The 57,032-nt window shown below is 73.3% G+C and carries 51 protein-coding genes (2 of these 51 cut by a window edge); 17 read left to right on the top strand and 34 right to left on the bottom strand.

The window, feature by feature from the left end:
* Window positions 1-578, top strand: partial view of an NAD(P)H-dependent flavin oxidoreductase gene (locus tag ACFYYF_RS24570; RefSeq protein WP_388779120.1) — the 3' portion only. 517 nt of this gene lie to the left of the window's left edge; 578 of the gene's 1,095 nt are visible here — the last part of the coding sequence; its start codon lies beyond the left edge, outside the window; its stop codon occupies window positions 576-578.
* 46 nt (window positions 579-624) lie between these two features.
* Here the strand turns inward: ACFYYF_RS24570 and ACFYYF_RS24565 are convergent, their stop codons facing one another.
* The 3 genes from ACFYYF_RS24565 to ACFYYF_RS24555 are packed head-to-tail and all read right to left on the bottom strand — an operon-like array spanning window position 625 to window position 3,237.
* Entirely contained in the window at window positions 625-1,782 is a 1,158-nt protein-coding gene (locus ACFYYF_RS24565) for an acetyl-CoA C-acetyltransferase (RefSeq protein WP_388779118.1), read from the bottom strand.
* 30 nt (window positions 1,783-1,812) lie between these two features.
* The gene (locus ACFYYF_RS24560; RefSeq protein WP_355759943.1) at window positions 1,813-2,430 is read right to left on the bottom strand and encodes a TetR/AcrR family transcriptional regulator; all 618 of its coding nucleotides are present in this window, start codon (window positions 2,428-2,430) and stop codon (window positions 1,813-1,815) included.
* 15 nt (window positions 2,431-2,445) lie between these two features.
* Entirely contained in the window at window positions 2,446-3,237 is a 792-nt protein-coding gene (locus tag ACFYYF_RS24555) for an SDR family oxidoreductase (protein ID WP_388779115.1), read from the bottom strand.
* Window positions 3,238-3,295: 58 nt separating this feature from the next.
* Between ACFYYF_RS24555 and ACFYYF_RS24550 the strand changes: the two genes are divergently transcribed.
* Window positions 3,296-4,441: an acyl-CoA dehydrogenase family protein gene (locus tag ACFYYF_RS24550; RefSeq protein WP_388779113.1), complete on the top strand. Its 1,146-nt coding sequence runs from the start codon at window positions 3,296-3,298 to the stop codon at window positions 4,439-4,441.
* The gene (locus tag ACFYYF_RS24545; RefSeq protein ID WP_388779110.1) at window positions 4,441-5,592 is read left to right on the top strand and encodes an acyl-CoA dehydrogenase family protein; all 1,152 of its coding nucleotides are present in this window, start codon (window positions 4,441-4,443) and stop codon (window positions 5,590-5,592) included. Before ACFYYF_RS24550 ends, ACFYYF_RS24545 begins: the two co-directional genes overlap by 1 nt.
* Here the strand turns inward: ACFYYF_RS24545 and ACFYYF_RS24540 are convergent.
* Together ACFYYF_RS24540 and ACFYYF_RS24535 are read right to left on the bottom strand one after the other, a co-directional pair.
* The gene (locus ACFYYF_RS24540) at window positions 5,564-7,285 is read right to left on the bottom strand and encodes a cytochrome bc complex cytochrome b subunit (RefSeq protein WP_388779108.1); all 1,722 of its coding nucleotides are present in this window, start codon (window positions 7,283-7,285) and stop codon (window positions 5,564-5,566) included. The genes ACFYYF_RS24545 and ACFYYF_RS24540 overlap by 29 nt on opposite strands.
* Before the next feature lie 217 nt (window positions 7,286-7,502).
* Complete coding sequence (locus tag ACFYYF_RS24535; RefSeq protein WP_365490947.1) at window positions 7,503-8,222, bottom strand: VWA domain-containing protein; 720 nt, start codon at window positions 8,220-8,222, stop codon at window positions 7,503-7,505.
* A gap of 221 nt (window positions 8,223-8,443) precedes the next feature.
* Here ACFYYF_RS24535 and ACFYYF_RS24530 point away from each other — a divergent pair, with 221 nt between their 5' ends.
* Together ACFYYF_RS24530 and ACFYYF_RS24525 are read left to right on the top strand one after the other, a co-directional pair.
* On the top strand, window positions 8,444-9,364 hold the full coding sequence (locus tag ACFYYF_RS24530) for a rhomboid family intramembrane serine protease (RefSeq protein ID WP_388779106.1): 921 nt from the start codon (window positions 8,444-8,446) through the stop codon (window positions 9,362-9,364).
* A 418-nt stretch (window positions 9,365-9,782) separates the two neighbouring features.
* Entirely contained in the window at window positions 9,783-10,718 is a 936-nt protein-coding gene (locus ACFYYF_RS24525; RefSeq protein WP_388779104.1) for a chitosanase, read from the top strand.
* Between the two features lie 139 nt (window positions 10,719-10,857).
* Here ACFYYF_RS24525 and ACFYYF_RS24520 read toward each other — a convergent pair whose 3' ends face one another.
* The 3 genes from ACFYYF_RS24520 to ACFYYF_RS24510 all read right to left on the bottom strand — a co-directional run bounded on the left by ACFYYF_RS24520 (window position 10,858) and on the right by ACFYYF_RS24510 (window position 18,032).
* Window positions 10,858-12,318 (bottom strand): glutamate synthase subunit beta, encoded by a 1,461-nt coding sequence (locus tag ACFYYF_RS24520; RefSeq protein ID WP_388779102.1) that lies wholly within the window; start codon window positions 12,316-12,318, stop codon window positions 10,858-10,860.
* The gene (gltB, locus tag ACFYYF_RS24515; protein WP_388779099.1) at window positions 12,311-16,903 is read right to left on the bottom strand and encodes a glutamate synthase large subunit; all 4,593 of its coding nucleotides are present in this window, start codon (window positions 16,901-16,903) and stop codon (window positions 12,311-12,313) included. The genes ACFYYF_RS24520 and gltB overlap by 8 nt, the downstream gene beginning before the upstream one ends.
* 397 nt (window positions 16,904-17,300) lie before the next feature.
* Window positions 17,301-18,032, bottom strand: a complete 732-nt coding sequence (locus ACFYYF_RS24510; protein ID WP_365490961.1) for a VIT1/CCC1 transporter family protein — start codon at window positions 18,030-18,032, stop codon at window positions 17,301-17,303.
* A 273-nt stretch (window positions 18,033-18,305) separates the two neighbouring features.
* On the opposite strand from ACFYYF_RS24510, the gene ACFYYF_RS24505 reads away from it, so the two are divergent.
* The 7 genes from ACFYYF_RS24505 to ACFYYF_RS24475 all read left to right on the top strand — a co-directional run bounded on the left by ACFYYF_RS24505 (window position 18,306) and on the right by ACFYYF_RS24475 (window position 26,722).
* A complete protein-coding gene (locus ACFYYF_RS24505; protein WP_388779097.1) occupies window positions 18,306-19,421 on the top strand; it encodes an ADP-ribosylglycohydrolase family protein in 1,116 nt (371 codons plus the stop codon).
* A 641-nt stretch (window positions 19,422-20,062) separates the two neighbouring features.
* Window positions 20,063-21,268 carry an ADP-ribosylglycohydrolase family protein gene (locus ACFYYF_RS24500; protein ID WP_388779094.1) on the top strand — a complete coding sequence of 402 codons (1,206 nt, stop codon included), beginning with the start codon at window positions 20,063-20,065 and terminating at the stop codon, window positions 21,266-21,268.
* Between the two features lie 7 nt (window positions 21,269-21,275).
* Window positions 21,276-22,445, top strand: coding sequence for an ADP-ribosylglycohydrolase family protein (locus tag ACFYYF_RS24495; protein ID WP_388779091.1), 1,170 nt, complete (start codon window positions 21,276-21,278; stop codon window positions 22,443-22,445).
* Entirely contained in the window at window positions 22,433-23,797 is a 1,365-nt protein-coding gene (locus tag ACFYYF_RS24490; protein WP_388779088.1) for an ADP-ribosylglycohydrolase family protein, read from the top strand. Before ACFYYF_RS24495 ends, ACFYYF_RS24490 begins: the two co-directional genes overlap by 13 nt.
* Window positions 23,794-24,687, top strand: coding sequence for a ribokinase (gene rbsK, locus ACFYYF_RS24485; RefSeq protein WP_361692154.1), 894 nt, complete (start codon window positions 23,794-23,796; stop codon window positions 24,685-24,687). The genes ACFYYF_RS24490 and rbsK overlap by 4 nt, the downstream gene beginning before the upstream one ends.
* On the top strand, window positions 24,684-25,886 hold the full coding sequence (locus ACFYYF_RS24480; RefSeq protein WP_388779085.1) for a CaiB/BaiF CoA transferase family protein: 1,203 nt from the start codon (window positions 24,684-24,686) through the stop codon (window positions 25,884-25,886). The genes rbsK and ACFYYF_RS24480 overlap by 4 nt, the downstream gene beginning before the upstream one ends.
* Window positions 25,883-26,722 (top strand): CoA ester lyase, encoded by an 840-nt coding sequence (locus tag ACFYYF_RS24475; protein WP_365490979.1) that lies wholly within the window; start codon window positions 25,883-25,885, stop codon window positions 26,720-26,722. The genes ACFYYF_RS24480 and ACFYYF_RS24475 overlap by 4 nt, the downstream gene beginning before the upstream one ends.
* A 141-nt stretch (window positions 26,723-26,863) precedes the next feature.
* On the opposite strand, the gene lgt is transcribed toward ACFYYF_RS24475, so the two are convergent.
* The 11 genes from lgt to hisI form a co-directional block, all read right to left on the bottom strand.
* Window positions 26,864-27,970, bottom strand: a complete 1,107-nt coding sequence (lgt, locus tag ACFYYF_RS24470; protein WP_388779082.1) for a prolipoprotein diacylglyceryl transferase — start codon at window positions 27,968-27,970, stop codon at window positions 26,864-26,866.
* A gap of 119 nt (window positions 27,971-28,089) precedes the next feature.
* Entirely contained in the window at window positions 28,090-28,866 is a 777-nt protein-coding gene (locus ACFYYF_RS24465) for a DsbA family protein (protein WP_388779079.1), read from the bottom strand.
* Between the two features lie 103 nt (window positions 28,867-28,969).
* Complete coding sequence (gene trpA / locus ACFYYF_RS24460; RefSeq protein ID WP_388779076.1) at window positions 28,970-29,785, bottom strand: tryptophan synthase subunit alpha; 816 nt, start codon at window positions 29,783-29,785, stop codon at window positions 28,970-28,972.
* Window positions 29,782-31,074: a tryptophan synthase subunit beta gene (gene trpB, locus ACFYYF_RS24455; RefSeq protein ID WP_388779073.1), complete on the bottom strand. Its 1,293-nt coding sequence runs from the start codon at window positions 31,072-31,074 to the stop codon at window positions 29,782-29,784. The genes trpA and trpB overlap by 4 nt, the downstream gene beginning before the upstream one ends.
* A gap of 315 nt (window positions 31,075-31,389) precedes the next feature.
* Window positions 31,390-31,809: a tryptophan biosynthesis modulator TrpM gene (gene trpM / locus ACFYYF_RS24450; protein ID WP_388779070.1), complete on the bottom strand. Its 420-nt coding sequence runs from the start codon at window positions 31,807-31,809 to the stop codon at window positions 31,390-31,392.
* A 7-nt stretch (window positions 31,810-31,816) separates the two neighbouring features.
* Entirely contained in the window at window positions 31,817-32,626 is an 810-nt protein-coding gene (gene trpC / locus ACFYYF_RS24445) for an indole-3-glycerol phosphate synthase TrpC (protein WP_361694106.1), read from the bottom strand.
* 166 nt (window positions 32,627-32,792) lie between these two features.
* Window positions 32,793-33,242 carry a DUF2752 domain-containing protein gene (locus tag ACFYYF_RS24440; protein WP_388779068.1) on the bottom strand — a complete coding sequence of 150 codons (450 nt, stop codon included), beginning with the start codon at window positions 33,240-33,242 and terminating at the stop codon, window positions 32,793-32,795.
* A 92-nt stretch (window positions 33,243-33,334) separates the two neighbouring features.
* A complete protein-coding gene (locus ACFYYF_RS24435) occupies window positions 33,335-33,580 on the bottom strand; it encodes an HGxxPAAW family protein (RefSeq protein WP_361694102.1) in 246 nt (81 codons plus the stop codon).
* 159 nt (window positions 33,581-33,739) lie between these two features.
* The gene (locus ACFYYF_RS24430; RefSeq protein WP_388779065.1) at window positions 33,740-34,393 is read right to left on the bottom strand and encodes a TIGR02234 family membrane protein; all 654 of its coding nucleotides are present in this window, start codon (window positions 34,391-34,393) and stop codon (window positions 33,740-33,742) included.
* A gap of 480 nt (window positions 34,394-34,873) precedes the next feature.
* Window positions 34,874-36,361 (bottom strand): anthranilate synthase component I, encoded by a 1,488-nt coding sequence (locus ACFYYF_RS24425; protein WP_361694098.1) that lies wholly within the window; start codon window positions 36,359-36,361, stop codon window positions 34,874-34,876.
* An 11-nt stretch (window positions 36,362-36,372) separates the two neighbouring features.
* Window positions 36,373-36,786 carry a phosphoribosyl-AMP cyclohydrolase gene (gene hisI, locus ACFYYF_RS24420; protein ID WP_361694096.1) on the bottom strand — a complete coding sequence of 138 codons (414 nt, stop codon included), beginning with the start codon at window positions 36,784-36,786 and terminating at the stop codon, window positions 36,373-36,375.
* A gap of 142 nt (window positions 36,787-36,928) precedes the next feature.
* Between hisI and ACFYYF_RS24415 the strand changes: the two genes are divergently transcribed.
* A complete protein-coding gene (locus ACFYYF_RS24415; protein WP_361694094.1) occupies window positions 36,929-37,564 on the top strand; it encodes a TIGR03085 family metal-binding protein in 636 nt (211 codons plus the stop codon).
* Window positions 37,565-37,885: 321 nt separating this feature from the next.
* Here the strand turns inward: ACFYYF_RS24415 and ACFYYF_RS24410 are convergent, their stop codons facing one another.
* The 13 genes from ACFYYF_RS24410 to hisD form a co-directional block, all read right to left on the bottom strand.
* Window positions 37,886-39,136 (bottom strand): MFS transporter, encoded by a 1,251-nt coding sequence (locus ACFYYF_RS24410; protein WP_388779217.1) that lies wholly within the window; start codon window positions 39,134-39,136, stop codon window positions 37,886-37,888.
* Between the two features lie 52 nt (window positions 39,137-39,188).
* Window positions 39,189-39,776: a helix-turn-helix domain-containing protein gene (locus tag ACFYYF_RS24405; RefSeq protein WP_388779063.1), complete on the bottom strand. Its 588-nt coding sequence runs from the start codon at window positions 39,774-39,776 to the stop codon at window positions 39,189-39,191.
* A gap of 82 nt (window positions 39,777-39,858) precedes the next feature.
* Window positions 39,859-41,322: a PucR family transcriptional regulator gene (locus ACFYYF_RS24400; protein WP_388779060.1), complete on the bottom strand. Its 1,464-nt coding sequence runs from the start codon at window positions 41,320-41,322 to the stop codon at window positions 39,859-39,861.
* Between the two features lie 113 nt (window positions 41,323-41,435).
* Window positions 41,436-43,457: a LuxR C-terminal-related transcriptional regulator gene (locus ACFYYF_RS24395; protein ID WP_388779058.1), complete on the bottom strand. Its 2,022-nt coding sequence runs from the start codon at window positions 43,455-43,457 to the stop codon at window positions 41,436-41,438.
* 244 nt (window positions 43,458-43,701) lie between these two features.
* Complete coding sequence (locus ACFYYF_RS24390; RefSeq protein WP_388779055.1) at window positions 43,702-44,706, bottom strand: alpha/beta hydrolase family protein; 1,005 nt, start codon at window positions 44,704-44,706, stop codon at window positions 43,702-43,704.
* Window positions 44,707-45,327: 621 nt separating this feature from the next.
* Complete coding sequence (gene hisF, locus ACFYYF_RS24385) at window positions 45,328-46,083, bottom strand: imidazole glycerol phosphate synthase subunit HisF (protein WP_388779053.1); 756 nt, start codon at window positions 46,081-46,083, stop codon at window positions 45,328-45,330.
* Window positions 46,080-46,496 (bottom strand): RidA family protein, encoded by a 417-nt coding sequence (locus tag ACFYYF_RS24380; protein WP_388779051.1) that lies wholly within the window; start codon window positions 46,494-46,496, stop codon window positions 46,080-46,082. The genes hisF and ACFYYF_RS24380 overlap by 4 nt, the downstream gene beginning before the upstream one ends.
* On the bottom strand, window positions 46,493-47,218 hold the full coding sequence (gene priA / locus ACFYYF_RS24375) for a bifunctional 1-(5-phosphoribosyl)-5-((5-phosphoribosylamino)methylideneamino)imidazole-4-carboxamide isomerase/phosphoribosylanthranilate isomerase PriA (protein ID WP_388779048.1): 726 nt from the start codon (window positions 47,216-47,218) through the stop codon (window positions 46,493-46,495). The genes ACFYYF_RS24380 and priA overlap by 4 nt, the downstream gene beginning before the upstream one ends.
* On the bottom strand, window positions 47,215-47,862 hold the full coding sequence (gene hisH / locus ACFYYF_RS24370) for an imidazole glycerol phosphate synthase subunit HisH (protein ID WP_388779046.1): 648 nt from the start codon (window positions 47,860-47,862) through the stop codon (window positions 47,215-47,217). Before hisH ends, priA begins: the two co-directional genes overlap by 4 nt.
* Window positions 47,853-48,017, bottom strand: coding sequence for a hypothetical protein (locus tag ACFYYF_RS24365; RefSeq protein ID WP_037623340.1), 165 nt, complete (start codon window positions 48,015-48,017; stop codon window positions 47,853-47,855). The genes hisH and ACFYYF_RS24365 overlap by 10 nt, the downstream gene beginning before the upstream one ends.
* Window positions 48,014-48,607: an imidazoleglycerol-phosphate dehydratase HisB gene (hisB, locus tag ACFYYF_RS24360; RefSeq protein ID WP_037623339.1), complete on the bottom strand. Its 594-nt coding sequence runs from the start codon at window positions 48,605-48,607 to the stop codon at window positions 48,014-48,016. Before hisB ends, ACFYYF_RS24365 begins: the two co-directional genes overlap by 4 nt.
* On the bottom strand, window positions 48,604-49,740 hold the full coding sequence (locus ACFYYF_RS24355; protein ID WP_388779043.1) for a histidinol-phosphate transaminase: 1,137 nt from the start codon (window positions 49,738-49,740) through the stop codon (window positions 48,604-48,606). Before ACFYYF_RS24355 ends, hisB begins: the two co-directional genes overlap by 4 nt.
* Window positions 49,737-51,062: a histidinol dehydrogenase gene (gene hisD / locus ACFYYF_RS24350; RefSeq protein WP_388779040.1), complete on the bottom strand. Its 1,326-nt coding sequence runs from the start codon at window positions 51,060-51,062 to the stop codon at window positions 49,737-49,739. Before hisD ends, ACFYYF_RS24355 begins: the two co-directional genes overlap by 4 nt.
* Before the next feature lie 174 nt (window positions 51,063-51,236).
* Here hisD and ACFYYF_RS24345 point away from each other — a divergent pair, with 174 nt between their 5' ends.
* The 4 genes from ACFYYF_RS24345 (at window position 51,237) to ybaK (ending at window position 55,342) form a co-directional block, all read left to right on the top strand.
* Window positions 51,237-52,817 (top strand): oxidoreductase, encoded by a 1,581-nt coding sequence (locus tag ACFYYF_RS24345; protein ID WP_388779038.1) that lies wholly within the window; start codon window positions 51,237-51,239, stop codon window positions 52,815-52,817.
* 205 nt (window positions 52,818-53,022) lie between these two features.
* Complete coding sequence (locus tag ACFYYF_RS24340; RefSeq protein WP_388779035.1) at window positions 53,023-54,075, top strand: hypothetical protein; 1,053 nt, start codon at window positions 53,023-53,025, stop codon at window positions 54,073-54,075.
* 11 nt (window positions 54,076-54,086) lie between these two features.
* The gene (locus ACFYYF_RS24335) at window positions 54,087-54,827 is read left to right on the top strand and encodes an LON peptidase substrate-binding domain-containing protein (RefSeq protein WP_361694070.1); all 741 of its coding nucleotides are present in this window, start codon (window positions 54,087-54,089) and stop codon (window positions 54,825-54,827) included.
* A 17-nt stretch (window positions 54,828-54,844) separates the two neighbouring features.
* Complete coding sequence (gene ybaK / locus ACFYYF_RS24330; RefSeq protein ID WP_361694068.1) at window positions 54,845-55,342, top strand: Cys-tRNA(Pro) deacylase; 498 nt, start codon at window positions 54,845-54,847, stop codon at window positions 55,340-55,342.
* Between the two features lie 248 nt (window positions 55,343-55,590).
* Here ybaK and ACFYYF_RS24325 read toward each other — a convergent pair whose 3' ends face one another.
* Together ACFYYF_RS24325 and ACFYYF_RS24320 are read right to left on the bottom strand one after the other, a co-directional pair.
* A complete protein-coding gene (locus tag ACFYYF_RS24325; RefSeq protein WP_388779031.1) occupies window positions 55,591-56,298 on the bottom strand; it encodes an AAA family ATPase in 708 nt (235 codons plus the stop codon).
* A gap of 48 nt (window positions 56,299-56,346) precedes the next feature.
* Window positions 56,347-57,032, bottom strand: partial view of an ABC transporter permease gene (locus ACFYYF_RS24320; RefSeq protein WP_388779215.1) — the 3' portion only. Its footprint extends 136 nt past the window's final position; 686 of the gene's 822 nt are visible here — the last part of the coding sequence; the start codon falls outside the window, past its right edge; the stop codon is at window positions 56,347-56,349.

Raw genomic sequence — 57,032 nt, 5'->3', positions numbered from 1 at the left:
ACGGGCGGGGTCTGGTGGCGGCGCTGGCCTACGGGGCGGCGGGCGTCGCGATGGGCACGCGGTTCCTGCTGACCTCCGACTCGACCGTCCCCGACGCGGTGAAGGCGAGGTATCTGGCGGCGACGGTGAAGGACGTGACCGTGACGACGGCCGTGGACGGGCTGCCGCACCGCATGCTGCGCAGTGAGCTCGTCGAGGCGATGGAGGGGGCGGGGCGCACCGGGGCGCTGGTCCGGGCGGTGCGGCGGGCCGCCGGGTTCCGGCGGATCTCGGGGCTGTCCTGGTCCCGGATGATCCGCGACGGTCTCGCCATGCGGCACGGCAGGGATCTGACCTGGAGCCAGGTTCTGCTCGCCGCCAACACCCCGATGCTCCTGAAGGCGTCGATGGTGGACGGCCGGACGGATCTGGGGGTGATGGCGGCGGGGCAGGTGGCGGGGGTGATCGAGGATCTTCCGTCGTGCGCCGAACTGGTCGGGCGGGTGATGGCGCAGGCCCGGGCGACGCTGGAGGCGCTTCCCTCGGCGGACGGGACGGATCCGCCGTGGGCGGAGGCCTGCGGCGGGCCGCCCGAATAGCTGCCCGCCCGGTCGGGAGCCGCCCCGGCGCACGGGCCCGGTCCGGTCAGATCCGTTCGATGATCGTCACGTTGGCCTGGCCGCCGCCCTCGCACATGGTCTGGAGTCCGAACCGGCCGCCGGTGCGTTCCAGTTCGTGCAGCAGGGTGGTCATCAGCCGGACGCCGGTGGCGCCGAGCGGGTGGCCCAGGGCGATCGCGCCGCCGTTGACGTTGACCTTGCCGGGGTCGGCGCCGGTCTCCTTGAGCCAGGCGAGGACGACGGGGGCGAAGGCCTCGTTGATCTCGACGAGGTCGATGTCGGCCAGGGTCATGCCGGTCTTCTTCAGGGCGTGGGCGGTGGCGGGGATGGGGGCCGAGAGCATCCGGATGGGATCCTCGCCGCGTACGGAGAGGTGGTGGACGCGGGCCCGGGGGGTGAGGCCGTGTTCGCGCACCGCCCGTCCGGAGGCGAGCAGCATCGCGGCGGCGCCGTCGGAGACCTGGGAGGAGCAGGCGGCGGTGATGGTGCCGCCCTCGACGACGGGCGCGAGGGCCGCCATCTTCTCCAGGGTGGTGTCGCGGCGCGGTCCCTCGTCGGCGGTGACGTCGCCGAGGGCGACGGTCTCGCGGACGAAGCGGCCCTCGTCGGCGGCGCGGATCGCCCGCTGGTGGGAGCGGAGGGCGAACTCCTCCTGGTCGCGGCGGCTGATGCCCCATTTGGCGGCGATGAGTTCGGCGCCGTGGAACTGGTTGACGGGGCGGTCGCCGTAGCGTGCCCGCCAGCCCTCGCTGCCCGCGAAGGGGCCTTCGGTGAGGCCGAGGGGTTCGGCGGCCCGGCGGGAGGCGAAGGCGATGGGTATCCGGCTCATGTTCTGCACTCCGCCGGCGACGACGAGGTCCTGGGTGCCGGACAGGACGCCCTGGGCGGCGAAGTGCACGGCCTGCTGGGAGGAGCCGCACTGCCGGTCGACGGTGACTCCGGGGACCTCCTCGGGCAGTCCGGCCGCCAACCAGCTCGTGCGGGCGATGTCGCCCGCCTGCGGTCCGACGGTGTCCAGGCAGCCGAGGACGACGTCGTCGACGGCGGCCGGGTCCACGCCGGAGCGTTCGACGAGGGCCTTGAGCACGTGCGCGGCGAGGTCGGCCGGGTGGACGTCGGCGAGCCCTCCCCCGCGCCGGCCGACGGGTGTGCGGACCGCTTCGACGATGTAGGCCTCGGCCATGACGACTCCCTGGGGGTGTGGGTGGTTCGCTTACGTCTCCTCGCGGACGGAGATGCCGTCGAGCACCATCGACAGGTACTGGCGGGCGATCTCCTCGGGACTGTGCTGTCCGCCGGGCCGGTACCAGGAGGCGGCGACCCACACGGTGTCGCGCACGAAGCGGTAGGTGAGGCGGATGTCGAGGTCGGCGCGGAAGACCTCGGCGCCGACGCCGCGTTCCAGGGTGCTCAGCCATGCCTTCTCGAAGTTGCGCTGGGACTCGGCGAGGAAGGCGAAGCGCTCCTGTGCGGCGAGGTGACGGGCCTCCTTCTGGTAGATCGCGACGGCCGCGCGGTGCCGGTCGATCTCCCGGAAGGATTCGGTGACGAGGGCTTCGAGGGTTTCGCGGGGGCCGAGTCCGGCGTCGAGGACGGTGTCGTAGCCGTCCCAGAGTTCGTCGAGGAAGGTCCGCAGGATCTCCTCCAGCATCGATTCCTTGGAGTCGAAGTGGTAGTAGAGGCTGCCCGCGAGCATCCCGGCCTCGTCCGCGATCTTGCGGACGGTGGTGGCGTTGTAGCCCTGTTCGGCGAACACCTCGGCGGCGGTGCCGAGGAGTTCGCGGCGGCGCTCGGGGGTGGCGGTCACCTGGGGCTTCTTCTTGGTAGGCACCGGGTCATTGTCGTCCTATGGGTGCTGGCTGCTCACGGACACGACCTCGCCGGTGAGGTACGAGGAGTAGCCGGAGGCGAGGAACACGATCACGTTGGCCACCTCCCAGGGTTCGGCGTGGCGGCCGAAGGCCTCGCGGGCGGTGAGTTCTTCGAGCAGTTCGGGGGTGGTGACCTTCACCAGGTGGGGGTGCATGGCGAGGCTGGGTGAGACGGCGTTGACGCGGACTCCGTAGGCGGCGGCCTCGATCGCGGCGCAGCGGGTGAGGGCCATGACGCCCGCTTTCGCCGCGGCGTAGTGGGCCTGTCCGGCCTGGGCGCGCCAGCCGACGACGGAGGCGTTGTTGACGACGACTCCTCCGCCGCCCTGTTCCCTGAGCCGCCTCAGGGCGGCCCGGGTGCAGCGGAAGGTGCCGTTCAGGGTGACGTCGAGGACCTTGGACCACTGCTCGTCGGTCATGTCGGCGAGGGGTGAGGTGCCGCCGAGGCCCGCGTTGTTGACGACGACGTCCAGGCGGCCGTGGAGGTTCTCGGCGGTGTCGAAGAGGGCCTGGACCTGGTCCTCGGCGGTGACGTCGCAGGGCTGTGCGGCGATCCGGTCGGGGCCGAATGCGGCGGCCAGGGTCTCGGCGGTCTCCTTGAGGCGGCGGGTGTGGGTGTCGCTGATCAGGACGCGGGCGCCCTCCTCCAGGAACCGGCGTGCGGTGGCTCCGCCTATGCCGGCGCCCGCGGCGGCGGTGATGACGGCGGTGCGGCCCTTCAGCAGTCCGTGGCCGGGTACGTACGCCGGGCTCTCGACGTCGCTCATGGCTCCAAGCTAACCTACCAAACACTTGTTAGGGAAGCTCCGCCGGAAGGTGCCCCCGATGGATCTCACCCGCTCCCCCGCCGACGAGGCGTTCCGCGCCGAGGCCCGCGCCTGGCTGGACGCCCACGTCCCGGCGGTCGCGCTGCCCTCGCTGGAGACCGAGGAGGGCTTCGCGGCGCATCGCGCGTGGGAGGCCGAACTGGCGGCGGACCGCTGGTCGGTGGTGTCGTGGCCGGCGCGGTACGGCGGCCGGGACGCGGACCTGATGCGCTGGCTGGCGTTCGAGGAGGAGTATCACGCGGCGGGCGCGCCGGGCCGGGTCGGGCAGAACGGCGTCAGCCTGCTGGCGCCGACCCTGTTCGAGCACGGCACCGCCGGGCAGCGGGCGCGTGTGCTGCCCCCGATGGCCACGGGCGAGGTGGTCTGGGCGCAGGCCTGGTCCGAGCCCGAGGCGGGTTCGGACCTGGCCTCGCTGAGGTCGCGCGCGGTGCGCGTGGAGGGGGGCTGGCTCCTGCGGGGGCACAAGACGTGGTCGTCGCGGGCCGCGTTCGCCGACCGCGCGTTCGGCCTGTTCCGCAGCGAGCCGGGCCTGGCGAGACCCCATCAGGGCCTGACGTATCTGATGTTCGACCTGCGCGCGCCGGGGGTGACGGTCCGCCCGATCGGGCGCCTGGACGGCCGGCCGGCCTTCGCGGAGCTGTTCCTGGACGACGTGTTCGTGCCCGACGAGGACGTGATCGGCGAGTCCGGACAGGGCTGGCGGGTGGCGATGTCGACGGCGGGCAACGAGCGCGGTCTGACACTGCGTTCACCGGGCCGTTTCCTGGCGGCCGCGGACCGGCTGGCGGCGCTGTGGCGGGCCCACGGCGACCCGTCGGACTCCGCGCTGCGGGACCGGGTGGCCGACGCGGTGATCGGTGCGCGCGCCTACCAGCTCTTCACGTACGCCCATGCCTCCCGGCTGCTGGACGGGGAGGGGATCGGGGCGGAGTCCAGCCTGAACAAGGTGTTCTGGTCGGAGCTCGACATCGCGCTGCACGAGACGGCCCTGGATCTGCTGGGCGGCGAGGGCGAGGCGGCGGACACCGGGTGGTGCGAGGGGTACGTCTTCGCGCTGGCGGGTCCCGTCTACGCGGGCACGAACGAGATCCAGCGCGACATCATCGCCGAGCGGCTGCTCGGCCTTCCGAAGGGCCGCCGCTGATGCGTTTTCTCCTGGATCCCGAGCAGCGTGCCTTCGCCGCCTCCCTGGACGCGATGCTGACGGCCGCGGACACACCGTCGGCGGTGCGTGCGTGGGCGGGCGGCGACCGGGCGCCGGGGCAGGCCCTGTGGTCGCGGCTGGCGGAGGCGGGCGTGTTCGCGCTGGCGGTCCCGGAGGAGTACGAGGGGGTGGGACCGCTTCCCGTGGAACTGGCGGTGGCTTTCGTGGAACTGGGCCGGCACGCGGTTCCGGGTCCGGTGGTGGAGACGGTGGCCGCCGCCGTCCTGCTGGGCGAGCTGAGCACGCTGGGCGACCCGGGCCCGGCCGAGCGACTCCTGCCGGACCTCGCCTCGGGCAAGACCCTCGCCACCCTGGCCCTGCCCGGCCACACGCCCGCGACGGGCCCCCCGGCACCGCCCGGCGGACACACGCCCGACACGGGCACCTCGACACCGCCCGGCGGGCACACGCCCGACGCCGCGGCTGCGTCTTGCGGCGGCCACGCGTCGGACCCGAACCCGGTGGCCCTGTACGGGGGTTACGCGCTCGACGTGGACGCGGCGGCTGTGTGTCTCGTGGTGGACGGTGACGGGCTGCGGCTCGCGTCCGGTCACGGGCCGGTGCGGGCGTCTCTGGACGGGGCGCGCCGGCTCGCCCGTCCGGAGAGCGGCGGCGAACTCCTCGCGGCGGGCCCGCGGGTCGGGCGCGCCGCGCGGCGGGCGCTGACCTGGGCCCGGCTCGCCACGGCCGCCCAGGCGCTCGGGGTGGGCCTCGCGCTGCTGGACCGGACCGTCGAGTACGTGGGGCGGCGGACCCAGTTCGGGGTGCCCGTCGGTTCGTTCCAGGCGGTCAAGCACCGCCTCGCGGACGCGCTGATCGCCCTGGAGTTCGCGCGCCCGCTGCTGTTCGGGGCCGCGCTGTCGACGGCACCGGCGGAGGTCGCCGCCGCGAAGGTCACGGCGTGCGAGGCGGCGTACGGGACGGCGCGGGCCGCGCTGCAACTGCACGGCGCGATCGGCTACACGGCCGAGTACGACCTGTCGCTGTGGTTCACCAGGGCCCGCGCCCTGCGTTCGGCCTGGGGCACCCCGGCCGAGTGCAGGGCCGAGGCGCTGGCCGGACTCAGTGGTGGTCGTCGTCCCCGCTCGTGATCGCCCGGTACTCCTCGGCGGTCGGCTTCGGGATCCTCGTGCCGGGCCCGTACAGGGCGCGTGCCAGCCGGGCGCGCAGTCTCTCCGCCGGGCGGACACGGCGGGCGACGCCGTTCGCGTCGACGAGCGGGCCCACCTCGTAGGGCGGCGCCTGTTCGTGCTGGGTCAGGGTGAACCGCTGGGCCGGGGTGAGGGGTTCGTGGACCTCGACGTACTCGCCGTGCGGCAGCCGTCTGATCGTGCCGGTCTCCCGTCCGTGGAGGACTTTGTCGCGGTCGGCGCGCTGGAGCCCGAGGCAGATCCGTTTGGTGACGACATAGGCGAGCGCGGGACCGGCGAAGACGGCGACGCGGACGAACCAGGTGATCGCGTTGATCGACAGGTGGAAGTGGGTGGCCCACAGGTCGTTGCCGCCGCCGACGAGCAGGACGGCGTACAGCGTCAGCCAGGCGACGCCGAGCGCGGTGCGGGTGGGCACGTTGCGCGGCCGGTCCAGGATGTGGTGCTCGCGCCGGTCGCCGGTGACCCAGGCCTCGATGAAGGGATAGACGGCGATGGCGGCCATGATGAGCGGGAACAGCGAGAACGGGATGAACACGCCGAGCTGGAGGGTGTGGCCGAAGGCGTTGATCTCCCATCCCGGCATCACCCGGATCAGTCCTTCGGAGAAACCGAGGTACCAGTCGGGCTGTGCGCCGGTGGTCACCAGGTCGGGCCGGTAGGGCCCGAACGCCCACACGGGGTTGATGGTGGCGATCGCTCCCATGATCGCCAGGACGCCGAAGACCAGGAAGAAGAACCCGCCGGCCTTGGCCATGTAGACCGGCATGAAGGGCATGCCGACGACCGTCTTCTGGTCGCGTCCGGGCCCCGGGTACTGCGTGTGCTTGTGGTAGAAGACCAGGATCAGATGGGCGACCACCAGCCCCAGCATGATGCCCGGCAGCAGCAGGACGTGGATGGGGAAGAACCTCGGGATGATGTCGTGCCCGGGGAACTCCCCGCCGAAGAGGAAGAAGGAGAGGTACGTCCCGACGACCGGGACCGAGAGGATGGCGCCCTGCGCGAAGCGGACCCCGGTGCCGGAGAGCAGATCGTCGGGGAGCGAGTACCCGGTCAGTCCGGTGATGAGGCCGAGCATCAGCAGGGTCCAGCCGAAGAGCCAGTTGACCTCGCGCGGCTTGCGGAACGCGCCGGTGAAGAACACCCGCATCATGTGCACGAGCATCCCGGCGAGGAAGACGAGCGCGGCCCAGTGGTGGATCTGGCGGATCAGCAGTCCGCCGCGCACGTCGAAGCTGATGTCGAGCGTGGACTCGTACGCCCTGGTCATGACGATGCCGTTCAGCGGCCCGTAGGAGCCGTGGTAGACGACCTCGACGCCGCTCGGCTCGAAGAACAGGGTGAGGTAGACGCCGGTGAGGATCAGGACGAGGAAGCTGTAGAGGCAGACCTCGCCCAGCATGAACGACCAGTGGTCCGGGAAGACCTTGCGCATGTTGGCCCTGGCCAGGGAGTAGAGGCCCAGCCGTCCGTCGGCCCAGTCGGCGAGCCGCTCCCCCTTGCCGGTCTCCGGTGCACGTTTGGCCCGTACGGTCCCCAGGCTGTCCGAGGCCGGCGAAGTCCCGTTCCCGGGCGCCTCGTTCGCCGAAGTCCCCGCGGTCCGGCCGGAGTCGATCTCTCGTGCGCCCATTCGCCGCTCCCCTCGGCCCACCAGGGTGGCACGTCGGCCGGTCCAAGCCAACGGGGCGTCGTGGAAAGGGTTTTGGGGTGGACCTGGTGTCGTGCCGCTGTACCGGCTGCTGCCCCTGCGGCTCAGTGGACCGGGTGTCGGGGGTGGTCCGGGTGTCGGGAGTGGTCCGGGCCGGGGCGGGTGGTGGCCGCGTCCCGGCCCCGGCGGGGAGGCGCGGTCAGGCCAGGATGCCCTGGGCCCGCGCCGCCGCCAGCCACTGCGGGAACTCCGCGACCATCCGGTCGTACAGCTCCCCGTCGCTCACCCGGCGCGGATCCGAACCGGCGTGGAAGAAGCCCGCGTTGTCGACGACCCGCTTGTGCGGCACGGCGAGTTCGTCGAGTCTGCGCAGGAAGTCGAACTGCTTGCTGCCCCGGTCGCCGAACCCTATGAACTGCCAGAACATCGGCAGCTTGGCGGCCTTGCACAGATACCGCTCGGCGGCGAGCTTGTTGATCGGTCCTCCGTCGGTCTGGAAGACGACGAGGGCCGGGGCGTCGGAGCCGCTGTCGAGGTAGTGGTCGATGACGGCGTCCATGGCCAGGTGATAGCTGGTCCTGCCCATGTGCCCGAGCCCGGCCGCGATGTGTCCGATCCGCCCCCGGTGGTTGTCGAGCGCGATGTCGGTGACCGCGTCGACGTCCGTGGAGAAGAAGACGACGGGGACGGTGCCGTCGTCGTCGAGGTGGGCGGACAGGCCGAGCACCCGGTCGGCGAGTGCCTGCACACTGCCGTCGTCGTAGTACGGCTTCATCGACCCCGAGTAGTCCACCACCAGGTACACGGCGGCCCGTTGGCCGCTCAGTCCGTGCTTGGTGAGACTGACTCCGGCGCTCCTGTAGGGGCCCACGAGCGCGGGCGCGGTCTCCTCCATCTTGGTGAGGCTGATTCCGGCCATGCGGGCTCCCGTCGTACGAGGACTGCGGAACGACGAGATTACGGGACGGTCCCGGCGCCGTCCCGGCCGCTCCGGGGCGCGGGCACCGGCGCTGCTGGGCGGCGGGTGCGGCTCACGTCACGGCCCTGCGGTTCCCGCAGGCCCGGGGGTTGGATAGTTTGATCACCGCCGTCCCCACCGGCTCACTTCCCCCTGTACCCATGCGTTCCTAGGAGCCGGCCGTGGAGCCCGAGTCCGCCGTCACCACCTGCTACCGCCACCCCAAGGTGGAGTCGCATGTGCGCTGCACCCGTTGCGACCGCTACATATGCCCGAACTGCATGCGTGAGGCGGCCGTCGGTCATCAGTGCGTGGAGTGCGTGAAGGAGGGCGCGCGGTCCGTCCGGCAGGCCCGTACGGCCTTCGGCGGCCGGATATCGACGGTGCCGGCGGTGACGTACGTCCTGATCGGTCTGAACGTGCTGGCCTACGTGGCGGAACTGCTGCGTTCCTCGGTGGTGGACCGGTTCTCGATGCTCGGCGCGGGTCTGGCGGACTCGGCGGGGGGCCACTATCTGTGGCAGTCCGTGTTCCCCTCCTCCTTCCACGCCGAGGGCCTGGTCGCCGGGGAGTGGTACCGGCTGCTGACCGGCGCGTTCCTGCATCTGCCGCCCACGGAGGGCACCTTCGGGATCGCCCACATCGTGATGAACATGTTCGCCCTGTGGAACATCGGCCGGATCGTCGAGGCGCAGCTCGGCCGGGTCCGCTATCTCGCGCTGTATCTGCTGTCGGCGCTCGGCGGCTCGGTGCTCGTGCTGCTGATCGCGCCCCAGGAGCAGACGATCGGCGCGTCCGGCGCGATCTTCGGCATCGGCGCCGCGTACTACGTGATGGCCCGCCGCCTCGGCGCGGACATGAGCGGCGTCAACCGGTTCATGGCGGGCCTGCTGATCTGGCTCCTGATCTCGGCGGGGCTCACGTCCTGGCAGGGGCACCTGGGCGGGCTGCTGGCGGGCGGGATCGTGACCGCGGCCTACGCGTACGCTCCCCGCGACCACCGCCGGGCCCTGATCCAGGCGTCCGTCTGCGTGGGTCTGCTCGCCGTGCTGGTGGTCCTGACGGTACTGAAGGTGTCGGCGCTGCGAACGGGCGCGGTCTAGCGGCAACGGAGGCGGGGGCCCGCCGACGAGGGCGGCACCCCCGCCGGATCCCGTGGCACGCCAGCACGGCGCCGGCACACCGATCCCCACGGCACACCCGCGTGGCCTCTGCACACCAACCCCCACGGCACACCCGTGTGACCCGCGCACGGCCGATCCCCGCGGCACGCCCGTGTGACCCCCACACACCGATCCCCGCGGCACGCCCGTGTGACCCGCGCACACCGATCCCCGTGCAACACCCGTACGGCCCCCGCACACCGAGCCCCACGAAACACCCGTGCGGGGCCCCGTACACCGGTCCGATGGCACGCTCGTGCGGCCCCCGCACGCCGGTCCGGTGGCACATCTGTGCATCGCCCGCGCGGCCGCCTCGAATCCCCTCGCCCGTGCGCTCGCCCTGCGTACCTTGTGCGGCATGAAACGCGCGGATTGTCTGTTCTTCGTTCTGGTCGCCGTGCTGATCACGACGGCGGTCCATGTGGCCACGCCCGAACACGCCACGGCCGACGCCAAGGCCGGCGCGTCGCCCGCGGCCCACTCCCGTGCGCGGGCCCAGCCGGAGCCGGCGGCCCGCACCAAGGCCGTCGCCACGCCGGCGGCCGGCCGAGCCGCCCCGGCACGTCCCTCCGCGCCGGCGAGGTCCGCCGGCCTCGCCGCCCCGGACAAGAAGGAGCTCGCCCAGCAGATCGTGGCGAGTGCCGAGAACTCCACGCTGACGTGGCGCGAGGCCTACGGCTACATCGAGGACATCGGCGACGGCCAGGGCTACACCGCGGGCCTCATCGGCTTCTGCACGGGGACCCACGACCTGCTCACGCTCGTCGAGCGCTACACGAAGGCGCACCCGGACAACGGGCTCGCCCGCTATCTCCCGGCCCTGCGCGAGGTCGACGGCACGGACTCCCACGAGGGCCTGGACCCGGGCTTCCCGGCCGCCTGGCGTCACGAGGCCGGCCTCGCCGCGTTCCGCGCGGCGCAGGACTCCGAGCGCGACCGGGTCTACTTCGACCCAGCGGTCCGCCAGGCCAGGCTCGACGGTCTCGGCACGCTCGGCCAGTTCATCTACTACGACGCGATGGTGCTGCACGGTCCGGGGACCGGCGACCACGGCTTCCACGGCCTGCGTGAGCGCGCCGTGCGCGAGGCGGCCCCGCCGTCCGGGGGCGGCGACGAGACGACGTACCTCGGCACCTTCCTGGACATCCGGCGCGCGGCCATGAAGTCCGAGGACCCCGACCGCGACACCACCCGCATCGACACGGCCCAGCGCCGTTTCCTCCGCGAGGGGAACCTCGGCCTGCGCACACCGCTGGAGTGGCAGGTGTACGGCGAGACCTACCGCGTGCCGTAGGTGCCGGGCGTGCGCGGACATGCGGCGGCGCCTGCCCGGTCGTCCGGTCGGGGACAGTGGGGCAGGCGCCGTCTCGTGTTCCGCACGCCTTTGTGCGGGACGTTCTCGAGTGACCGTGTCAGGTCACGCAATCCATGGGTCAGACCGTCAGCGAACGGTCCGTCGGGCGGATCGGGGCCGGCAGGTCGCTCGCTCCGGTGAGGAAGCGGTCGACCCCGCGGGCGGCCGAGCGGCCCTCCGCGATGGCCCAGACGATGAGGGACTGGCCGCGGCCCGCGTCACCGGCGACGAAGACTCCGGGAACGTTGGTCGCGAAGTCGGCGTCGCGGGCGATGTTGCCGCGCTCGTCGAGCTCCAGACCGAACTGGGAGACGACGCCGTTCTCGACGTCCGTGCCGGTGAACCCCATCGCCAGCGTCACCAGCTGGGCGGGGATCTTGCGCTCCGTGCCCGGCTTCTGGTTCAGCTTGCCGCCGGAGAACTCTACCTCCACCAGGTGGAGCCACTGGACGTTGCCGTCCTCGTCGCCCTCGAAGTGGGTGGTCGAGACGGCGTAGACGCGCTCGCCGCCCTCCTCGTGCGCGGAGGTGACCTTGTAGAGCATCGGGAACGTCGGCCAGGGCTGGCCCGGGTTCCGCTCCTCGCCCGGCCGCGGCATGATCTCCAGCTGCGTGACCGAGGCCGCGCCCTGACGGTGGGCGGTGCCCACGCAGTCCGCGCCCGTGTCGCCGCCGCCGATGACCACGACGTGCTTGCCCTCGGCGGTGATCGGGGGCGCCACGAAGTCGCCCTCCTGCACCTTGTTCGCCAGCGGCAGGTACTCCATGGCCTGGTGGATGCCGTTCAGCTCCCGCCCGGGGACGGGCAGGTCACGGGCGGTCGTGGCGCCGGCGGCGATGACCACGGCGTCGTACCGCTTGCGCAGGTCCGTCGCCTTGAGGTCGCGGCCGATCTCGATGCCCGTGCGGAAGCGGGTGCCCTCCGCGCGCATCTGCTCGATGCGGCGGTTGATGTGCCGCTTCTCCATCTTGAACTCGGGGATGCCGTAGCGGAGCAGACCGCCGACGCGGTCGGCGCGCTCGTACACCGCGACCGTGTGCCCGGCCCGCGTGAGCTGCTGGGCGGCGGCGAGACCGGCGGGGCCCGAACCGATGACCGCGACCGTCTTGCCCGACAGGCGCTCGGGGATCTGCGGGGCGACGTCGCCCGTGTCCCACGCCTTGTCGATGATCGAGACCTCGACGTTCTTGATGGTCACGGCGGGCTGGTTGATGCCCAGCACGCACGCGGACTCGCACGGCGCGGGGCACAGTCGGCCGGTGAACTCCGGGAAGTTGTTCGTGGCGTGCAGGCGCTCGGAGGCGGCCTGCCAGTCCTCGCGGTAGGCGTAGTCGTTCCACTCGGGGATCAGGTTGCCCAGCGGACAGCCGTTGTGGCAGAACGGGATGCCGCAGTCCATGCAGCGGCTGGCCTGCTTGCTGATGATCGGCAGCAGGGAGCCGGGGACGTAGACCTCGTTCCAGTCCTTCAGGCGCACGTCGACGGGCCGGGACTTGGCGACCTCACGGCCGTGGTTCAAAAAGCCCTTGGGATCAGCCATTGGTCGCCGCCTCCATCATCTTCTCGGTGATCGCGGACTCGTCGAGTCCGGCTCGCTCGGCGGCGTCCTTGGCGGCGAGCACTGCCTTGTAGGTGCTGGGAATGATCTTGCTGAAGCGGTCCACGGCGGCGGGCCACTCGGCGAGCAGCTTCTCGGCGACCGTCGAACCGGTCTCCTCCGCGTGCCGGCGCACGACGTCGTGCAGCCACTGCTTGTCGGCGTCGTCGAGCTCCTCGACGGCGTCCACGCTGGCGACGTTCACGTTGTCGCGGTCGAGGTCGATCACGTACGCGACACCGCCGGACATGCCGGCCGCAAAGTTGCGGCCCGTCTCGCCGAGGACGACCGCGTGACCGCCGGTCATGTACTCGCAGCCGTGGTCGCCCACGCCCTCGGAGACGACCAGCGCGCCGGAGTTGCGGACGCAGAAGCGCTCGCCGGTGCGGCCGCGCAGGAACAGCTCGCCGCCGGTCGCGCCGTAGGCGATGGTGTTGCCCGCGATGGTCGAGTACTCGGCGAGGTGGTCGGCGCCCCGGTCGGGGCGGACGACGACGCGGCCGCCGGAGAGGCCCTTGCCGACGTAGTCGTTGGCGTCGCCCTCCAGGCGCAGCGTGACACCGCGCGGGAGGAAGGCGCCGAAGGACTGGCCGGCCGAGCCGGTGAAGGTGATGTCGACGGTGTCGTCGGGCAGGCCCGCGCCGCCGAACTTCTTCGTCACCTCGTGGCCGAGCATGGTGCCGACGGTGCGGTTGATGTTGCGGATCGCGACCTGGGCGCGCACCGGCTGGGCGTCGGTGGCGGAGTCCGCGGCCAGCGCGTCGGCGGCGAGCTTGATGAGCTCGTTGTCGAGCGCCTTCTCCAGGCCGTGGTCCTGCGGGACGACCTGGTGCAGTGCCGCGCCCTCGGGCAGTTCGGGCACGTAGAAGAGCGGGGACAGGTCCAGGCCCTGCGCCTTCCAGTGGGTGACGGCGCGCTCCACGTCGAGGTTCTCGGCGTGGCCGACGGCCTCCTCGATGCTGCGGAAGCCGAGCTCGGCGAGGATCTCGCGGACCTCTTCGGCGATGAACTTGAAGAAGTTCACGATGTACTCGGCCTTGCCCGCGAACCGGTCGCGCAGCACCGGGTTCTGGGTGGCGATGCCGACCGGGCAGGTGTCCAGGTGGCAGACGCGCATCATGACGCAGCCGGAGACGACGAGCGGCGCGGTCGCGAAACCGAACTCCTCGGCGCCGAGCAGCGCGGCGATGACGACGTCGCGGCCGGTCTTGAGCTGGCCGTCGGTCTGCACGACGATGCGGTCGCGCAGGCCGTTGAGCAGCAGGGTCTGCTGGGTCTCGGCGAGGCCGAGCTCCCAGGGGCCGCCCGCGTGCTTGAGCGAGGTCAGCGGGGAGGCGCCGGTGCCGCCGTCGTGGCCGGAGATGAGGACGACGTCCGCGTGGGCCTTGGACACGCCGGCCGCGACCGTGCCGACGCCGACCTCGGAGACCAGCTTCACGTGGATGCGGGCCTGCGGGTTGGCGTTCTTGAGGTCGTGGATCAGCTGAGCCAGGTCCTCGATGGAGTAGATGTCGTGGTGCGGCGGCGGGGAGATCAGGCCGACGCCCGGGGTCGAGTGACGGGTCTTGGCCACCCACGGGTAGACCTTGTGGCCGGGCAGCTGGCCGCCCTCGCCGGGCTTGGCGCCCTGGGCCATCTTGATCTGGATGTCGTCGGCGTTGACCAGGTACTCGGAGGTGACACCGAAGCGGCCGGAGGCGACCTGCTTGATGCTGGAGCGGCGCGCCGGGTCGTACAGGCGCTCGGGGTCCTCGCCGCCCTCACCGGTGTTCGACTTGCCGCCGAGCTGGTTCATGGCGATGGCGAGGGTTTCGTGCGCCTCCTTGGAGATGGAGCCGTACGACATGGCGCCGGTGGAGAAGCGCTTGACGATCTCGGAGACGGGCTCGACCTCGTCGACGGAGATCGACGGGCGGTCCGAGGTGAAGCCGAACAGGCCGCGCAGCGTCATGAGGCGCTCGGACTGCTCGTTGACGCGGTCGGTGTACTTCTTGAAGATCTCGTAGCTGCCGGAGCGCGTCGAGTGCTGGAGGCGGAAGACCGTCTCCGGGTCGAACAGGTGCGGCTCGCCCTCGCGGCGCCACTGGTACTCGCCGCCGATCTCCAGGGCGCGGTGCGCCGGGGCGATGCCGGAGGCGGGGTAGGCCTTGGCGTGCCGGGCGGCGACCTCCTTGGCGACGACGTCGAGGCCGGCGCCGCCGATCTTGGAGGCCGTGCCGTTGAAGTACTTCTCGACGAAGGCCTGTTCCAGGCCGACGGCCTCGAAGACCTGGGCGCCGCGGTAGGAGGCGACGGTCGAGATGCCCATCTTGGACATGACCTTCAGGACGCCCTTGCCGAGGGCGTAGATCAGGTTGCGGATGGCCTGCTCGGCCTCGATGCCGGACAGGAAGGTGCCGGCGCGGACGAGGTCCTCGACGGACTCCATCGCGAGGTAGGGGTTGACCGCGGCGGCGCCGTAGCCGATGAGCAGGGCGACGTGGTGGACCTCGCGGACGTCTCCGGCCTCGACCAGCAGGCCCACGTGGGTGCGCTGCTTGGTGCGGATGAGGTGGTGGTGGACGGCCGCGGTGAGCAGCAGCGAGGGGATCGGCGCGTGCTCGGCGTCGGAGTGACGGTCCGACAGGACGATCAGGCGAGCGCCGTTCTCGATGGCGGCGTCGGCCTCGGCGCAGATCTCCTCGATGCGGGCGGCGAGGGAGTCGCCGCCGCCGGAGACCCGGTACAGGCCGGACAGGGTCGCGGCCTTCATGCCGGGCATGTCGCCGTCGGCGTTGATGTGGATGAGCTTGGCCAGCTCGTCGTTGTCGATCACCGGGAAGGGCAGGGTGACGCTGCGACAGGAGGCGGCGGTCGGGTCCAGCAGGTTGCCCTGGGGGCCCAGCGAGGAGCGCAGGGAGGTGACCAGCTCTTCGCGGATCGCGTCCAGCGGCGGGTTGGTGACCTGGGCGAACAGCTGGGTGAAGTAGTCGAAGAGCAGACGCGGGCGCTGCGAGAGCGCGGCGATCGGCGAGTCGGTGCCCATGGAGCCGATCGGCTCGGCGGCGGCCTTGGCCATCGGCGCGAGGATGATCCGCAGCTCTTCCTCGGTGTAGCCGAAGGTCTGCTGGCGGCGGGTGACCGAGGCGTGGGTGTGCACGATGTGCTCACGCTCGGGCAGGTCGGAGAGCTCGATCTCGCCGGCTTCCAGCCAGTCCGCGTAGGGCTTCTCGGTGGCGAGGCCGGCCTTGATCTCGTCGTCCTCGATGATGCGGTGCTCGGCGGTGTCGACGAGGAACATCTTGCCGGGCTGGAGGCGGCCCTTGCGGACGACCTTGGCGGGGTCGATGTCGAGGACGCCGACCTCGGAGCCGAGGACGACGAGGCCCTCGTCGGTGACCCAGTAGCGGCCGGGGCGCAGTCCGTTGCGGTCGAGGACCGCGCCGACCTGGGTGCCGTCGGTGAAGGTGACGCAGGCCGGGCCGTCCCAGGGCTCCATCATCGTGGAGTGGAACTGGTAGAAGGCGCGCCGGGCCGGGTCCATGGAGTCGTGGTTCTCCCACGCCTCCGGGATCATCATGAGCACGGAGTGCGGCAGCGAACGGCCGCCGAGGTGCAGGAGTTCGAGCACCTCGTCGAAGGAGGCCGAGTCGGAGGCGTCCGGGGTGCAGACCGGGAAGATCCGCTCCAGGCCCTTGTCTCCGAACAGCTCGGAGGCGAGCTGGGACTCGCGGGCGACCATCCAGTTGCGGTTGCCCTTGACCGTGTTGATCTCGCCGTTGTGCGCGACGAAGCGGTACGGGTGGGCGAGCGGCCAGCTCGGGAAGGTGTTCGTGGAGAACCGGGAGTGCACGAGCGCGATCGCGGAGGCGAAGCGGCGGTCGGACAGGTCCGGGAAGAAGGGCTCGAGCTGGCCGGTGGTCAGCATGCCCTTGTAGACGATGGTCCGCGCGGACAGCGAGGGGAAGTAGACCCCGGCCTCGCGCTCGGCGCGCTTGCGCAGCACGAACGCGGTGCGGTCGAGGGCGATGCCCTCGCTGGCGTTGTCCGCGACGAAGATCTGGCGGAAGGCCGGCATCGTCGAGCGGGCGGTGGCGCCGAGGAGTTCGGGGGCGACCGGGACCTCGCGCCAGCCGAGGACGGTGAGGCCCTCTTCGGCGGCGATCGTCTCGATCTGCGAGACGGCGTCGGCCGTGCCGTCCTTCGGGAGGAAGGCGATACCGACCGCGTACGCACCGGCTGCGGGAAGTTCGAATCCGGCCACCTCGCGCAGGAAGGCGTCCGGGACCTGGGAGAGGATGCCGGCGCCGTCACCCGAGTCGGGCTCGGAGCCGGTGGCACCGCGGTGTTCCAGGTTGCGCAGAACGGTGAGCGCCTGCTCGACCAGCGCATGGCTCGCCTCGCCGGTGAGGGTGGCCACGAAGCCGACGCCGCAGGCGTCCTTTTCGTTGCGGGGGTCGTACATACCCTGCGCAGCAGGGCGAGCATCCATGAAGGACCACTTCCGGTCGTTCGTGGAGTGCTGGGACGGCTGGCGCGGCGTACGCATCGGCTCTCCCGTCGTCGTCGGGGCGGGGGGTCTCCCGGGCTCTTGAGGCACTGGGGAGACGACTGCCGAGGGACGACTCTGGCCCTCTGCGGGGTGCAAAATTTCGTGCAGGTTACATGATGGAGTGGTTCTCGGGAACCGGATACTGCGTTCCAACATGCGGACACCGCAGGAGCCGGGCCGGGGATGTCGGGCTTCGGCGGTGGAAGGTTTGGGACCTGAGCGGACAGATCGATGACCATCGGTCCGGGTTCGCGGCGGAGGTCGTGGTCCGCCGCGAGGGATGCGGCGCGGGCGTCATTGCCCGCGGCGCTTGAGGCTCATTCCCAGCAGCCACGGAATCGAAACCGCCGGGTAACAATTACTTATGCAGTCCCTTGCATAGGTGATCGAGGCCTCATCCTACGGCCGCGCCGAACAAACTGCCGAGGGCGTACGTCACACCCGCTGCGGCGCCGCCGAGAGCGAGCTGTCGCAGCCCGCTGAACCACCAGGACCGCGCGGTCACCTTGGCCACGACGGCACCGCACGCGAAGAGCCCGATCAGGGCGAGCAGCAGCGCCGGCCACAGCACGGTCGCACCCAGCAGGTACGGCAGTACGGGCAGGAGGGCGCCGAGCGCGAACGAGCCGAAGCTGGACACGGCGGCGACGGCCGGGGAGGGGAGGTCGCCGGGGTCGATGCCCAGTTCCTCGCGGGCGTGGATCTCCAGGGCCTGCTCGGGATCGCGCGAGAGCTGCCGGGCGACCTCGCGGGCCAGGGGGGCGTCGACGCCGCGGGCCTCGTAGAGCGCGGCCAGCTCGCGTTCCTCGTCCTTGGGGTGCTTGCGCAGTTCGCGCCGCTCGACGTCGAGTTCGGCCTCGACCAGCTCGCGCTGCGAGGCGACGGAGGTGTACTCGCCTGCGGCCATGGAGAAGGCTCCGGCGGCCAGACCGGCGAGTCCGGTGATGACGATCGTCTGCTGGGACACGGCCCCGCCGGCGACGCCGGTCATCAAGGCGAGGTTGGAGACCAGGCCGTCCATGGCGCCGAACACGGCGGGGCGCAGCCATCCGCCGTTGACATCGCGGTGGGTGTGGTTGTCGCGGTGCGCCACATGCAGTGCCGCCTCGGTCTCGATGATCGCCATACCCGGGTCCCCCAGAGTGCTTGATTGGACTGCTTCCACTTTTCGACAACCCCAAAAGTACGCCGAGAAATTCCCGGCCGCCAGCAAGGAAAGGCTGGGCTAACCTGCGGTTTTGCCCTTCGACGCTCATCCGTGGCATGTCATGCACATATGTCGACCGGGTGACAGTGGAGCCCGCGAGGCTCCTGTCAACCGCCAAGGTGGGACAGATCCGCAAAGGGCTCCGCGCGCGCATTCCGCGCGCCGGCGGGAGCCCTGAGAGGAGAAGCACGTATGGCTTCCACCGCCTGCATTCCCTCGGCCCCGGCACCCGGGAGCGCCGCCGCTCTGCGTGACCGGGCACGCGGCGCACTGCTCGGACTGGCCGTCGGGGACGCGCTGGGCGCACCCGCCGAGAACATGAAGCCGTCGGAGATCCGCGCCCGCTGGGGCCGGATCACCGGGTACGTCGCCGAGCATCCGGCCGGGACGGACGACACCGAGTACGCGATCTTCTCGGGGCTGCTCCTGGCCCGGCACGGCTCGGCGCTGACCGTGGCGCACGTCGAGTCGGCCTGGCACCAGTGGATCGCCGACCGCGACGAGGGGCCGTTCCGCGGCGCCGGATTCAGTGAGCGCGGCACGCTGGAGAACCTGCGCCGGGGGCTCGCGGCGCCCATCTCCGCCCAGCACCGGCACGCCTGGAGCGACGGTCTCGCCATGCGCGCGGCGCCCTTCGGGGTCTTCGCGGCCGGGCGGCCCGCCGAGGCGGCGCGGCTCGTGGCCATCGACGGCTCGGTGAGCCACGAGGGCGAGGGCATCTACGGCGGGCAGGCCGTCGCGGCCGGGGTCGCCGCCGCGATGGCGGGCGCCTCCGCCGCCACGGTCGTCGCCTCCGCCCTGGCCGTCGTCCCGGACGACTCCTGGACGGCCCGCTCGCTGCGCCGGGCGGTCGCGGTGGCGCACCGGGGCGAACGCGCGGTGCGCTCCGCGGTCGTGATCGGCGGCTACCCCTGGACCGACCTGGCCCCCGAGGCCGTGGCCCTCGCCTTCGGCGCCTACGCGGCGGCGGACGGGGAGTTCACCGAGTCGGTCCTCACCGCGGTGAACATGGGCCGCGACGCCGACACGACGGCCGCGGTGGCCGGGGCGCTCGCGGGCGCGACCCGGGGCCTGTCCTCGGTCCCCGCCGAGTGGGCGGCGGCCATCGGACCGGCCCGCGGGAGCTGCCTGCCCTCCATGGAGGGCCACCACATCCTGGACGTGGCGGAACTCCTGGCCCCGGAGCACGAGGAGAAGTGGGGCGCCGGGGGCCGCGTACGGTCCACCCCGCAGGTCGCGTACGCGGTCCAGTCGCCGGACGCGGGCAGCCACGCCTCCGCCGGCCGTGACGACGAGGTGCGGTCGTGACCCCCGGCCTGGCCGGAGACGAGTCCACCCCGGCACCGGGCGAGGGCGCCGCATCCGCCACACCCCCGGAGGGCACCCCGCCCGCCCGGAGGCAGCCCGGCGAACCACCCCGGACCCCGCACACCGCGCCCCCACCACTCGCCCCGGAAGCGGAACCCGGGACCCGCGCCCCGGAATCAGGGACCGCACCGCCCACCGCGGAAGCGGACCGCATCGCACCCGCCCCGGAGGCACGACCCGCCGCGCTCACGGCCGCCCAAGTGCCGCCCGTGGCCTGCACCGGGGCGGCTCGACCCCTGCCGCTCGCCGCCGACGCGGAGCCCCCACCGCCCACCGCGAAGCCGCGGCCCGCGCCACCCGCCGCGCTGGCGGAACCCGTGGTGCTGACCGCCGGGGCGAGGACCGCGGCCGAAGCCGGTGGTGCGCTCGCCGGCGCCGTCCGGGCCGGTGCGCTGCTCGGAACGGGCGCTCCGACGGACCACCGAACCGCCGAACCGGACCCTCAGACGGACCGCCGAACCGCAGAGCCGGACCCTCCGGCAGACCGCCGAACCGCAGAGCCGAACCCTCCGACAGACCGCCGGACCGCGGAACCGGGCGCTCCGACGTCGGCCCTCTCCGCCCCCGCGCCCGCCACCCCCTTGCCGGGTGCCCCCGGATTCCGGGACGCCGGGGTCTCGGCGGCCGCGGCGGCCGGGGAAACCGGGCTGCGGCGGATCGAAGGGCTGTTGCTCGGGCTGGCTGCCGGGGATGCCGCCGGGTGGCCGGCCGCACGGCACCGGGCCGCCCGCATGCCCGAGTGGACCCGGCGGCTGACCCGCGAGCTGGACACCTTCGCGGAGCAGAACGCGACGACGACCCTGCCGGTCCCGATCGCGCTGAACCAGCCGCCGGAACCGCTGCGCCTCGGCCCCTCCGACGACGCCGAGTGGGCGGCGTTCGCGGCGGAGGCCGTCCTGCGGGCCGGGGAGACCGGCGCACTCGGCGACCTGAGCCTCGGCCGCAGGATGCGCGCGTCCATCGACCTGTCGTGGAACGCCGTCGCCAGCGAGGTCGCCGCCGCCGCGGACCGCGCCCCCGAGGTCGAGTCCGCCCTGCTCCCGCTGCGGGCCCGGATCTCGGTGCGGGCGGGACTCGGCAACCTCGCGACCGGTCTGCGCCCGCCCGCCACCGGCCACGACAACCCCCACTACTTCGACGACGCGGCCTGTGTACGGGCCTGCGTGCTCGCCGTGGCACACCCGGGAGACCCCCGACTCGCCGCGGAGCTCGCCGAGTTCGACGCCCGCTACACCCAGGACGGCGACGGCGTGCACGGCGCCCGGGCCATGGCAGCCGCCGTGGCGCTCGCCCTCGCCGGGCACGACGTCGGCACCTGCGTGGAGGCGGCCCTGGCCGAACTGCCCGCCGCCACGGAGATCGGCCGCAACGCCCGCGACGCCCTGGCCCTGGCCCGGTCGAGCGAGAGCACCTTCGCCCTGGTCCCGCTCCTCGAGCACCAGATCGTCGACCACGTCTACAGCTACGGGATCGCGGCCGCCGAGACCGTCCCCGTCGCCCTGGCCCTGGCGCTGGCCGCGCACGGCCGGATCGCCGAGGCCGTCCCGGCCGCCGCCTGCCTCTCCCGGGTCGCCGACTCGGCACCCGCCCTGGCCGGAGCGCTCACCGGCACGCTCGGCGGCGCCGCCGCGATCCCCGCCTCCTGGCGTGACGCCTGCCGCACCCTCTCCGGCTGCGCGCTGCCCCGGCTGACCGGCACGGATCTGATCGGGCTCGCCGAACTCCTGGAGGCGACGGGACTCGCCGACCCGCTCGATTCCCCGGAACTGGCCGCCCCAGAGGGATGATTCGGGCATGACGCCCAAAGGAGAAGGAACGGGAACCCTCGACGAACGCATCACCGGAGCCCTCGTCGGAGCCGCCGTCGGCGACGCCCTCGGCGGACCCGTCGAGGGGTACTCCCCCGAGCAGATCACCGAACGCCACGGCGGCCGCGTGCACGGCGTCGTCGGCCCCTGGAACGGCGACGCCTGGCCCACCGCCCGCCCCATCGCCCCGTACCACAAGGGCGACGGGCACGTCACCGACGACACCCTCATGACCCACGCGCTGGTACGGGTGTACGCGCGGGTCCGCGACCATCTGGACGCCTACGCGGTCGCCGAGCACCTGGTCCCCGACCTGATGACGACACCCCGCTGGATCCCGGAACTGGAGGCCGAGGCCCTCCCCCTCCAGCGGATCTTCCTCGCCGAGAAATGGCTGGTCGCCCGTCTCCACTACGGCCACGTCGACCCCCGCGAGGCCGGCGCGGGCAACATCGTCAACTGCGGCGCCGCGATGTACATGGCCCCGGTCGGCCTCGTCAACGCGGCGAACCCGGCGGGAGCGTACGCCGAGGCGCTCGACGTCGCGGGCGCCCACCAGTCCTCGTACGGCCGCGAGGCGGCGGGCGTCTTCGCGGCGGCCGTGGCGGCGGCCTGCACCCCCGGCGCGACCCCCGGCTCGGTCGTCGCGGCCTGCCTGGCGCTGGCCAGGGACGGCACCCGCGCCGCCGTCGAGGCGGTCTGCGAAGTCGCCTCACGGCACACGGACTTCGAGTCGGCGCTCGGCCCGCTGCGCCGGGCGGTGGCCCCCTTCGACACGGTCGGGCCCGACTACCGCTCCCCCTCGCTCGGCGCCCGCCGCCCCTCACGGCTGCACTCCATCGAGGAACTGCCGGTCGCGCTGGGCATGTTGCTGGTGTCCGGCGGCGACTTCCGGCACGCGGTCCTCGGCTCCGTCAACTACGGCCGCGACTGCGACTCCATCGCCACCATGGCCGGCGCCCTCGCGGGCGCGCTCGGCTCCGAGGTCCCGCACGACTGGGCCAAGACCGTGGCCGAGTCCAGCCGCCTCGACCTGGACGCCCCCGCGCGTACCCTCGCCGAGGTGACCCGGGAGATCTTCGACCGTGACGTCCACCGCCGCCGGGCCCACGAGGCGGCCTACAGCGCGCTGACGGGAACACCGTGCTCCGGCTGACCTGGGTCCAGCCCGAGGACCTCCTCGGGCACGAGCTCCACCAGGCCGCGCAGGACGGCCGGGACCCGGCGGACGTCGCAGCCCGCTGGTACGCGGCGGGCGGCCGGCCCGCCCCGCTGCGCGCGGGCGCGTCGGCGGCCCCGGCCTCGCCGTCCCTGCGCCGGCTGGCGGCCCGGCTCCTCGACGAACTCGCCGCCCTGCCGGGCCGGCTGGCGGACGACGAACCGACGGACCTGGCGCTGATCAAGGCCCAGTGCCCCGACTGGCCGCCCCCGCGCTACACGCCCCTGCCCGCTCCCGGCCCGGCCCGCCTGGAGGCGGCCTGGCTCGGCCGGGCCGTCGGCTGCCTGCTCGGCAAACCCGTGGAGAAACTCCCCCTCGACGGCATCCGGGCACTCGCCCGGGCCACCGGCAACTGGCCCCTGCGCGACTGGTTCACCGCGCGGGGCGTACCCCGGGACCTCCTGGCCGCCCACCCCTGGAACCGGCGCTCCGCCGCCACCTCCCTGGCCGAGAACATCGACGGCATGCCGGAGGACGACGACCTCAACTACCCCCTGCTGAACCTGCTGTTGCTCCAGCGCTACGGCCGGGACTTCACGACCGCCGACGTGGCCCGCCTCTGGCTCGACGAACTCCCCGCCGGCCGCACCTTCACCGCGGAGCGCATCGCGTACCGCAACCTCCTCTCCGGGGTCGAGCCCCCGGACACCGCCCGCCACCACAACCCGTTCCGCGAGTGGATCGGCGCCCTGATCCGCGCGGACGTGCACGGCTGGACCAACCCGGGCGACCCTGCGCGGGCCGCGGAACAGGCGTACCGCGACGCCTCCCTCACCCACACGGCCAACGGCGTCTACGCGGCGATGTTCACCGCCGCCGCCATCGCGGAGGCGGCCGGCGCGACCCGCGACGTCCACGCCTGCCTGCGCACCGGACTGCGCGTGGTCCCGCCCGGCTCCCGGCTGGCCCGGGCCGTCCGCCACGCCGTCCGGGTGGCCCGTACGACACCGGACTTCGACGCGGTCGTGGACGAACTGCACGCCGCCCACCGCGGCTGCCACTGGGTCCACGCCGTCCCCAACACCGCGCTGATCGCCGCCGCCCTCACCCACGCGGACGGCGACTTCGCCGGCTCCGTCTGCCGGGCCGTGTCCGGCGGACTGGACACCGACTCCAACGGGGCGACGGCCGGGAGCATCGCCGGCCTGCTCACGGGCGACCCCGCCGCCCTGCCCGACCGCTTCACGGGCCCCCTCAAGAACCGGCTCGCCACCTCCGTCGCCGACTTCAACGGCATCGGCTTCGACGCCCTCGCCCACCTCACACAACGGGAGACCGTTCGCCCATGACCCACATCGCCGTGCTCGGCAGCACGAACATGGACCTCGTCGCGTACGTGGCCAAGGCCCCCCAGCGTGGAGAGACCGTGACGGGACGGGAGTTCCGCACGGTCCCCGGCGGCAAGGGCGCGAACCAGGCGGTGGCCGCCGCGCACGCGGGCGCCGACGTCTCCCTGATCGGCGCGGTGGGCGCCGACGCCTTCGGCAGCCAACTCCGCTCCACACTGGAGCACTTCGGCGTCAACACCGACCATCTGCGCACCACCGAGGGCCCGTCGGGCACCGCCCACATCGTGGTGGACGACGAGGGCGGCAACGCGATCGTCGTCATTCCCGGCGCCAACGGCACAGTCACCTCCCTGGCCCCCGGCGACGAGGGCCTCGTCGCCAGCGCCGACGCGCTGCTCCTCCAGCTGGAGATCCCGCTGGAGGCCGTGCTCGCCGGCGCGGAGGCGGCCCGCCGACACGGCGTCCGTACGATCCTGACCCCGGCCCCCGCCCAGTTCCTCTCGCCCCAACTGCTCTCCACCATCGACCTGTTGGTGCCCAACCAGCACGAGGCCGCGGCGCTCACCGGATTCACCGACCCGCGCGGAGCCGCCACGGCGCTGCTCGAACAGGTCCCGGAGGTCGTCGTCACCCTAGGCGCCGAGGGCAGCCTGTACGCGGCCCGGGGCGCCGGCATCATCACGGTGCCCGCGCCCAAGGTGACCGCCGTCGACTCCACCGCGGCGGGCGACACCTTCGTCGGCACCCTGGCGGTGGCGCTCGCCGAGGGCCGGGAGATGTCGGAGGCCATGGTGTGGGCGTCGGCGGCCGCCTCGGTGTCGGTGCAGCGGCACGGGGCGACCTCCTCGATGCCGTACCGCGCCGAGATCGACACCCAGGCCGGCGCATGAACGGGCCCAGCGAGGGCGGCTCCCTCGCCGGCCTGCGCGTCCTCGACCTCGCGACCCTGTTCGCCGGGCCGCTCGCCGCCACCATGCTCGGCGACTTCGGCGCGGAGGTCGTCAAGGTCGAGCACCCCCTCCAGCCGGACCCGTCCCGGGGGCACGGACCCTCGAAGGACGGCATCGGTCTGTGGTGGAAGCTCCTCGGCCGCAACAAGCGCACGATCACGCTCGACCTGTCGAAGCGCGGCGGCCGCGACACGCTGCTCCGGCTCGCCGCGGACGCCGACGTGATCATCGAGAACTTCCGTCCGGGCACCCTGGAGAAGTGGGACCTGGGCTGGGCGGAACTGTCCGCGGCCAACCCCCGGCTGGTCCTCGCCCGGGTCACCGCCTTCGGCCAGTTCGGCCCGTACGCCCACCGCCCCGGCTTCGGCACGCTCGCGGAGGCGATGAGCGGCTTCGCCGCGGTCACCGGCGAACCCGACGCGCCGCCGACCCTCCCTCCGTTCGGCCTGGCGGACTCCATCGCCGGCCTCGCGACCGCGTACGCCGTGCTCACCGCGCTGCGGGCCCGCGACCGCACCGGCGAGGGCCAGGTGATCGACATGGCGATCATCGAGCCGATCCTGACCGTGCTCGGCCCGCAGCCCATCTGGTACGACCAGCTCGGCCATGTCCAGCCCCGCACCGGCAACCGCTCGGCGAACAACGCGCCCCGCAACACCTACCGCACGGCGGACGGCTCCTGGGTCGCGGTCTCGACCTCGGCGCAGTCGATCGCCGAGCGGGTGATGCGGCTGGTCGGCCGGCCCGACGTGATCGACGAGCCGTGGTTCGCGACCGGCGCGGACCGGGCCCGGCACGCCGACGTCCTGGACGGGGCGGTCGGCGCGTGGATCGGCGAACGCACCCGGGACGAGGTCCTCGCCGCCTTCGAGAAGGCCGAGGCGGCGATCGCGCCCGTCCAGGACGTCCGGGACATCATGACCGACCCCCAGTACCAGGCCCTGGACTCGGTCACCAGCGTCGACGACCCCGACCTGGGTCCGCTGCGCATGCAGAACGTCCTCTTCCGGCTCTCCGCGACGCCCGGTGCGATCCACTGGGCGGGCCGCCCGCACGGCGCGGACACCGACGCCGTGCTGGGTGAACTGGGCCTCACGACGGCCGAGATCGGGCAGCTGAGGGCGGAGGGGGCGCTGTGACCGCCGACCTCCTGCCGCTGACCTGGCTGTACGCGCCGGGTGACCGTCCCGAGGTGGTGGCCAAGGCGCTGACCTCCGGCGCGGACGTCGTCCTCGTCGACCTGGAGGACGCGGTCGCGCCGCACCGCAAGGAGTACGCCCGCTGCGCCACCGCCGACCTGCTCGCCGAGGCCCCGCCCGTCCCCGTGCACGTCCGGGTCAACGCCCTCGACGGCCCGTTCTGCGACGCCGACGTCAAGACGCTGTCGCCGCTGCGCGGTCTGTCCGGCCTGCGGCTGCCGAAGGTGACCTCGCGCTCCGACGTCGTCCGGGTGGCGGAGAGCGCGACGCCCGCGGAGGGCGGCACGGTCCCGCTCTACGCCCTGCTGGAGACGGCTCTGGGTATCGAGCGGGCGTACTCCATCGCCTCGTCCCATCGCGCTCTGCGCGGCGTCTCGCTCGGCGAGAGCGATCTGCGGGCCGATCTCGGCGTCCGTGACGACACGGGCCTCGACTGGTCCCGGGCCCGGCTGGTGGTGGCCGCGCGGGCGGCCGGGCTGCCGCCGCCCGCCCAGTCGGTCTACCCCGACATCCGCGACGTGGAGGGCCTGGCCTCGTCCTGCGCACGCGGCCGCGCCCTCGGCTTCCTCGGGCGCGCGGCGATCCATCCCCGCCAGCTCCCGATCATCGAGCGGGCCTACCTGCCCACCCCGGCCGAGGTCGACTCCGCCGAGGCCGTCGTCCGGGCGGCGGCCGCCGACGCGGGCGCGCAGGCCCTGCCGGACGGCCGTTTCGTCGACGCGGCGGTGGTCACGGGCGCCCGCCGCATCCTCGCCCTCGCCCGGCGCCTGGCCTGAGAGTCCAGGGTAGGCGGTCAAGGCAGGCAGGCCCGGGGCGACCGGCGCAGGCGCGCCGGCCCGAGGCGGGCAAGCCCGGGCCGCACGAAGGGGGCGCCGCGTCCCTGACGCGGCGCCCCCTTGGCGTGTACGGAGTGGGACTCAGCCCTTCTTGGCCGACCCGGCCTCGTCCCGCGCCACGGAACCGGCATCGGACCCGTCCGCGGGGTCCTCCTCGGACTCCTTCGCGGAAGCGGAACCGGCGTCGGACGTGGCAGACCCGTCGACGGTCTCCTTGCCGAGATCGACCGGGCCGTCCTCGGTCCCGTCCTTGCCCTTGGCCTTGGCCTCTTCCTTGTCCTCGGCGGCGGCCCCGCCCTCGGACTCGACCGCCTTGTCCGCCGCGCCCTCGGTGGCGACCGACTCGTCGCCCTCGGCCGGAGCGTCCTCGTCGCTGCGGGGCTCCACGATCTCCTCCCGGCCCGGACGCAGCCGGGACGAGATCACGATGTAGAGCACGGCGAGGAGGAAGACCACGATCGCGGTCCAGTCGTTCAGACGCAGGCCCAGGATGTGGTGCGCGTCGTCGACACGCATGTACTCGATCCAGCCGCGGCCGACGCAGTAGGCGGCGACGTACAGGGCGAAGGCGCGTCCGTGGCCGAGCTTGAAGCGGCGGTCGGCCCAGATGACCAGGAATCCGACGCCGACGCACCACAGGGACTCGTACAGGAAGGTCGGGTGGTAGTAGCCGGGGACGCGGCCGTCCGTGGAGGACGTGATGTGCAGCGCCCACGGGAGGTCCGTGGCCCTGCCGTACAGCTCCTGGTTGAACCAGTTGCCCCAGCGCCCGGAGGCCTGGGCGAAGGCGATGCCGGGTGCCACGGCGTCGGCCCAGGCGGGCAGCGGGATACCGCGGCGGCGGCAGCCGATCCAGGCGCCCAGCGCACCGAGGGCGATCGCGCCCCAGATGCCGAGCCCGCCCTGCCAGATCTTGAAGGCGTCCACCCAGTCGCGGCCCTCGCTGAAGTACAGCTCGTAGTCCGTGATCACGTGGTAGAGCCGGCCGCCGACGAGGCCGAAGGGCACGGCCCAGACCGCGATGTCGGCCACCGTGCCGGCCCGCCCTCCCCGGGCGATCCAGCGCTTGTTTCCGAGCCAGACGGCCAGAAAGACGCCGATGATGATGCAGAACGCGTAGGCACGCAGCGGAATGGGGCCGAGGTGCAGCACACCGTGCGACGGGCTGGGAATGTAGGCAAGTTCCATGGCAGGGTCGACGCTACCGTGCCGGACGCCGCCCGCGGCGGGCAGCCCCGCAACAGGTCCATAACGTGCGGTGCCCCCGGCCGGTGGAGGGCGGGGGCACCGGAGCGTACGAACGCGGCTCAGCCCTGGTTGGCCTCTTCCACCATCTGCTTGAGCTTCGCGGGCGTCATCGACTGGTCCGCGTAGATGTTCTTGCCGCCGAAGAGCACGGTCGGGGTGCCCGTGAAGCCGCCGGCCTGGAACGCGGCGTTCGACTTCTGGACCCAGCTGTCGTGCGTGCCGTCGTTGACGCAGGTGCGGAAGGCCGGGGTGTCCAGACCCTCGACCTTGCCGGCGAGCTCGATGAGCTTCGCGTTGTCGGCGAAGGCGTCGTCGGTCTCCTTGGGCTGGTTCTCGTACAGCACGTCGTGGTACGCGCGGAACTTACCGGCGTCCTGGGCGCACGCGGCGGCGTTGGCCGCCTTGCGGGAGCCGCTGCCGCCCATGTTCCCGTCGATCAGGGTGACGAGGTGGTACTCGACGCGCAGCTTCCCGGCGTCGGTCAGTTCCTGGATCGTGGGCCGGTAGGCCGTCTCGAAGGCCTGGCAGGCCGGGCAGCGGAAGTCCTCCCACACCGTGAGGGTCGACTTGGCGCCGTCCTTGCCGACGGGGATCGCGAGACTGTCCTTGCCGGTGGCGCCCGAGGGCGACACGACCGGACCCGACGTGTCGCTCTTCTTGTCCTTGCCCGAGTTGGCGGCCACCACGCCGATCACCGCGGCCAGGCCGAGGACGCAGATCACCGACGCCCCCACGATCAGCGCGCGGCGGCGCTTCTCCGCGGCCTTCTGCTTCTCTCGCTCGACCGCCAGCCGCTCGCGGGCGTTGCGCTTTCCGTCACGGTTCTTCTCGCTCACATCCGGCAGAACGAACCGGGGAGGCGCAGCGCGCCTCCCCGGTCCAAGGTCCACTCGTTCGAGTGAGCGGATTTTCCGTTGCGCACGGACCCGCCCGGCCGCGTCAGGCCGTGCTGCGCACACCCTTCGCGAGGTCGGCCGCGAGCTCCCGTACGGCGTCGAGTCCGGCCGCCTCGTCCGGGGCGTCCAGCATCCGCTTGACGAACGCCGAGCCGACGATGACCCCGTCGGCGAAGCCGGCCACCTCGGCGGCCTGCTCGGCGTTGGAGACGCCGAGGCCGACGCAGACGGGCAGGTCGGTGGTCGCCTTGGTCCGGGCCACCAGGTCCTGGGCCTGGTTCCCGACCGACTCCCGGGTTCCGGTGACCCCCATCAGCGAGGCCGCGTACACGAAGCCGCTGCCGGCCGCGGTGATCTCGGCGAGGCGGGCGTCCTTGCTGCTGGGCGCGACGACGAAGACAGTGGCGAGGCCGTGCTTCTCGGCGTGCTCCCTCCACAGGGCCGACTCCTGGACGGGCAGGTCGGGCAGGATGCAGCCCGCGCCGCCCGCCTCGGCGAGCTCGGCCGTGAAGCGCTCGACGCCGTAGCGGTCGATCGGGTTCCAGTACGTCATCACGAGGACGGGCTTGCCGGTGGCCTCGAAGGCCTCCCGGACGGTCCGCATGACGTCCGCGATCCTGACGCCGCCGCGCAGGGCGATGTCGTCGGCGGTCTGGATGACGGGGCCGTCGAGGACGGGGTCGCTGTGCGGCAGCCCGACCTCGACGACGTCGGCGCCGCCCTCGAAGACGGCCTTGATCGCCGCGATGCCGCCGTCGACGGTCGGGAAGCCGGCCGGCAGGTACGCGATGAGCGCGGACCGCCCCTCCGCCCCGGCTCCGGCGAGGGTCCGGCTCAACAGTTCGATGTTGCCGCTCACTTGGCGTCCCCCTCGATCTCGGCGTTCTCGCTGTCGGCGTCCGCGGCGACGACCGCGTCGACGCCGTTGTCGTAGAGGCCGAAGTAGCGGGCGGCCGTGTCCATGTCCTTGTCGCCGCGGCCGGACAGGTTGACGACGATCAGCCCGTCCTCGCCCAGTTCCCTGCCGACCTCCAGGGCGCCGGCGAGCGCGTGGGCGCTCTCGATGGCCGGGATGATGCCCTCGGTGCGGGAGAGCAGCCGCAGGGCCTGCATCGCCGCGTCGTCGGTGACCGCGCGGTACTCGCCGCGGCCGCTGTCCTTGAGGTAGGAGTGCTCGGGGCCGATGCCGGGGTAGTCGAGGCCGGCCGAGATCGAGTAGGGCTCGGTGATCTGGCCCTCGTCGTCCTGGAGGACGTACGAGCGCGATCCGTGCAGGATGCCGGGCTCGCCGGCGGTCAGGGTCGCCGCGTGCTCGCCGGTCTCCACGCCGTGTCCGGCGGGCTCGCAGCCGATCAGGCGGACGCCGCTGTCGGGGATGAAGGCGTGGAAGAGGCCGATGGCGTTGGAGCCGCCGCCGACGCAGGCGACGGCGGCGTCGGGCAGCCGTCCGGCGCGCTCCAGGATCTGCCGGCGGGCCTCGACCCCGATGACGCGGTGGAAGTCGCGGACCATGGCGGGGAAGGGGTGCGGGCCCGCGACGGTCCCGAAGAGGTAGTGCGTGTGGTCGACGTTGGCGACCCAGTCGCGGAACGCCTCGTTGATGGCGTCCTTGAGGGTGCGGGAGCCGGACTTCACGGCGATGACCTCGGCGCCGAGCATGCGCATCCGGGCCACGTTCAGCGCCTGGCGCTGGGTGTCGATCTCGCCCATGTAGATGGTGCATTCGAGGCCGAAGAGCGCGCAGGCGGTGGCCGTGGCGACACCGTGCTGGCCGGCGCCGGTCTCCGCGATCACCCGTGTCTTGCCCATCCGCTTGGTGAGCAGGGCCTGGCCGAGCACGTTGTTGATCTTGTGCGAGCCGGTGTGGTTCAGGTCCTCGCGCTTGAGGAAGATCCGTGCGCCGCCGGCGTGCTCGGCGAAGCGCGGCACCTCGGTGAGGGAGCTGGGGCGTCCCGTGTAGTGGACGAGCAGGTCGTCGAGCTCGCGGGCGAACTCGGGGTCCGCCTTGGCCTTGTCGTACTCGACGGCGACCTCGTCCACGGCGGCGACCAGCGCCTCGGGGATGAACTTGCCGCCGAACGCCCCGAAGTAGCCTTCGGCGCTGGGGACGTGACCATCGGGGTCGGGAATGAAGAACTCGCTGGGCATACGGATACCTCGCAGGGGCGAAAGCCCCGGTGACGGGATCGGACAGGGGTCACGGAAGCCGGACGTACCCGCGCTCCACCGCCCCCGGCGCGTCGGCCGGTGACACCGCCCGTCCCTGCCGCGGGTCCGGCCGCGCACGTGACGGACGTGCCGTCGAGGGACTGGGGTGTGCCGGATTCCGGCTCGGTCCCTGTGCGGGGCGGACGCGGCCCGGCCCACCTGACTCGGCCGCGGACCCGGCCCGGTCCACGTGTGCCGTGGAGCGGCCCTGTCCGCGTGTGCGGTGGACCCGGCCCGGTTCGCCCGTGAGGGGGATCAGGCCGGAAGGGGCGTGAGCGCGCGTACGCGCTCGGGCCATCGCATGCCGTTGACCTGACCCGGCTCGTCGCCGATGACGTAACGGACCCGGCGCCCGTGCACGCGGCGCGCGGGCGCGCGGCAGCCGCGCGGCCTGCATCCGCGGGCCAGCCGGGCGTAGGGGTCACGGGCCGCCGAGGGCACCGGGAGGACGGCGGACGGCACGCCGAGGTGCCCCGCGTACGGGTCCCCGGGGAGCGGGAGGGGCGCGACGGGAGCCGGTGAACCCTCGCCCGGTGTCACGGGCCGGGGCGATCCGGTCCGCGCCCGCGGGAGCGCGCCGGCGGGAGCCGGCGCGGCCGACCCCGCGCACGCCGGTACGCCGTCGGGGCGGTGGCCCGGACGGGGTACGGCGGGGGCGAGGGTCGGGGCGGACACCGGCGGGTCAGTCCCGTCCGTGCCGCAGGGCCGGGTGGGCGCCGGCGGCCACCAGGTCGGAGACGGCGGTCTTCGGGTCGCGGCCGGTGACGAGGGACTCGCCGACCAGGACCGCGTCGGCGCCCGCGTTGGCGTACGCGATGAGGTCGTGGGGGCCGCGGACACCGGACTCGGCGATCTTGACGAGGCCGTCGGGGATCTCGGGGGCGAGCCGCTCGAAGGTCGTGCGGTCGACCTTCAGCGTCTTCAGGTTGCGCGCGTTGACGCCGATGATCTTCGCGCCGGCGTCCACCGCGCGCTCGACCTCGTCCTCGTCGTGCACCTCGACCAGCGGCGTGAGCCCGATGGACTCGGCGCGCTCGATGAGGGACTCCAGGGCGGGCTGTTCGAGGGCCGCGACGATGAGCAGCGCCAGGTCGGCGCCGTACGCGCGGGCCTCCCAGAGCTGGTACGACGTGACGATGAAGTCCTTGCGCAGCACCGGGATGTCCACCCGGGCGCGGACGGCCTCCAGGTCGGCGAGCGAACCGCCGAAGCGGCGCTGTTCGGTGAGCACGGAGATGACGGCCGCGCCGCCCGCCTCGTAGTCGGCGGCCAGGCCGGCCGGGTCCGCGATCGCCGCGAGCGCGCCCTTGGACGGGCTGGACCGCTTGACCTCGCAGATGACCTTGACGCCGTCGCCGCGCAGGGCGGCCACGCCGTCCTTGGCCGCCGGAGCCTTCGCCGCGCGCTCCTTGAGCTCGTCGAGGCTGACGCGCGCCTGCCGCTCCGCGAGGTCGGCACGGACTCCGTCGATGATCTCGTCGAGCACACTCACGCGAGCGGCCCCCTTCCCTGCGGTGGACGGTTGAAGCGGTCGGGCGTCCGGCCCGGGCTCACCGCCCAGGACGGATAAGTCGGGTCACTGCGATGGTATCCGGAGGAAGGCGTAGCCCTCGCATCCGGTTGACGCCGGTCCCATTACCTGGACAGTTGTCATTCGATCAAGGATGGAGCCAGCCGCCGGACGGCAGGTTCCGGACAACGGTGAAGACCAGCGCCAACGCGCCCAGGCTCCACAGGTGGACGGGGCCGAGGTCGAGCCGGGCGGGCAACCCGCGCACCACGCGGATCACCCAGACGGCCCACAGCACGGCGAAGACCAGGTACCCGCCGACGGCGAGCGCGTTGTCCGTGAGCGCCGTCGCGAGGTCCCCGTGCACGAAGGCGTGCGCGCTGCGCAGACCGCCGCAGCCGGGGCAGTACAGGCCCGTGAGCCGCAGCAGCGGGCAGACGGGGTAGTGGCCGGGCTCGTTCGGGTCGACGGCCCCGACGTACGCGAAGGCCCCCGCGACGGCCGCGAGCAGCGCGCCGGGGACGGCGAGCCGCCGCAGGACGCCCGCGTCCGGCGCGGTCGGCGTCACCCTCTGGGTTTCGGCGTTCACGCGACGCATTCTGCCTCTCGCGCGGGCCGTGCGCTCGCCCGGGTACGCGGAAGGCGGCCCCGGCGCGTTGCCGGGACCGCCTTCCGTACAGCCTCAGTGGGTCAGGCGTCGGCGCCCACGGTCGAGCGCGCCGCGTTCGCGGGGTGCGCGGTGGCCTTCGGCTGGCCGAGGCCCATGCTCCGCATGACCATGCCGACGACACCGCCGAGGGCGACGACGGCCATGCCGGCCCAGAAGCCCGCCGGTTCGGCCTTGACCATGAAGGCACCCGCGACGCAGAAACCGATGAAGGCGATGATGACACCGGTCCAGGCGGCCGGGGTGTGACCGTGGCTGCTGCCCGCCATGACTTGCTCCTCGTTGCTGTATGCGTGTGTGAGTCGGACGCTCGCCGTCCATTGTCCCGTACGCGCGGGTCCGCCGTGAGCGCGGGGTCACCGCGCGCCCGCCCCTCCGCCCTGTTCAGGGCGCAGGGCCCGGGCCGAGAGGCCCGGGATGCGCGGGACCTAGGTTCCCGCGGGGTCGGGACCTGTGGGGTCCTCGCCGCGGTCGAGGGCCTTCCAGAGGTCCTCGGGGCGGTCCGGGTCGACCGGCTTGACCTTGCGGGGCCGCGGCCTGCCGTCCCGCTCGTAGCGGCTGGACATGGCGGGCCAGGAGCGGCCGTGGCGCAGCGCGAGCAGCCCGGCCAGCAGGATGAGCGCGCCGGCCGCCGCGGCCACGTACGGCCAGACGGTGTGGCTGAGCCCGGCCGCGGTGGCGGCGGTGTTCCCGGAGGCGGAGGCGGCCCGCTCGTCGAGGGCGGAGGTGTCGCCCGCGCCGAGGACGGAGGCGACGACGATGCCCGCGCCGGAGAGCGCGAGCAGCGCGGAGACCAGGAGGCGGCCGGAGCGGCGGACGGCGAAGACGGCGACGAGCGCGGCGAGGCCGACTATGGCGAGCGCCGCGGGTACGCCCGTGACGTCGCTGCCCTTGACGGTGAGCGGGAAGTCGCCGCCGGCCACGGTCGCGGACCCCCGCGCCCAGCTCTGCCGGCTGGCGAGCAGGGCGACGGCCGCGCCGAGCGCGCCGCTCAGCAGGGTCACGGCAAGGCTGCGGCGGCCGGACCGGACGGGTCCCGCGGCTTCGGATCGGGGGTGAGGTACAGCAGTCACAGACCCCACTATCGCCTGAACCCCGGGCGAACCGACATTCGGGGTTGCGTGAGCCTCGTCCTATTCGGGCGCGGTTCGCACGGGTCGTACGCTTCCGGGCGCGGCCGGGGCCGTCGGCGGGGCGTCGGCCCAACTGCCCGTCACCCGGCCGCGCGAGCGGTCTCGCGCCCGGCCGGCCGCATCCGGTCCCACCGGAACGGCCGGGCCACGAGAGCCCCCGCCCGGCCCACAGCCCCGGACGGGTTCTGTCGACCGGGCGGGTTCCCCATGCCGGAGGGGCTCTGGCAACCGAGCCGGTTCGCGGTGCCGGGCGGGCTCAGGTGACAGGTCACCCGTTCCGGAAGGGCGCGGTGACCGAGCCGGTTCGCGGTGCCGGGCGGGCTCAGGTGACCGGGCAGGTCACCCGTTCCGGAAGGGCGCGGCGACCGGGCCGGTTTGCGGTGCCGGAGGGGCGGGCCCCGGCGGCCGGGGCCGGTTCGCCGGGCGGGTCTAGCTGCCGAGGCGGTTGGCGGTGTGGACCGCTCGCAGCACCGCCGCCGCCTTGTTGCGGCACTCGTCGTCCTCCGCCTGCGGGACCGAGTCGGCGACGATGCCGGCGCCGGCCTGGACGTAGGCCGTGCCGTCGCGCAGCAGGGCCGTACGGATGGCGATGGCGGTGTCGGAGTCGCCCGCGAAGTCGAGGTAGCCGACGCAGCCGCCGTACAACCCGCGCCGGGACGGTTCCAGTTCGTCGATGATCTGCATCGCGCGCGGCTTGGGCGCCCCGGAGAGGGTTCCGGCGGGGAAGCAGGCGGTGAGCACGTCGAAGGCCGTGCGGCCCGCGGCGACCTTGCCGGTCACCGTGGAGACGATGTGCATCACGTGCGAGTACCGCTCGATGGACATGAAGTCGACGACCTCGACGGAGCCGGGCTCGCAGACCCGGCCGAGGTCGTTGCGGCCCAGGTCGACGAGCATGAGGTGCTCGGCGCGCTCCTTGGGGTCGGCGAGCAGTTCGTCGGCGAGTGCCTGGTCGTCCTGGACGGTCGCGCCGCGCGGCCGGGTGCCGGCGATGGGGTGCACCATGGCCTGTCCGTCCTCGACCTTGACCAGGGCCTCCGGGGAGGAGCCGACGACGTCGAAGCCCTCGAAGCGGAACAGGTACATGTACGGCGAGGGGTTGGTCGCCCGCAGGACGCGGTAGACGTCCAACGCGCTGGCCGTGCAGGGGGTTTCGAAGCGCTGGGAGGGGACGACCTGGAAGGCCTCGCCGGCCCGGATGCGCTCCTTGATGTCCTCGACGGCGTCCTGGAAGTCGGGGCCGCCCCAGAGCGCGGTGTACTCGGGGAGTTCGGAGGGCGGGAGCGCGGCGGGCGGCTGGGACACCGCGCGCGAGAGGTCGGCCTCCATGGCGTCGAGGCGGGCGACGGCGTCCGCGTACGCCTCGTCGACGCCGGTGTCCAGGTCGTTGTGGTTGATCGCGTTGGCGATGAGCTGGACCGAGCCGTCCCAGTGGTCCAGGACGGCGAGGTCGCTGGTGAGCAGCATGGTCAGCTCGGGCAGCTTCAGGTCGTCCCGCTCGCCGGGGCCGATCTTCTCCAGGCGGCGCACGATGTCGTAGCCCAGATAGCCGACCATGCCGCCGGTGAACGGGGGCAGTCCCTCGGTCCCGGGGGTGTGCAGCGCCTCGACGGTGGCGCGCAGGGCCGCGAGCGGATCACCGTCCACGGGGACGCCGACGGGCGGGGTGCCGAGCCAGTGCGCCCGGCCGTCCCGCTCGGTGAGGGTCGCGGCGGAGCGGACGCCCACGAAGGAGTAGCGGGACCAGGACAGGGAGGTGCGGCCGTTCTCCGCGGATTCGAGCAGGAACGTGCCGGGGCGCTCGGCGGCCAGCTTGCGGTAGAGCGCGACCGGCGTGTCGCCGTCCGCGAGCAGTTTGCGGCTGACGGGGATGACACGGCGGTCGGTGGCCAGCTTGCGGAACGTCTCGAGATCCATGGCGGCTGACCTTACTGATTCCGGGCCGGTGCGCCGGAATCGGCGCCCTCGGCCCTGTCGCCGGTGTCCTTGAGCAGCACGTCGGCGTCGAAGCACGTGCGGTCGCCGGTGTGGCAGGCGGCGCCGACCTGGTCGACGCGCACCAGCAGGGTGTCGGCGTCGCAGTCCAGGGCCACCGACCTGACGTGCTGGAAGTGGCCCGAGGTGTCGCCCTTGACCCAGTACTCCTGGCGGCTGCGCGACCAGTAGGTGCAGCGGCCCGTGGTGAGGGTGCGGTGCAGTGCCTCGTCGTCCATCCAGCCGAGCATCAGCACCTCACCGGTGTCGTACTGCTGGGCGATGGCGGGGACGAGTCCGTCGGCGCTGCGCTTGAGGCGGGCGGCGATCTCGGGGTCCAGGCTGCTGGCGGGAGGCGTGCTGGTCATGGGTGCCATTGTGCCGCGCCGGGCCGTCGCTCCCGGCCGTTGTCCACAGGCCGGACCCGTGCCGTCGTCCACAGCCCGACGCGGCCGGACCCGTCGTGCTCTCCGCTGGGCGGAGCGGCCGCCCCGCCGTAGGCTGGCCGGCATGTCGACCCATGCCAAGCGCGAACGGCTTCTCCTCGCCGATCTGTTGGAAACCGTGGGACCGGACGCCCCGACCCTGTGCGAGGGCTGGAACAGCCGGGATCTCGCCGCGCACGTGGTGGTGCGCGAGCGGCGCCTCGACGCCGCCGGCGGTGTCCTCGTCAAACAGCTCGCGTCCCGGCTGGAGCGGGTGATGGCGGAGTTCGCCGAGAAGCCGTACGAGGAGTTGATCCAGCTGCTCCGGACGGGGCCGCCGCGGTTCTCGCCGTTCACCCTGAAGCAGGTGGACGAGGCGTCGAACGTGGTGGAGTTCTACGTCCACACCGAGGACGTGCGGCGCGCGCAGCCGGACTGGACGCCGCGCGAGCTGGACGCGGTGTTCCAGGACGCCCTGTGGTCGCGCCTGGACCGCACGGCCCGGCTGATGGGCCGGGGCGCTCCGACCGGTGTGGTCCTGCGCCGCCCGAACGGCCAGACGACGGTGCTGAACAAGGGAACGCCGGTGGTGACGGTGACCGGCGAGCCCTCGGAGCTGCTGATGTTCGCGTTCGGCCGGCAGGGCGTGGCGGACGTCGAGCTGGAGGGCGACAAGGACGCGATCACGAAGCTCCACGAGGCGAAACAGCTCGGGATCTAGGGGCCGCGGACCCGGAGATCCGGGGTCGGTCCGGCGGGCGCTGCCGACGGTCCGCCGGGCAGCCCGCTCCACCGAGCAGCCCGCTCCGCCGGGGCGGCCGCGGCTCCGGTCAGCGGCGCCTGGCAGGCGCTGCCCGCAGTCCCCACGGCAGCCCCCTCCATCGGGGGCCGCGGCTCCGGTCAGCGGCACTTGGCAGGCGCTGCCCGCAGCTCCGGTCAGCGCCCTCCACCGGGGGCCGCGGCTCCGGTCTGCGGCGTCCGGCGGGCGCTGCCTGCGGTCCGCCGGGCACCCTCTCCTCCGAGCCGAGGGCCGCAGCGCCGGTCAGCGGGGCAGTTCGGCGCGGCGCAGGTCCCGTACGCACAGGGTGAGGACCCCGCCGAGGCCGCACACGGCGGCGCTGGTGACGAAGACCGGTCCGGTGCCCCACCAACCGATCGCGGCGGCGGTCACGGGCATGCTGAGCGGCGCGAGCCCCAGGCTGACGATGCCGGCGACGGCGCTGACCCGGCCGAGGTAGGCGGGGTCGGACTGGGTCTGGATCAGTGCTCCGCACAGCGCGCCGCTGAGCCCGGCGAGCAGTCCGATGACCAGGGCGACACCGACGGCCCCGGCGACGCCCGGCACGAAGGCGAGCGCGCCGATGGCGACGGAACCGCCGAGGATGGCCACGGCGGCGACCGAGCCCGCGCGCGGCAGCCGTCCGCGCAGGGTCAGCAGCAGCGCCGCGGCTCCGGCGCCGGAGCCGAACGCGGCGATCACCCAGCCCATCCCCGACGCGCCCCAGCCGCGCCGGTCGGCGAGCAGGGTCAGTCCGACGTTGAGCGGTCCCACGAAGCCCAGGTCGCCGAGGGCGATGACGGCGACGAGCGGGGCGAGGACGCGGTGGCCGCGGATGTAGCGCAGACCGTCGCGGAGGTCGTGCCAGGCGGTGCGGGCGGCCGGGTCCGTCTCGTCGTCCGGGGTGAGTTCCCGCATGCGTACGGAGATCAGCAGCGGCACCGACACGGCGATGAGCAGGCCGGCCAGGGCGAACGCGGTGGCAGCGCCGCCGAGGGCGACGGCGAGGCCGCCGAGCGGGGCGCCCAGCACGTTGGCGGAGCGGATCGCGAGACCCCGCATGCCCTGCACCCGGGCGAGCTGGTCGGGGCCGGTGACACGGGCGGGCAGGGCACCGACGGCGGGCATGAAGACGGCGTCGACGACGCCGAAGACGACGGCGACCAGGCCCAGCAGCCACAGCCCCGGGCTGGTCGCGAAGAGCAGCGCGGCGACCGCCAGCACGGTCGCGCAGCGCACCGCGTCGCTGCCTATGACGACCTTCCTCGGCCCGAACCGGTCGGCGAGCACTCCCCCGCCCAGCATCAGCAGGGCACGCGGCACGGCGCTGACGGACATCACGAGCCCGGCCTGGGAGGGGCTGCCGGCCTGGACGGCGGCCCAGGACAGCGCGATGTAGTAGACGTTGTCGCCGATCATCGACGAGGTGTAGGCGCCGAGCCAGCGCAGGACGTTGCCGTCGCGGTGGGCGGCCCTGCCGGGAGCCTGCGCGGCGGCCCGGGCGGGGTCGGACATGACGGTCGCGGTCACGGGGCCTGGTCCTTTCGGGGCGGACGTGCTCTCGGGGTCAGACACGGAACGGGAATCCGTACACGTGCAGCGCGACGTTCTCGCGTCCTTCGGTGTCACCGGCCGCCTCGTCCGCGCGGCCCTTGTCGTCGTACTTCCGGATGACGGCGAGCAACTCGTCCCGCAGGGCCGTCAGTTCGGCCGCGGTCAGCCGCAGGTTGCCCTCCGCGTCGGCGACGGCGTCGTTCCACTCCGCCGGCCAGGTGGCCCGTTCGTCGAGGTAGCGCCGGTAGAGCTCGGTGCGCTGGTCGAGGTAGAGCCGGGTGAAGGCGAGATGGGCGGTCTCCCGCTCCGGCGCGTCCCGGAAGTCGGCGCCCCGCACACTGACGCCGTCCGACGCCGGTTGCCACCAGCGCTCCCGTCCGTCGCCGCTGCGTGGCTCGGCCTCCTCGATCAGGCCGTGATCGGCGAGTTTGCGCAGGTGATAGCTGACGAGCGACGGCGCCTCGTCGACCTGCTCGCCCAGTTGCGAGGCGGTGGCGGCACCGGCGACGAGCAGACCCCGGTACAGCTTCATCCGCAGGGGATGTCCCAGGGCCTTGAGGGTGCCCACATCATCGATCCGGCGGTTCTCCTTGCTGGTCATGAGTTCCACCGTAGATACGAAAGAAAAGTTGCGCAACTAATATTGCGCAACTTTTCTTTCGTATCTCCCTGGAGGGGAACCCTCACGGATCGAGCAGCGCATGCGCGGCCAGGGCCAGCGACAGCTCGACGACGTCCGCCGGGCGGGTCAGGGACCGGCCGGTGAGCTGTTCGCACCGGCGGAGCCGGTTCAAAACGGTGTTGCGGTGGCAGTAGAGGCGGCCCGCGGCCCGCTGGGCGGAACCGTCGCAGGCGAGCCAGACGGTCAGCGTGTCGAGCATGATGTCCCGGTCGGACAGGTCGAGCCGCAGCAGCGGCCCGAGAACCCGCTCGGACAGCGCCGCGCCGAGGACCGGAGCGGAGACGACGAGCGCGGCGGGCAGATGCTCCTCCAGGACGACGGTCCCGCCGGAACGCGGACAGGCCCGCAGCGCCGTGTCGGCCAGGCGACGGGCGTCGCCGATCGCCGCGAGCCCCTCCACGACCGGGCTCACTCCGACCCGGGCCGGCGGCGGGGCGGTCAGCCGGCGGGCGATCTCCCCGGCGTCCAGGTCGGGCCCGTGCGTCCCGGGGCGCTCACCGCCCCGGCCGTCCGCGCAGTACACGCCGTCCGTCCAGTCGACGCCGTCCGAGCGGTCCGCGCCCTCCGGACTCGCCCCGGCCCCCGGAGCGGACGCCGGGCCGGGGCCCGCGTCGAGGAGGCCGCCGTCGTGGCCGCGGCCGGACCGGCCCCCGTCGTCGGGACGGTCGCCGAGCAGGACGATGCCGTAGCTGCCCTCGGCGTCCCGGTCGCGGTCGCGGTACCAGAGGATCCGCAGGCCGGACAGGCGCACCTGGCCGCGTACGTCGGTGAACGCCCGGCCCGCGGGCAGCCGGACCTGCACCACCGCGTACCGGCCCCGCTCGGGGAGGCCGAGGGCGGCGGCGGTGGCCGGCAGGTCGGCGATGCGGGCGGTGCCGTCGAGGAGCGCGGCCGTCATCAGGCGCAGCCGGTTCTCCCTGCGCCACATCAGCTCGCGCTCCGTCTGGCGGTAGGCGTCGGCGACCACGGCGCAGTGGTCGTCGACGAAGTTCCAGACGTCGGCGGCCACATGCACGAGCAGGCGCGCGTCGGCGGGGTGGCGGCGGGTCGTCTCGTCGACGAGTTCCTGCCAGATCATGCCGCCGCCCAGCCGGAAGGCGCGCAGCAGCGCGTCCAGCGGAAGGCCGCGTTCGGCGCGGGCCCTGCCGATGGCCCAGGAACAGCGGTGGGCGGCCTCGCGCAGTTCACCGGGCTGGATCAGGGACCCGACGTTGAGCCGCAGCGAGCGCCGCACCTCGTCGCGGACGCTCTCCGCGTCCGTCTCCATGGCCGCGCGGTACGCGGGCTCGCGCGCCACCAGGAGCTCCACCAGCCGTTCGGAGAGTTCGGGCAGCCCCGCCATCAGGGCCCGGGCGGCGCGGTGCAGCACCGACAGCGCCTCCGCGTCGACGGCCGGGCGGGCGGCCGGTGCCGGGGGCCGGGGCCCGGGCTGGGACCGGACGTGGGCGGGTACGAGGTGCTGCATCGCTGTCCTCCACCGGGAGTCGGCTCGGTCGGGCTGCCCGGTCGGCCGACGCACGGCACACGGGTGACCCGGACCTCCTGATCCCGCAGGATGACATACCGCCCGGTCGGTACCTAGGGGTGTGCGGCGGTCTTCTCGGCCCGGTCCACCAGACGGGACAGTTCGACGCGGGAGCGGACCCCCAGGGCGGCGAAGACATTGCGCAGGTGGTGGTCCACCGTGCGGGTGCTCACGGACAGGCGCAGCGCGACTTCGCGGTTGGTGGCCCCCTCCGCCACACAGCGGGCGATCCGCAGCTGCTGGGGTGTCAGAAGCGTGAGGGGACCGGCCGGTCCGCCCGGCCCCGCGTCCCCCGTCGCCCGCAGTTCCGCCCGCGCCTGCGCGGCCCAGCCGAGCGCCCCGCCCCGCTCGAAGGACACCAGCGCGTCCCGCAGCCGGCCGCGCGCCTCACCGGGCCTGCGCCGCCTGCGCAGCCAGGCCCCGTAGAGGAGCTGGGTGCGGCCGCGCTCGAAGTCCCCGGCCACCGCGTCGTGCCGGGCCAGGGCGGCGGCGAACAGCTCCTCGCGTTCCTCGGGACCGCTCAGCAGCGCCCGGCAGCGGGCCAGTTGGGCCGGCGCCTGGGGATCCGAGCCCTGCTCGGACCAGCGGGCGAACGCGGCCACCGCCGACCGGGCGGCCTCCGTCTGCCCCGTGCGGGCCGCCGCCTCGACGAAGCAGGGCACGGCGAGCATCCGTACGGCGAAGTGGCCGCGGCGCGGGCCGGCGCCGACCAGGGGGCCGAGCCGGGCCGCGGCCTCCGGGAGCCGGCCGCGGGCCAGGTCGGCGCGGGCCCGCGCCCACTGGGACAGCGTGGCCGCCTGCGCGAGACCGTGGGCCGCGGCGACCCGTTCGGCGGCTTCGGCGTGGTCCGCGACGGTCTCGGGGGAACCCTCCACGGACGCCACCAGCGCGAGGATCGCGTGGTGGTGGGCCGCGAGGTTGTCCTGACCGGCGTCGAGTGCCGTGCGCAGGCCGTCCTCGGCGTGGGCGCGGGCACGGGCGTGGCGGCCGGCCCGCAGCTCTCCGTAGGCCAGCCGTTCCAGCGCCTGGGCGACCAGGATGTACGGGCCTCGCGCCCTGGCGACGGCGAGGGCACGGGAGTTGGCGCGAGCGGCGGCGGCGAGGTCACCGACGACGAGGGCGGCGCCGCCGGCCCGCAGCAGGGTCTCCGGGCCCTCGTGGACGCCGGCCGCCGGCCCCGCTGCGGCCATCACCTCCCGCAGGGGCGGCCGTCCGGTGTCCGGGCGGCCGTTCATCACCGCGGACATCCCCGTCCGGTAGGCCGCGAGCAGGGGGTCGGATCCCGGCTGCGTCGGGCCAAGCTCCAGGGCCTCCACGCAGGCCGCCGCGTCTCCCGTCGCCCAGGACGCCTCGACGGCGGCGAGCCGGGCGGCCAGGGCACGGGACGCGTCGGCGGGGGCCAGCAACTCCGCCGCCAGCAGCAGCACTTCGCGGGCATCGGCGACCGGGCCGTCCTGGAGTGCGAGCAGCCCGCTCACCAGGAGGGCCGCGCCGCGCACGGCGCCGGTCAGCCCCTCGCACCCGGCGCGGGCCAGCAACTCACGCGCGCGGTGCGGCAGTCCGGCCAGCCGGGCCTGATCGGCGGCGTCGACCAGGCGGAGCTGTTCGGCCGTGTCCGGCGCCGCCGCAGGGTCGGACCGCTCCGCCGAGTCGGGCGGCTCGACCCGCTCGGGCGCCTCCGCCGGGCCGGGTACCTCGGCCGGGTCGACGACCTCCGCCGGATCGGTCGCCTTGGCCGGATCGGTCGCCTTGGCCGGATCGGGCGCCGCTTGTGCGGGCGTCCCGGCAGGGCCGAGTGCCTCCGCCGGGTCGACGACCCCCGCCGGATCGCTCGCCTTGGCCGAGCCGGGCGCCTCCGCCGGGCCGGGCGCCTCCGCCGGGCCGGGCGCCTCCGCCGGGCCGGGCGCCTCCGCCAGGCCAGGCGGCTCCGCCGAGCGCGTCGCTTCGATCGGGCCGGGCGTCCCGGGGCCGGCGGGTGTGGGACGTACGCGGGACGAGTGGGGCGTCCCGGGTGTCGGTAACGGGGTCCGGGCCGGCGCCCCGAGGGGAATTCGCGCAGTCTCGTTTCCGGTCACCCCGTCACGTTACTTCCGCGTAAAAAACGGCGGAAGCCCCGCGTTCACTTGCCCGGGCGGGCACGGAAACCCCTCTGACCTGCGCGGACAAGGTCATGGCTGGGCACGGACCCACGCCCGGCGGGCAAGGCTTGTGCACCCGCACAACGGCCGCGTGCCCGGGCCCGACGCACGCGCACACGGGGTGACGGCCACCGGGATCGGCGGCCGTCACCCCCGCACGGACCGGACCGTGCGGTGCGGGTCAGGAGGTGTGCGGGCAGTTGCCCCGGTAGTCGGCGATCGTCAGCGAGGGCTGCGGCAGCGGGCAGAGGAACTGCTCGTAGCGGGTGTCATTGTCGATGAATCGCTTGAGCCACGAGATGCTGTACTTCGCGATCGTCGTGTTCGAGCTGTTGGGCGTGAAGTGGGTGGCACCCCTGAGCTCCAGGTACGCCTTGTCGAGAGTGCTCGGCAGACTCGCGTAGAAGGGCCGGGAGTGCGTGGCGACCGGTGCGATCGTGTCACCGTCCGCTCCAACGATCAGCGTCGGCGTCTTGATCTCCGGCCAGGTGGTGTCCAGGTTCCAGCCGGTGAGCGGGATCGCCGCCTGGAGCGAGGGACGGCTCTTCGCGGCCTCCAGCGTGCCGCCGCCGCCCATCGAATGGCCCATGACACCGAGCCGGCTGCCGTCGATCCTGGTCCGCACGGAACTGCTCTGGGTCAGGTAGTCGAGCGCGGCCAGCAGTTGGCGGCCTCGGCTGTCGGGCTGGTCGAGGGTGGTGAGGGTGTCGATGGTGAACACCACGAAGCCCTGGGAGGCGAGCCGGGGCCCGAGCCAGGAGATGGACGACTGGTAGGCGGTGTACCCGGGTGAGATCACGACCGCGCCGAAGGTGCCGTCGGCGGTCGAGGTCGGGTAGTAGACGGTGCCGCCGCCGAAGCCGCTCACGGACAGGGCGGAGACGGTGGTGGTGGAGACGGCGTACGAACCACGGGAGGCTTCGATACTGGCGTTCGTGGGGGCGGGGCCGCGCTCGTACGGGTTCGCGGCGGCCTGCGCCGGGACGGCCTGTGCTCCGACGACGGCCTGCGCCCCGGTGGCCTGCGCCCCGGTGGCCTGCGCGGCGACCAGGCCGCCCGCGGCCAGGAGCACCGCGAGCGAGGCCCGCACCAGACGGCCGGCCGGCCGGTGCGGTCGGCGGGGGGACGGTTCGGGTGCGACGGGTACGACCGGTTCGACGGGGAGTGCGCGGTTCGGCTGCTGCACGGCGGGTGCGTCCTCTCGGTGAACGAGCTGAGGGGGACGGACCCGCGCCGCGTCCGGGCGCCGCCCTGGCATGGGGTACCGGAAGGCGCGCGCCACGTCACGGCGGGGATCCGTCTTCGTGGGTGCGGCGCCAACTGTCCGCCCCGGAAAGGCCCCCGCACATCGGCAGAATCACCGGCCCTGCGCACACCGACCCACACCCCGCCCCGGGCTCCGCTCCGGAACCGGGCTCCGTACACGACGGCGAACGCCCCTTTCCCGCCCACATGCCTCCGGGACCATGTGCGAGCCCGCCCGGCGGAGCAGGACCGCGTCCGCCCGGCGGAACGAGACCCCGCCCCTCCCGCAGCAGGACGGCACCGGCGCACGGACCACGACCGTGCCCGCCCCGCCGCATGACCACAACACCGCGCCACCGCGCCACCTAACCGAACACGGCCCCGCCGGGCCCGGAAACGGCCACGGCCCGCACCCGGCAGCGAGGCTGCGGATGCGGGCCGTGGCGTGAGGAGCCGTACGTGCCGGTGGCCGCGTCGGGCAGCGGCCCGCCGACGGGCCGTGCGACCGGCGCGAGCCGGAGCCGACCGGAGGACCCCTGTTGAAGGCCCCCGGCCAGAGACGTCAGCGGACGGGATGCCCCGCCTCGCGCAGGGTCTCCTTGACCTCGCCGATCCGCAGGTCGCCGAAGTGGAAGACTGACGCGGCAAGCACCGCGTCGGCGCCCGCCCCGATGGCCGGCGGGAAGTGGCCGAGCCGGCCCGCGCCGCCGCTGGCGATCAGCGGAACGGTGACGTGCTTGCGTACCGCCTCGATCATCTCGATGTCGTAGCCGTCCTTCGTGCCGTCGGCGTCCATCGAGTTGAGCAGGATCTCGCCCGCGCCCAGCTCTGCGGCCCGGTGCGCCCACTCGACGGCGTCGATGCCGGTGCCCTGGCGGCCGCCGTGGGTGGTCACCTCGAAGGAACCGCTCTCGGTCCTGCGCGCGTCCACCGACAGCACGAGCACCTGCCGCCCGAACCGCTCCGCGATCTCGCGGATGAGCTCGGGGCGGGCGATGGCGGCCGTGTTGACTCCGACCTTGTCGGCGCCGGCCCGCAGCAGCTTGTCGACGTCCTCGGCGGTGCGGACACCGCCGCCGACCGTCAGCGGGATGAAGACCTGCTCGGCCGTGCGGCGCACCACGTCGTACGTGGTCTCACGGTTGCCCGAGGACGCGGTGATGTCCAGGAACGTGAGCTCATCGGCGCCCTCGGCGTCGTACACCTTGGCCATCTCGACGGGATCGCCCGCGTCCCGCAGGTTCTGGAAGTTGACGCCCTTGACGACCCGGCCGTTGTCCACGTCCAGGCAGGGAATCACTCGGACCGCCAGGGTCATGACCGCGTTTCTCCCTGCTCCGTGTTCTGCGTCCGGAACGCCTCCACCTCGACCTCGACCACCAGCCGGGGGTCCACCAGACCCTCGACGATGATCATGGAGGCGGCGGGGCGGATGCCGTCGAACAGCGTCTTGTGGGCGCGGCCGACCTCCTCGACGTCCCGGGCATGGGTGATGTGCATGTGGGTGCGGACGACGTCCTCGCGGCCCAGGCCGAGTCGCTCCAAGGCCGCGAACGCGACACCGAAGGCGGTGACCGTCTGCTCGTAGGGATCGTCCTCGACGACGTCGCCGTCGATGATCGAGCTGCAGCCGGACACCAGCACCAGGCCGTTCGGCAGCTCCACCGCGCGGGAGTACCCGAAGGCGTCCTCCGCCGGCGAGCCGGTCGAAAGGCGGCGTACGGCGCTCACCGGGCTACCGCCGCCAGGGCCTCTTCGAGGGTGAACGCCTTGGCGTACAGGGCCTTGCCGACGATGGAGCCCTCGACGCCGAGCGGCACGAGTTCGGCGATGGCCCGCAGGTCGTCCAGCGACGACACCCCGCCGGAGGCGACCACCGGGCGGTCGGTCGCCGCGCACACGTTGCGCAGGAGCTCCAGGTTCGGGCCCTGGAGCGTGCCGTCCTTGGCGATGTCCGTGACCACGTAGCGGGCGCAGCCCTCGGAGTCGAGGCGGGTCAGCGTCTCGTAGAGGTCGCCGCCGTCGCGGGTCCAGCCGCGGCCGCGCAGGGTCGTGCCGCGGACGTCGAGGCCGACGGCGATCTTGTCGCCGTGCTCGGCGATGACCTTGGCCACCCAGTCGGGGGTCTCCAGCGCGGCGGTGCCCAGGTTGACGCGGGTGCAGCCGGTGGCGAGCGCGGCGGCGAGGGTGTCGTCGTCGCGGATGCCGCCGGACAGCTCGACCTTGATGTCCATCGCCTTGGTGACCTCGGCGATCAGCGCGCGGTTGTCGCCGGTGCCGAACGCGGCGTCCAGGTCGACGAGGTGCAGCCACTCGGCGCCGGAGCTCTGCCAGGCGAGGGCGGCCTCCAGAGGGGAGCCGTAGGAGGTCTCGGTCCCGGACTCGCCGTGCACGAGACGGACGGCCTGCGCGTCGCGGACGTCGACGGCGGGGAGGAGTTCGAGCTTGCTCACAGTGTTCCGATCCAGTTGGAGAGGAGCTGGGCTCCGGCGTCGCCGGACTTCTCGGGGTGGAACTGGGTGGCCCACAGGGCGCCGTTCTCGACGGCGGCCACGAAGGGCTTGCCGTGCGTGGACCAGCTGACCAGGGGAGCGCGCAGCAGCGGGTTGCCGACTTCGAGCGACCAGTCGTGGACGGCGTAGGAGTGGACGAAGTAGAAGCGCGCGTCGGCGTCGAGGCCGGCGAAGGCCTCCGAGCCCTCCGGGGCGTCGACGGTGTTCCAGCCCATGTGGGGCACGACGTCGGCCTCCAGGGGCCCGACCGTGCCCGGCCACTCGTCCAGGCCCTCGGTCTCCACCCCGTGCTCGATGCCGCGGGTGAAGAGGATCTGCATGCCGACGCAGATGCCCATGACGGGGCGCCCGCCGGACAGCCGGCGGCCGATGATCCAGTCGCCGCGCGCCTCCTTGAGGCCCTGCATGCAGGCGGCGAAGGCGCCGACGCCCGGCACCAGCAGTCCGTCCGCGTTCATCGCGGCGTCGAAGTCGCGGGTGATCTCGACCTCGGCGCCCGCGCGGGCGAGGGCGCGCTCGGCGGAGCGTACGTTCCCGAAGCCGTAGTCGAAGACGACGACCTTCCTGGACTCGCTCAACTCCACACCTCCAGCCGCATGACGCCCGCGACGAGGCACATCGCGGCACCGATGGAGAGCAGCACGACGAGGCTCTTCGGCATGTCCTGCTTGACGAAGGAATAGATCCCTCCGGCGAGGAACAGACCGACGACGATGAGGATGCTGGAAAGGCCTGTCACAGTGCGCCCTTAGTGGAGGGGAGGATGCCGGCAGCGCGGGGGTCGCGCTCGGAGGCGTAACGCAGGGCCCGGGCCAGCGCCTTGAACTGGCACTCCACGATGTGGTGCGCGTTGCGTCCGTAGGGGACGTGCACGTGCAGGGCGATCTGGGCCTGGGCGACGAAGGACTCCAGGATGTGCCGGGTCATCGTCGTGTCGTACTCGCCGATCATCGGCGCCATGTTCTCGGGCTCGGTGTGCACGAGGTACGGGCGGCCGGACAGGTCGACGGTCACCTGGGCGAGCGACTCGTCCAGGGGGACGGTGCAGTTGCCGAAGCGGTAGATCCCGACCTTGTCGCCGAGGGCCTGCTTGAAGGCGGCGCCCAGGGCGAGGGCGGTGTCCTCGATCGTGTGGTGCGAGTCGATGTGCAGGTCGCCCTCGGTCTTCACGGTGAGGTCGAACAGACCGTGCCGGCCGAGCTGGTCGAGCATGTGGTCGTAGAAGCCGACGCCGGTGGCCACGTCGACCTTGCCGGAGCCGTCGAGATCGATCTCGACGAGGACCGACGTCTCCTTCGTCACCCGCTCCACGCGTCCTACGCGGTTCATGCGCTCTGCTCCTTCGGGGGTGTGGGGTTCTCCCCCACAGAGCCCAGTAGTTCACGTACCGCGTCGAGGAACGCGTCGTTTTCCTTGGGGGTTCCGGCGGAGACCCGCAGCCACCCCGGTACGCCGTTGTCCCGGACCAGGACGCCCTGGTCGAGGATGCGCCGCCAGGCCGCGTGGGTGTCGGCGAACCGGCCGAACTGCACGAAGTTCGCGTCCGACTCGGTCACCTCGCAGCCCATCGCGCGCAGTTCGGTGACCAGCCGGTCCCGTTCGGCCTTGAGCTGCTCCACGTACCCGAGGAGGGTGTCGGTGTGCTCCAGGGCCGCCAGCGCGGTCGCCTGGGTGACGGCCGACAGGTGGTACGGGAGCCGGACGAGCTGGACGGCGTCCACGACCGCCGGGTGGGCGGCGAGGTAGCCGAGGCGCAGTCCGGCCGCGCCGAAGGCCTTCGACATCGTCCGGGAGACGACGAGATTCGGCCGTCCTTCGAGCAGGGGCAGCAGCGAGTCGCCGTGGCTGAACTCGATGTAGGCCTCGTCGACGACGACCATGGACGGCTTCGCCGCCTGCGCGGCCTCGTAGAGCGCGAGGACCGTCTCGGGCGGGACCGCGTTGCCCGTGGGGTTGTTGGGGGTGGTGACGAAGACGACGTCCGGCCGGTTCTCGGCGATGGCCCGCTCGGCGGCGGCGAGGTCGATGGTGAAGTCCTCGCTCCGGGGACCGGAGATCCAGGCCGTGCCCGTGCCGCGCGCGATGAGCGCGTGCATCGAGTACGACGGCTCGAAACCGATCGCGCTGCGGCCGGGGCCGCCGAAGGTCTGGAGCAGTTGCTGGATGACCTCGTTGGAGCCGTTGGCGGCCCAGACGTTCTCCAGGCCGACCGGGTGCTTGCCGGTCTTCGTCAGATAGGCGGCCAGCTGGGTGCGCAGCTCCACCGCGTCCCGGTCGGGGTAGCGGTTGAGTCCGCGGGCGGCCTCGCGGACCCGCTCGGCGATCCGCTCGACGAGCGGCTCGGGCAGCGGGTACGGGTTCTCGTTCGTGTTCAGGCGTACGGGGACGTCGAGCTGGGGTGCGCCGTAGGGGGTCTTGCCGCGCAGCTCGTCCCGTACGGGGAGATCGTCGATGCCGGTCACTTGCCCTCGGGTACCTTCCAACCGAACCTTGCCTTGATCGCCGCGCCGTGCGCGGGCAGGTCTTCCGCCTCCGCCAGCGTCACCACGTGATGGGCGACGTCGGCGAGCGCGTCCTTCGTGTAGTCGACGATGTGGATGCCGCGCAGGAAGGACTGGACGGACAGGCCCGAGGAGTGACAGGCGCAGCCGCCGGTGGGCAGGACGTGGTTGGAGCCCGCCGCGTAGTCGCCGAGCGAGACCGGGGCCCAGGGGCCGACGAAGATCGCTCCGGCGTTCCTGACCCGGTCGGCGACGGCGGCCGCGTCCGCGGTCTGGATCTCCAGGTGCTCGGCGCCGTACGCGTCGACGACCCTCAGGCCCTCGTCGACGCCGTCGACGAGGACGATCGCGGACTGCCGGCCGCTCAGGGCCGGGACGATCCGGTCGTCGATGTGCTTGGTGGCCGCGACCTGCGGTGCCAGCTCCTTCTCGACGGCGTCCGCGAGGGCGACCGAGTCGGTGACGAGGACGGCGGCGGCGAGCGGGTCGTGCTCGGCCTGGCTGATCAGGTCGGCGGCGACGTGCGCCGGGTCGGCGGTGTCGTCCGCGAGGACCGCGATCTCGGTCGGGCCGGCCTCGGCGTCGATGCCGATCCTGCCGGTGAAGTAGCGCTTGGCCGCGGCGACCCAGATGTTGCCGGGACCGGTGACCATGTCGGCCGAGGGGCAGGACTCGGTGCCGTACGCGAACATCGCGACGGCCGTGGCGCCGCCGGCCGCGTACACCTCGTCGACGCCGAGCAGCGCGCAGGCGGCGAGGATCGTCGGGTGCGGCAGGCCGCCGAACTCGGACTGGGCCGGGGAGGCGAGCGCGATCGAGCCGACCCCGGCCTCCTGGGCCGGGACCACGTTCATGATCACGGACGACGGGTACACCGAGCGGCCGCCGGGCGCGTACAGCCCGACCCGGTCGACCGGCACCCACTTCTCGGTGACCGAGCCGCCGGGCACGACCTGGGTGGTGTGGGTCGTACGGCGCTGCTCGCGGTGGACGAGGCGGGTGCGGCGGATCGACTCCTCCAGGGCCGCGCGCACGTCCGGGTCGAGCTGTTCCAGGGCGTCGGCGAGGGCCTGGGCCGGAACGCGTACGGACTTGAGCCGTACTCCGTCGAACTTCTCCGCGTAGTCGATCAGTGCCGCGTCGCCCCGATGATGCACGGCCTCGCAGATCGGCCGCACCTTCTCCAGGGCGGCCGAGACGTCGAAGTCGGCTCGGGGCAGCAGGTCGCGCAGGGCGGGGCCCTCGGGGAGGGCGTCGCCGCGCAGATCGATTCGGGAGATCACGGACTCAATTCTCTCAGACCGCGGCAGGGCGCCGGACGCCCGTATCAATGGCTGATACAAGCCGGCTTCGCCTCCCGCGGAAGATCCCCTTCACCAGGAGCGTTCGCGCCGTCACTGAGCGGGCATTGCAGCACCGTACGGACCCGCGGGCAGCAGGGGAGGAAGTGACGTGCCGTGACCGAGGGTGACGGCCTGCGCGCCGGGGACCTTCCGGACGAGCTGACCGCCGCCGAGGCGGGGATGTGGCAGGCCTTCCGCAACGGCAGCGTGTACGACCTGCGCAGCGGGGACACGGCCGTCGACGACCCGCACGGCGGCCATCCCTGGGGGCCCGAGCGCAGCGTCCGGGCGCGGATCGTGGCCTGGCTGCTGCTCGACGGGCCGCCTGCCCTCCAGGGCCGGGTGGCCTCCCTGAAGCTGTCGGGCGTCCGGATCACCGGCGTGCTCGATCTCGCGGGCGGCGCGGTGGTGCCGTACGTGGAGATGAAGGGGTGCCGCTTCGAGAAGGAGGTGCTGCTGCCGGAGTCCCGGTTCACCACGCTGCGGCTGGTGGACTGCGCGGTGCCCCGGCTGGAGGCGGCCCGGCTGCACACCGAGGGCGATCTGCATCTGCCGCGCTGCCACTTCCACAACGGGGTGCGGCTGACCGACGCGCACATCGGCACGGATCTGCTGCTCAACCAGGCGGTCGTCTACCGGGACCGGCGCGGGCATTCGATCACCGGCGACGGCATGACCGTCGGACAGGACCTCCAGGCCGAGATGCTGGAGTCGCACGGCGAACTCAGTCTGCGCGGCGCGACCGTCGGCGTGTCGCTGAGCCTGCGCGGCAGCAGACTCAGCAATCCGTACACCCGGCTCGCCCTCAACGCCCCCCAGCTCACCGTCAACCGCACGCTCTACATGACCCCCGCGGGCCTCGGCAATCCGCTGGCGACCAGTGGCACCACCCCGGCGCGCGGCACCCTGGTGCAGCGGTTCGAGTGCCAGGGCGGGATCCGTCTGGACGACGGCCGCTTCGGTGACGCGGTCGACTTCGACCGGGCCCGTTTCAGCTTCGACGACGACCAGGAGCTGTCGCTGCTGCGGGTCCAGACGCCCGAGCTGCGTTTCCTCGGCGAGCGGCCCGAACGCGGCAAGGTCGTGCTGTCCGGAGCGCGGATCGTCAACCTGGTGGACCGGGCGTCCAGCTGGCCGGGCCCCGGCAGCCTGCACATGGGCGGCTTCACGTACGAGAACCTGGTCCCGCAGGGCGCCTTCCCGCTGACCCGGCGCCTGGAGTGGGTGGCGGCGGCCACCGCCGAGTACGCCCCGGAACCCTACGAGCGCCTCGCCGCCGTGCTGCGCGACTCCGGTGAGGACGAGGACGCCCGCGAGGTGCTGCTCGCCAAGCAGCGCCGCCGCCGCGAGACCCTGCCGCCGGCCGCCAAGCTCTGGGGCTACGCGCAGGACTGGACGGTCGCCTACGGATACCGGCCGGGCCGGGCCGCGCTGTGGATGGCGGTGCTGTGGGCGGCGACGTCGATCGCCTTCGCGCACGCCGATCACCGGCCGGTCAACACCGACGGGCACCCGGCGTGGAGCGCCTCGCTCTACGCCCTCGATCTGCTGCTGCCGGTCATCGACCTGGGCCAGGCGGGCTTCTGGCAACTGCGGGGCGGCTGGCAGTGGCTGGCCGCCGTGGTGGTCCTCCTCGGCTGGGTCCTGGCGACGACGGTGGCCGCCGGCGCCACCCGCCTCCTCCGCCGCGGCTGACACCACCCCGCACCCCCGGCACCCTGCGCCCCCTCCACGCTCACCACGCAGTCACCGCACAGGCGTCGCGCAGACACCGCACAGGCGGCTCACATCTGACGAGGCGACACGCTTTTACTCGTCCTTGACCCTGTGTCCTACAACCAATCGGCTTTACGAAAGCGTCACCGATCGCCTCTGGCACAGCCCCGACCTGCGGTTTTCAATGGTCGACACCATGGCACTGCTGAGCGCGATCCTCCGTACCGCCCGGATGGCACGGCACACCTCACGCCTCGCCGCCGGACTGCCGGCCGACGAGGAGGTGCTGCTCGACGCCCCCGACCACCGGCTGGGCCCGGCCCTGGTCGCCGCGGCCCAGGGCGACTACGCCCCCGCGGCCGGGCTGCTGGCCGCCACCCGCGAGTCCGCCGAGTGGGAGGACCGCGACCGGTACGCCGTACGCCTGGCCGCCTTCGCACGCTCCCGCGACGAATGGCTCCGGCGGTGGCAGGCCGACGGCCCGCACGACCCGGACGCCCTCCTCGTCCGGGCCGAACTGGCCGTCCGCCGCGGCTGGGAGTCCCCCGCACGGGTGGAACTGCTGCGCGAGGTCGGCCCGCTGATCATGTCCGCCGCCGAAGGCGATCCGCGCGACCCGGTGCCGTGGCGGATCGCACTCGACCACGCCCGCGGCACCAACGTCCGGCACACCGAGTTCGAGCAGCTGTGGGCGGAGGCCGTCCGGCGCTCCCCGCACCACTACGGCTGCCACGTGGCCGCCCTCCAGTACCTCTCCGCCGCCTGGTACGGCTCGCACAGCGAGTGCTTCGACTTCGCCGAGCCCGCCGCCCAGGACGCCCTGCCGGGCTCCCTGGTCCAGGCGCTGCCGGTGCGCGCGGCCTTCGCCTATCTGACCGAGGGCGGCGGTCCCGAGGTGCCGCGCGAGCGCCTGGACGCCGCCGCCGACCTCGCGATCTCGGTGTCCGCCGCCTACGCCGCCGCCGACCCCTGGCCCGCCGAGGTGCGCAACCTGCTGGCGTACGTCCTGGTCCGGCTGGAGCGCTGGCAGGACGCCCTGGAGCAGCTGCGCCTCATCGGGCCGTACGTGACCTCGTTCCCCTGGGCCAAGGTCTCCGACGACCCGCTCGGCCAGTACCTGGAACTGCGCGCCGGAGTCCGTCTGGAGGTCGCCTCGGGCCTTCCGCTGCGGAACGGCGGCCCCGGCCGGCTCCCGCGGATCGGGTACGGCGGACTCCTCCGCTCCGTCGACCATTAGGCTTTCCCGTCGTGACCACAGTCCGGCTCCCGCTCTTCCCCCTGAACTCGGTGCTCTTCCCCGGGCTCGTGCTTCCTCTGAACGTGTTCGAGGAGCGCTATCGCGCCATGATGCGCGAGCTGCTCAAGACGCCCGAGGACGAACCCCGCCGCTTCGCCGTCGTCGCCATCCGCGACGGCCATGAGGTCTCGCCCAGCGCGCCCGGCATGCCCGACGCGACCGCCGTGCCCGAGCGCGGGCCCGCCGCCGGGTTCGGTGACGATCCGCTCGCGGCCTTCCACGAGGTGGGCTGCATCGCCGACGCCGCGACCGTCCGGGAGCGCGCCGACGGCAGCTTCGAGGTGCTGGCGACCGGCACGACACGGGTCCGGCTGCTGTCGGTGGACGCCTCCGGGGCGTTCCTGACGGCCGAGCTGGAGGAGCTTCCGGAGGACCCGGGCGACGAGGCAGGCGCGCTCGCCGAGGGTGTCCTGCGGGCCTTCCGGCAGTACCAGAAGCGGCTGGCCGGAGCGCGCGAGCGCTCGCTGTCGACCGGCGCGGACCTGCCGGACGAGCCGGCGGTCGTCTCCTATCTCGTCGCCGCCGCCGTGATGCTGGACGTCCCGGCCCGCCAGCGGCTGCTCCAGGCCCCGGACACCGCGGCCCGGCTGCGCGAGGAGCTGAAGGTGCTGCGCGCGGAGACGGCCATCATCCGTAATCTGCCGTCGTTGCCCGCGTCGGACCTGACGCGCGGCCCGACGAGCCTGAACTGACGCTTGCGAGACGACCGATGGCCAAGAAGGCGAAGAAGCAGTCCGGCGGCACCCCCGCCACGGTGGCGCTGACGGAGGCGGGTGTCCCGTTCACCGTCCACGCCTACGAGCACGATCCCTCCCACCCGTCCTACGGCGAGGAGGCGGCCGAGGCGATGGGCGTGTCGCCGGAGCGGGTCTTCAAGACCCTGGTGGCGGACGTGGACGGCGCGCTCGTGGTCGCGGTCGTCCCGGTGGCGGGGTCGCTCGACCTGAAGGCCCTCGCCACGGCGGTGGGCGGCAAGCGGGCGGTCATGGCCGACCCGGCGGCGGCCGAGCGCACGACGGGGTACGTCCGCGGCGGCATCTCGCCCCTCGGGCAGCGCAAGAAGCTCCGTACCGTCCTGGACTCCTCTGCCTCCGGGCACGCCACGATCTGCGTCTCGGCGGGCCGCCGCGGCCTGGAGGTCGAGCTCTCCCCCGCCGACCTCGGACGGCTCACGGAGGCGGTGTCCGCGGCCGTCGGACGGATGTGACCGGCCTTCGACGTCCGGGGGCGGCACGGCCCGCGCGGCCCCTCGACGGATGCGTCTTCCTCGGTTAAGCACGAAGGGCATGTCGAAGAGAACGCGCAAACGCAAGTGGCGCATCAAGAAGGGCCGCTCCAACCACGGCCGCCGTCCCGCCTGACCCACGCCGTACGCGGAAGGGCCGGCGCGGCGGCCGCTCTCACGGCGTCCGCGCCGGCCCTGACGCTCCGAGGCTCTGTGCTCTGCGCCCGGCCCTAGGCGGCCGGAGGCCCCTGCTGCGGCGGTGCGGCCGGGTAGGGCTTCTGCTGGTACGGGTCGGGGTCGCGGGGACCGAACAGGGCCATGAGGCCGAGGTGGACCACCAGGGCGCTCAGGGACCACGCCAGCAGCGCGCCCTTGGCCCCGAGCTTCAGCGGCGCGGGGAACGTGACGCCCTTGCCGACGGCCTTGGCGTGCGCGACGACGTTCTGCGTGGGTCCGAGCCAGATGCCGACCCGCCAGGCGAGCAGCGAGCCGAGCAGGCCCCCCAGGGCGAGCGCGATCACCAGCGGCACGCCGCCACGCCGTCGCACGAGGAACACGACCAGGGCGCTCAGCGCTCCGAAGCCGAGCGCGAGCAGCGTGAAGGTTCCGTCGACACCGATCGCCTGCTCCCCCTCGGTGTCCTTCAGGTACACCGCGGTGGCGTCCGCGACCAGCGGCACGTGGGGTGCCAGCCAGGCCCAGAGCACCCCGAGCAGAGCCCCGGCGACGGCGACCACGACCGTGATCACGGCGGCCTCCAGCACTTCGGTCTTCATGCCGGGGCCGTCCTGTCCGTAGGAGACCCCGTACGCGCCCGGGTACACGGGGTGACCCGCGGAGCCGGGGGCGGGCTGGGTCTGCCAGGCAGCGTACGGTTGCCGCCGGTCCTCGGGGGACGGTTCGTGCGGCGGCGGAGGGGGAGTCAGCGGAGCGGTCACCCTGCCATCGTGCCAGGCCCCGCTGTGCGCCGCGTCACCGGAGCCGCGTCACCGCACGGCGGCCCGGCGGTAGGCCCAGGCCGCGAGGGCCAGCGAGACCACGCCGACCGCCCCGCAGACGGCGAGATCGGCGAGGACGGCCGCCCAGTCGGGACGCGCCCCGAAGGTGCGGGCGAAGGCCTCGACACCGTAGGTGGAGGGCAGCAGGTCTCGGAGGTACTGCACCGGGGCCGGCATCCGGTCCGCCGGGAGAACGCCCAGCAGCAGGGCCGCGGACATGCCCATCTGGCCGAGCAGGGTGGCCAGCTCGGGCCGCGGCGCGAGCAGCCCGAACGCGGCGCCGAGCCCGGCGAGCGCGGCGCCCGCGAGCGGGACGACGGCGGCCAGCACCCACAGATGGGCCACCGGCAGCCCGAAGAGCAGGCAGCCGGACACGGCCGTGACGAGGGTGCCGGGCACGGTGAAGGACGCGTACGCGGCCGCGGCCCCGAGCACCACGGCCGCCGGCGGGACCGGCAGCGTCGCGTAGTGGTCGAGCCCGCCGCTCGCCCGCAGCTGCCCGAAGTACTGCGCGAGCAGGTTGAGGGCGACGAAGGCGACGACCAGGACCGTGGAGCCGGCGACCACGGCTCTCGCCTCGGCGCCTCCGTCCACCACCCCGCGCATCATGATCATGATGCCGAGGGACTGGAAGGTGGCCACGAACAGCAGCGGGATCCGGGCGACACGGGCCC

Origin of the sequence: Streptomyces sp. NPDC001914 (assembly GCF_042891215.1) — a bacterium.
In the GTDB taxonomy this organism is placed as follows: domain Bacteria; phylum Actinomycetota; class Actinomycetes; order Streptomycetales; family Streptomycetaceae; genus Streptomyces.
The sequence above is the reverse complement of the archived record's forward strand: the minus strand, read 5'-3'. Positions and strand labels throughout refer to the sequence as shown.

Bases quoted from the DNA above. Each gene is read 5' to 3' on its own strand.
- ACFYYF_RS24495 (WP_388779091.1), top strand. From the start codon at position 21,276: ATGACGCCCAAAGGAGAAGGAACGGGAACCCTCGACGAACGCATCACC.
- ybaK (WP_361694068.1), top strand. From the start codon at position 54,845: ATGGCCAAGAAGGCGAAGAAGCAGTCCGGCGGCACCCCCGCCACGGTG.
- ACFYYF_RS24410 (WP_388779217.1), bottom strand. From the start codon at position 39,136: ATGTCCGACCCCGCCCGGGCCGCCGCGCAGGCTCCCGGCAGGGCCGCC.
- ACFYYF_RS24425 (WP_361694098.1), bottom strand. From the start codon at position 36,361: ATGGATCTCGAGACGTTCCGCAAGCTGGCCACCGACCGCCGTGTCATC.
- ACFYYF_RS24525 (WP_388779104.1), top strand. From the start codon at position 9,783: ATGAAACGCGCGGATTGTCTGTTCTTCGTTCTGGTCGCCGTGCTGATC.
- ACFYYF_RS24415 (WP_361694094.1), top strand. From the start codon at position 36,929: ATGTCGACCCATGCCAAGCGCGAACGGCTTCTCCTCGCCGATCTGTTG.
- ACFYYF_RS24505 (WP_388779097.1), top strand. From the start codon at position 18,306: ATGGCTTCCACCGCCTGCATTCCCTCGGCCCCGGCACCCGGGAGCGCC.
- ACFYYF_RS24545 (WP_388779110.1), top strand. From the start codon at position 4,441: ATGCGTTTTCTCCTGGATCCCGAGCAGCGTGCCTTCGCCGCCTCCCTG.
- ACFYYF_RS24555 (WP_388779115.1), bottom strand. From the start codon at position 3,237: ATGAGCGACGTCGAGAGCCCGGCGTACGTACCCGGCCACGGACTGCTG.
- hisF (WP_388779053.1), bottom strand. From the start codon at position 46,083: ATGACCCTGGCGGTCCGAGTGATTCCCTGCCTGGACGTGGACAACGGC.
- hisI (WP_361694096.1), bottom strand. From the start codon at position 36,786: ATGACCAGCACGCCTCCCGCCAGCAGCCTGGACCCCGAGATCGCCGCC.
- ACFYYF_RS24520 (WP_388779102.1), bottom strand. From the start codon at position 12,318: ATGGCTGATCCCAAGGGCTTTTTGAACCACGGCCGTGAGGTCGCCAAG.
- hisB (WP_037623339.1), bottom strand. From the start codon at position 48,607: ATGAACCGCGTAGGACGCGTGGAGCGGGTGACGAAGGAGACGTCGGTC.
- ACFYYF_RS24565 (WP_388779118.1), bottom strand. From the start codon at position 1,782: ATGGCCGAGGCCTACATCGTCGAAGCGGTCCGCACACCCGTCGGCCGG.
- ACFYYF_RS24440 (WP_388779068.1), bottom strand. From the start codon at position 33,242: ATGCGTCGCGTGAACGCCGAAACCCAGAGGGTGACGCCGACCGCGCCG.
- ACFYYF_RS24435 (WP_361694102.1), bottom strand. From the start codon at position 33,580: ATGGCGGGCAGCAGCCACGGTCACACCCCGGCCGCCTGGACCGGTGTC.
- ACFYYF_RS24405 (WP_388779063.1), bottom strand. From the start codon at position 39,776: ATGACCAGCAAGGAGAACCGCCGGATCGATGATGTGGGCACCCTCAAG.
- ACFYYF_RS24535 (WP_365490947.1), bottom strand. From the start codon at position 8,222: ATGGCCGGAATCAGCCTCACCAAGATGGAGGAGACCGCGCCCGCGCTC.
- lgt (WP_388779082.1), bottom strand. From the start codon at position 27,970: ATGGAACTTGCCTACATTCCCAGCCCGTCGCACGGTGTGCTGCACCTC.
- rbsK (WP_361692154.1), top strand. From the start codon at position 23,794: ATGACCCACATCGCCGTGCTCGGCAGCACGAACATGGACCTCGTCGCG.
- ACFYYF_RS24510 (WP_365490961.1), bottom strand. From the start codon at position 18,032: ATGGCGATCATCGAGACCGAGGCGGCACTGCATGTGGCGCACCGCGAC.
- ACFYYF_RS24400 (WP_388779060.1), bottom strand. From the start codon at position 41,322: ATGCAGCACCTCGTACCCGCCCACGTCCGGTCCCAGCCCGGGCCCCGG.
- gltB (WP_388779099.1), bottom strand. From the start codon at position 16,903: ATGCGTACGCCGCGCCAGCCGTCCCAGCACTCCACGAACGACCGGAAG.
- ACFYYF_RS24540 (WP_388779108.1), bottom strand. From the start codon at position 7,285: ATGGGCGCACGAGAGATCGACTCCGGCCGGACCGCGGGGACTTCGGCG.
- trpB (WP_388779073.1), bottom strand. From the start codon at position 31,074: ATGCCCAGCGAGTTCTTCATTCCCGACCCCGATGGTCACGTCCCCAGC.
- ACFYYF_RS24340 (WP_388779035.1), top strand. From the start codon at position 53,023: ATGGTCGACACCATGGCACTGCTGAGCGCGATCCTCCGTACCGCCCGG.
- ACFYYF_RS24480 (WP_388779085.1), top strand. From the start codon at position 24,684: ATGAACGGGCCCAGCGAGGGCGGCTCCCTCGCCGGCCTGCGCGTCCTC.
- ACFYYF_RS24550 (WP_388779113.1), top strand. From the start codon at position 3,296: ATGGATCTCACCCGCTCCCCCGCCGACGAGGCGTTCCGCGCCGAGGCC.